Annotated in this window: 60 protein-coding genes and 1 other RNA gene (2 of these 61 only partly in view); 8 read left to right on the forward strand and 53 right to left on the reverse strand. The window is 37.3% G+C overall.

The window, feature by feature from the left end:
- The 7 genes from parC to CEF18_RS08970 form a co-directional block, all read right to left on the reverse strand.
- Positions 1-969, reverse strand: the 5' end (the start) of a protein-coding gene (parC, locus tag CEF18_RS08940; RefSeq protein ID WP_110936144.1) for a DNA topoisomerase IV subunit A. Its footprint begins 1,497 nt before the window's first position; only the first 969 of its 2,466 coding nucleotides appear in the window; the start codon lies at positions 967-969; the stop codon falls past the left edge of the window.
- A 3-nt stretch (positions 970-972) separates the two neighbouring features.
- Complete coding sequence (gene parE / locus CEF18_RS08945) at positions 973-2,949, reverse strand: DNA topoisomerase IV subunit B (RefSeq protein WP_110936145.1); 1,977 nt, start codon at positions 2,947-2,949, stop codon at positions 973-975.
- 448 nt (positions 2,950-3,397) lie between these two features.
- On the reverse strand, positions 3,398-3,808 hold the full coding sequence (locus CEF18_RS08950) for a CoA-binding protein (RefSeq protein ID WP_110936146.1): 411 nt from the start codon (positions 3,806-3,808) through the stop codon (positions 3,398-3,400).
- A 22-nt stretch (positions 3,809-3,830) separates the two neighbouring features.
- Positions 3,831-4,253, reverse strand: coding sequence for a universal stress protein (locus CEF18_RS08955; RefSeq protein WP_110936147.1), 423 nt, complete (start codon positions 4,251-4,253; stop codon positions 3,831-3,833).
- 90 nt (positions 4,254-4,343) lie between these two features.
- Positions 4,344-5,897 (reverse strand): ABC transporter permease/substrate-binding protein, encoded by a 1,554-nt coding sequence (locus tag CEF18_RS08960; protein WP_110936148.1) that lies wholly within the window; start codon positions 5,895-5,897, stop codon positions 4,344-4,346.
- Entirely contained in the window at positions 5,894-6,874 is a 981-nt protein-coding gene (locus CEF18_RS08965; RefSeq protein WP_110936149.1) for an ABC transporter ATP-binding protein, read from the reverse strand. Before CEF18_RS08965 ends, CEF18_RS08960 begins: the two co-directional genes overlap by 4 nt.
- A 171-nt stretch (positions 6,875-7,045) precedes the next feature.
- Positions 7,046-8,569, reverse strand: coding sequence for a carboxypeptidase M32 (locus CEF18_RS08970; RefSeq protein ID WP_110936150.1), 1,524 nt, complete (start codon positions 8,567-8,569; stop codon positions 7,046-7,048).
- 365 nt (positions 8,570-8,934) lie between these two features.
- Here CEF18_RS08970 and CEF18_RS08975 point away from each other — a divergent pair, with 365 nt between their 5' ends.
- Entirely contained in the window at positions 8,935-9,234 is a 300-nt protein-coding gene (locus tag CEF18_RS08975; RefSeq protein ID WP_110936151.1) for an iron-sulfur cluster biosynthesis family protein, read from the forward strand.
- 109 nt (positions 9,235-9,343) lie between these two features.
- On the opposite strand, the gene CEF18_RS08980 is transcribed toward CEF18_RS08975, so the two are convergent.
- The 12 genes from CEF18_RS08980 to CEF18_RS09035 all read right to left on the reverse strand — a co-directional run bounded on the left by CEF18_RS08980 (position 9,344) and on the right by CEF18_RS09035 (position 22,142).
- A complete protein-coding gene (locus CEF18_RS08980) occupies positions 9,344-9,586 on the reverse strand; it encodes a DUF2564 family protein (protein WP_110937639.1) in 243 nt (80 codons plus the stop codon).
- Between the two features lie 161 nt (positions 9,587-9,747).
- Complete coding sequence (locus tag CEF18_RS08985; protein ID WP_110937640.1) at positions 9,748-10,893, reverse strand: THUMP domain-containing class I SAM-dependent RNA methyltransferase; 1,146 nt, start codon at positions 10,891-10,893, stop codon at positions 9,748-9,750.
- Positions 10,894-11,012: 119 nt separating this feature from the next.
- Positions 11,013-11,392, reverse strand: an RNA gene (rnpB, locus tag CEF18_RS08990) — RNase P RNA component class B.
- 57 nt (positions 11,393-11,449) lie between these two features.
- A complete protein-coding gene (locus CEF18_RS08995) occupies positions 11,450-11,851 on the reverse strand; it encodes a reverse transcriptase-like protein (protein ID WP_110936152.1) in 402 nt (133 codons plus the stop codon).
- A gap of 214 nt (positions 11,852-12,065) precedes the next feature.
- The gene (gpsB, locus tag CEF18_RS09000; RefSeq protein WP_407690414.1) at positions 12,066-12,311 is read right to left on the reverse strand and encodes a cell division regulator GpsB; all 246 of its coding nucleotides are present in this window, start codon (positions 12,309-12,311) and stop codon (positions 12,066-12,068) included.
- A 135-nt stretch (positions 12,312-12,446) separates the two neighbouring features.
- Positions 12,447-13,007, reverse strand: a complete 561-nt coding sequence (locus CEF18_RS09005) for an SLOG family protein (RefSeq protein WP_110936154.1) — start codon at positions 13,005-13,007, stop codon at positions 12,447-12,449.
- 264 nt (positions 13,008-13,271) lie between these two features.
- A complete protein-coding gene (locus CEF18_RS09010) occupies positions 13,272-13,703 on the reverse strand; it encodes a CotD family spore coat protein (RefSeq protein ID WP_110936155.1) in 432 nt (143 codons plus the stop codon).
- A gap of 366 nt (positions 13,704-14,069) precedes the next feature.
- The gene (locus tag CEF18_RS09015; RefSeq protein WP_110936156.1) at positions 14,070-14,801 is read right to left on the reverse strand and encodes a 3'-5' exonuclease; all 732 of its coding nucleotides are present in this window, start codon (positions 14,799-14,801) and stop codon (positions 14,070-14,072) included.
- A gap of 2 nt (positions 14,802-14,803) precedes the next feature.
- On the reverse strand, positions 14,804-16,714 hold the full coding sequence (locus CEF18_RS09020) for a DUF294 nucleotidyltransferase-like domain-containing protein (RefSeq protein WP_110936157.1): 1,911 nt from the start codon (positions 16,712-16,714) through the stop codon (positions 14,804-14,806).
- Complete coding sequence (locus tag CEF18_RS09025; RefSeq protein ID WP_110936158.1) at positions 16,689-17,999, reverse strand: ribonuclease H-like domain-containing protein; 1,311 nt, start codon at positions 17,997-17,999, stop codon at positions 16,689-16,691. Before CEF18_RS09025 ends, CEF18_RS09020 begins: the two co-directional genes overlap by 26 nt.
- Before the next feature lie 95 nt (positions 18,000-18,094).
- Complete coding sequence (locus CEF18_RS09030; RefSeq protein ID WP_110936159.1) at positions 18,095-20,383, reverse strand: DEAD/DEAH box helicase; 2,289 nt, start codon at positions 20,381-20,383, stop codon at positions 18,095-18,097.
- A gap of 127 nt (positions 20,384-20,510) precedes the next feature.
- Positions 20,511-22,142: a DUF2339 domain-containing protein gene (locus CEF18_RS09035; RefSeq protein ID WP_110936160.1), complete on the reverse strand. Its 1,632-nt coding sequence runs from the start codon at positions 22,140-22,142 to the stop codon at positions 20,511-20,513.
- Positions 22,143-22,390: 248 nt separating this feature from the next.
- On the opposite strand from CEF18_RS09035, the gene CEF18_RS09040 reads away from it, so the two are divergent.
- Positions 22,391-23,446: a YheC/YheD family endospore coat-associated protein gene (locus CEF18_RS09040; RefSeq protein WP_110936161.1), complete on the forward strand. Its 1,056-nt coding sequence runs from the start codon at positions 22,391-22,393 to the stop codon at positions 23,444-23,446.
- Here the strand turns inward: CEF18_RS09040 and CEF18_RS09045 are convergent.
- Positions 23,435-23,722, reverse strand: coding sequence for a hypothetical protein (locus CEF18_RS09045; protein WP_110936162.1), 288 nt, complete (start codon positions 23,720-23,722; stop codon positions 23,435-23,437). The genes CEF18_RS09040 and CEF18_RS09045 overlap by 12 nt on opposite strands.
- A gap of 627 nt (positions 23,723-24,349) precedes the next feature.
- Between CEF18_RS09045 and CEF18_RS09055 the strand changes: the two genes are divergently transcribed.
- The gene (locus tag CEF18_RS09055; RefSeq protein WP_317624102.1) at positions 24,350-24,742 is read left to right on the forward strand and encodes a methyl-accepting chemotaxis protein; all 393 of its coding nucleotides are present in this window, start codon (positions 24,350-24,352) and stop codon (positions 24,740-24,742) included.
- A gap of 119 nt (positions 24,743-24,861) precedes the next feature.
- Here CEF18_RS09055 and CEF18_RS09060 read toward each other — a convergent pair whose 3' ends face one another.
- The 4 genes from CEF18_RS09060 to CEF18_RS09075 form a co-directional block, all read right to left on the reverse strand.
- Entirely contained in the window at positions 24,862-25,362 is a 501-nt protein-coding gene (locus CEF18_RS09060) for a CBO0543 family protein (RefSeq protein ID WP_110936165.1), read from the reverse strand.
- A gap of 274 nt (positions 25,363-25,636) precedes the next feature.
- Positions 25,637-26,326, reverse strand: coding sequence for an ATP-binding cassette domain-containing protein (locus CEF18_RS09065; protein WP_110936166.1), 690 nt, complete (start codon positions 26,324-26,326; stop codon positions 25,637-25,639).
- A complete protein-coding gene (locus CEF18_RS09070; RefSeq protein ID WP_110936167.1) occupies positions 26,323-26,706 on the reverse strand; it encodes a GntR family transcriptional regulator in 384 nt (127 codons plus the stop codon). Before CEF18_RS09070 ends, CEF18_RS09065 begins: the two co-directional genes overlap by 4 nt.
- A gap of 5 nt (positions 26,707-26,711) precedes the next feature.
- Positions 26,712-27,512, reverse strand: a complete 801-nt coding sequence (locus CEF18_RS09075) for a hypothetical protein (protein WP_110936168.1) — start codon at positions 27,510-27,512, stop codon at positions 26,712-26,714.
- 215 nt (positions 27,513-27,727) lie between these two features.
- On the opposite strand from CEF18_RS09075, the gene CEF18_RS09080 reads away from it, so the two are divergent.
- Positions 27,728-28,558 carry a divergent polysaccharide deacetylase family protein gene (locus CEF18_RS09080; RefSeq protein ID WP_223292279.1) on the forward strand — a complete coding sequence of 277 codons (831 nt, stop codon included), beginning with the start codon at positions 27,728-27,730 and terminating at the stop codon, positions 28,556-28,558.
- 277 nt (positions 28,559-28,835) lie between these two features.
- Here CEF18_RS09080 and CEF18_RS09085 read toward each other — a convergent pair whose 3' ends face one another.
- The 7 genes from CEF18_RS09085 to CEF18_RS09115 form a co-directional block, all read right to left on the reverse strand.
- Positions 28,836-29,711, reverse strand: coding sequence for a polysaccharide deacetylase family protein (locus CEF18_RS09085; RefSeq protein WP_110936169.1), 876 nt, complete (start codon positions 29,709-29,711; stop codon positions 28,836-28,838).
- 359 nt (positions 29,712-30,070) lie between these two features.
- The gene (locus CEF18_RS09090; RefSeq protein WP_110936170.1) at positions 30,071-31,006 is read right to left on the reverse strand and encodes an alpha/beta fold hydrolase; all 936 of its coding nucleotides are present in this window, start codon (positions 31,004-31,006) and stop codon (positions 30,071-30,073) included.
- 161 nt (positions 31,007-31,167) lie between these two features.
- The gene (locus tag CEF18_RS09095) at positions 31,168-31,689 is read right to left on the reverse strand and encodes a type 1 glutamine amidotransferase domain-containing protein (RefSeq protein ID WP_110936171.1); all 522 of its coding nucleotides are present in this window, start codon (positions 31,687-31,689) and stop codon (positions 31,168-31,170) included.
- Positions 31,690-31,843: 154 nt separating this feature from the next.
- A complete protein-coding gene (locus tag CEF18_RS09100; protein ID WP_110936172.1) occupies positions 31,844-32,485 on the reverse strand; it encodes an HD domain-containing protein in 642 nt (213 codons plus the stop codon).
- A gap of 132 nt (positions 32,486-32,617) precedes the next feature.
- Complete coding sequence (locus tag CEF18_RS09105) at positions 32,618-33,394, reverse strand: DUF3891 family protein (protein ID WP_110936173.1); 777 nt, start codon at positions 33,392-33,394, stop codon at positions 32,618-32,620.
- Positions 33,395-33,547: 153 nt separating this feature from the next.
- Positions 33,548-33,682, reverse strand: a complete 135-nt coding sequence (gene yhfH / locus CEF18_RS09110) for a protein YhfH (RefSeq protein ID WP_110936174.1) — start codon at positions 33,680-33,682, stop codon at positions 33,548-33,550.
- A 213-nt stretch (positions 33,683-33,895) separates the two neighbouring features.
- The gene (locus CEF18_RS09115) at positions 33,896-34,789 is read right to left on the reverse strand and encodes a chemotaxis protein (protein ID WP_110936175.1); all 894 of its coding nucleotides are present in this window, start codon (positions 34,787-34,789) and stop codon (positions 33,896-33,898) included.
- A 225-nt stretch (positions 34,790-35,014) separates the two neighbouring features.
- Between CEF18_RS09115 and CEF18_RS09120 the strand changes: the two genes are divergently transcribed.
- Complete coding sequence (locus CEF18_RS09120) at positions 35,015-35,206, forward strand: hypothetical protein (RefSeq protein WP_110936176.1); 192 nt, start codon at positions 35,015-35,017, stop codon at positions 35,204-35,206.
- Between the two features lie 192 nt (positions 35,207-35,398).
- Here CEF18_RS09120 and CEF18_RS09125 read toward each other — a convergent pair whose 3' ends face one another.
- Positions 35,399-36,196 carry a peptidylprolyl isomerase gene (locus tag CEF18_RS09125; RefSeq protein ID WP_110936177.1) on the reverse strand — a complete coding sequence of 266 codons (798 nt, stop codon included), beginning with the start codon at positions 36,194-36,196 and terminating at the stop codon, positions 35,399-35,401.
- 294 nt (positions 36,197-36,490) lie between these two features.
- On the opposite strand from CEF18_RS09125, the gene CEF18_RS09130 reads away from it, so the two are divergent.
- Positions 36,491-36,859, forward strand: coding sequence for a hypothetical protein (locus CEF18_RS09130; RefSeq protein WP_110936178.1), 369 nt, complete (start codon positions 36,491-36,493; stop codon positions 36,857-36,859).
- A 10-nt stretch (positions 36,860-36,869) separates the two neighbouring features.
- Here the strand turns inward: CEF18_RS09130 and CEF18_RS09135 are convergent, their stop codons facing one another.
- From CEF18_RS09135 to CEF18_RS09195, 14 genes are all read right to left on the reverse strand, one after another.
- A complete protein-coding gene (locus CEF18_RS09135) occupies positions 36,870-37,730 on the reverse strand; it encodes an amidohydrolase family protein (protein ID WP_110936179.1) in 861 nt (286 codons plus the stop codon).
- Positions 37,731-37,800: 70 nt separating this feature from the next.
- Positions 37,801-38,310 carry a YwpF-like family protein gene (locus CEF18_RS09140; RefSeq protein ID WP_110936180.1) on the reverse strand — a complete coding sequence of 170 codons (510 nt, stop codon included), beginning with the start codon at positions 38,308-38,310 and terminating at the stop codon, positions 37,801-37,803.
- 199 nt (positions 38,311-38,509) lie between these two features.
- On the reverse strand, positions 38,510-39,514 hold the full coding sequence (locus CEF18_RS09145; protein ID WP_110936181.1) for a DUF2207 family protein: 1,005 nt from the start codon (positions 39,512-39,514) through the stop codon (positions 38,510-38,512).
- A gap of 17 nt (positions 39,515-39,531) precedes the next feature.
- Positions 39,532-40,215 (reverse strand): TVP38/TMEM64 family protein, encoded by a 684-nt coding sequence (locus CEF18_RS09150; protein WP_110936182.1) that lies wholly within the window; start codon positions 40,213-40,215, stop codon positions 39,532-39,534.
- A 217-nt stretch (positions 40,216-40,432) separates the two neighbouring features.
- Positions 40,433-41,602: an MFS transporter gene (locus tag CEF18_RS09155; RefSeq protein ID WP_110936183.1), complete on the reverse strand. Its 1,170-nt coding sequence runs from the start codon at positions 41,600-41,602 to the stop codon at positions 40,433-40,435.
- Positions 41,603-41,650: 48 nt separating this feature from the next.
- Complete coding sequence (locus CEF18_RS09160; RefSeq protein WP_110936184.1) at positions 41,651-42,871, reverse strand: EAL domain-containing protein; 1,221 nt, start codon at positions 42,869-42,871, stop codon at positions 41,651-41,653.
- Positions 42,872-43,011: 140 nt separating this feature from the next.
- A complete protein-coding gene (locus tag CEF18_RS09165) occupies positions 43,012-43,887 on the reverse strand; it encodes a PHP domain-containing protein (RefSeq protein WP_110936185.1) in 876 nt (291 codons plus the stop codon).
- Position 43,888: 1 nt separating this feature from the next.
- Complete coding sequence (nadE, locus tag CEF18_RS09170) at positions 43,889-44,719, reverse strand: ammonia-dependent NAD(+) synthetase (RefSeq protein ID WP_110936186.1); 831 nt, start codon at positions 44,717-44,719, stop codon at positions 43,889-43,891.
- A gap of 83 nt (positions 44,720-44,802) precedes the next feature.
- Positions 44,803-45,123, reverse strand: coding sequence for a hypothetical protein (locus CEF18_RS09175; protein WP_110936187.1), 321 nt, complete (start codon positions 45,121-45,123; stop codon positions 44,803-44,805).
- Positions 45,124-45,376: 253 nt separating this feature from the next.
- Positions 45,377-45,604 (reverse strand): small acid-soluble spore protein Tlp, encoded by a 228-nt coding sequence (tlp, locus tag CEF18_RS09180; RefSeq protein ID WP_110936188.1) that lies wholly within the window; start codon positions 45,602-45,604, stop codon positions 45,377-45,379.
- A 54-nt stretch (positions 45,605-45,658) separates the two neighbouring features.
- Positions 45,659-46,084: an acyl-CoA thioesterase gene (locus tag CEF18_RS09185; protein ID WP_110936189.1), complete on the reverse strand. Its 426-nt coding sequence runs from the start codon at positions 46,082-46,084 to the stop codon at positions 45,659-45,661.
- Position 46,085: 1 nt separating this feature from the next.
- Positions 46,086-48,425, reverse strand: a complete 2,340-nt coding sequence (locus tag CEF18_RS09190) for an AAA family ATPase (RefSeq protein WP_110936190.1) — start codon at positions 48,423-48,425, stop codon at positions 46,086-46,088.
- 47 nt (positions 48,426-48,472) lie between these two features.
- Positions 48,473-48,706, reverse strand: a complete 234-nt coding sequence (locus tag CEF18_RS26825; protein ID WP_263053809.1) for a DMT family transporter — start codon at positions 48,704-48,706, stop codon at positions 48,473-48,475.
- Positions 48,707-48,738: 32 nt separating this feature from the next.
- Positions 48,739-49,404, reverse strand: coding sequence for a DMT family transporter (locus CEF18_RS09195; RefSeq protein WP_259457888.1), 666 nt, complete (start codon positions 49,402-49,404; stop codon positions 48,739-48,741).
- 125 nt (positions 49,405-49,529) lie between these two features.
- Between CEF18_RS09195 and CEF18_RS09200 the strand changes: the two genes are divergently transcribed.
- Positions 49,530-50,180, forward strand: a complete 651-nt coding sequence (locus CEF18_RS09200) for a TVP38/TMEM64 family protein (RefSeq protein ID WP_110936191.1) — start codon at positions 49,530-49,532, stop codon at positions 50,178-50,180.
- 5 nt (positions 50,181-50,185) lie between these two features.
- On the opposite strand, the gene CEF18_RS09205 is transcribed toward CEF18_RS09200, so the two are convergent.
- From CEF18_RS09205 to CEF18_RS09230, 6 genes are all read right to left on the reverse strand, one after another.
- The gene (locus tag CEF18_RS09205) at positions 50,186-50,683 is read right to left on the reverse strand and encodes a VanZ family protein (protein WP_110936192.1); all 498 of its coding nucleotides are present in this window, start codon (positions 50,681-50,683) and stop codon (positions 50,186-50,188) included.
- A gap of 552 nt (positions 50,684-51,235) precedes the next feature.
- Entirely contained in the window at positions 51,236-51,376 is a 141-nt protein-coding gene (gene sspN, locus CEF18_RS09210; protein WP_110936193.1) for a small acid-soluble spore protein N, read from the reverse strand.
- 23 nt (positions 51,377-51,399) lie between these two features.
- Entirely contained in the window at positions 51,400-51,534 is a 135-nt protein-coding gene (locus tag CEF18_RS09215) for an FbpB family small basic protein (RefSeq protein WP_110936194.1), read from the reverse strand.
- Positions 51,535-51,619: 85 nt separating this feature from the next.
- Complete coding sequence (locus CEF18_RS09220) at positions 51,620-52,321, reverse strand: DUF421 domain-containing protein (RefSeq protein ID WP_110936195.1); 702 nt, start codon at positions 52,319-52,321, stop codon at positions 51,620-51,622.
- Between the two features lie 331 nt (positions 52,322-52,652).
- The gene (gene acnA / locus CEF18_RS09225) at positions 52,653-55,376 is read right to left on the reverse strand and encodes an aconitate hydratase AcnA (protein ID WP_110936196.1); all 2,724 of its coding nucleotides are present in this window, start codon (positions 55,374-55,376) and stop codon (positions 52,653-52,655) included.
- Positions 55,377-55,682: 306 nt separating this feature from the next.
- On the reverse strand, positions 55,683-55,934 hold the full coding sequence (locus CEF18_RS09230; protein ID WP_110936197.1) for a hypothetical protein: 252 nt from the start codon (positions 55,932-55,934) through the stop codon (positions 55,683-55,685).
- Between the two features lie 115 nt (positions 55,935-56,049).
- Here CEF18_RS09230 and CEF18_RS09235 point away from each other — a divergent pair, with 115 nt between their 5' ends.
- The gene (locus CEF18_RS09235) at positions 56,050-56,193 is read left to right on the forward strand and encodes a small acid-soluble spore protein P (RefSeq protein WP_110936198.1); all 144 of its coding nucleotides are present in this window, start codon (positions 56,050-56,052) and stop codon (positions 56,191-56,193) included.
- A gap of 89 nt (positions 56,194-56,282) precedes the next feature.
- On the opposite strand, the gene selA is transcribed toward CEF18_RS09235, so the two are convergent.
- Positions 56,283-57,671, reverse strand: the 3' portion of a protein-coding gene (gene selA, locus CEF18_RS09240) for an L-seryl-tRNA(Sec) selenium transferase (RefSeq protein ID WP_110936199.1). Its footprint extends 33 nt past the window's final position; 1,389 of the gene's 1,422 nt are visible here — the last part of the coding sequence; its start codon lies beyond the right edge, outside the window; it ends in the stop codon at positions 56,283-56,285.

Here is a 57,671-nt window from a genome sequence, read left to right on the forward strand (position 1 = left end):
ATCAGTATTCTTATATAAGAAATGCAAAATTCCTTGCGCATTAGCTTCTTTTTTTAATTCAATAACAATTCGCAGACCAGTTCTGTCAGTATCATCACGTACTTCAGCTATTCCATCTACCTTTTTATCCAATCTCAGCTCATCCATCTTTTTCACTAAGTTAGCTTTGTTAATTTCATAAGGAATTTCGGTAATAACAATCTGCTCTTTACCGCCCCTAATTTCTCCTATTTCGGCCTTGCCTCTTAATATGATCTTTCCTTTTCCAGTTTCATACGCTTTTCTCAATCCTTCAACGCCTTGAAGGGTTCCGCCAGTAGGAAAATCTGGACCTTTAATAAATTTCATGAGATCATCCACATTACAGTCAGGATGGTCCATTTGATGTATCGCTGCATCAATCACTTCGCTCAAATTATGAGGCGGTATATCTGTTGCATAACCACTCGAAATACCAGTTGACCCGTTCACAAGTAAGTTAGGATAACTAGCCGGCAAAACTACCGGTTCTTCTTGAGAATCATCGAAGTTAGACATGAAATCAACAGTGTCTTTTTCAATATCTAATAGCATTTCTGAAGCAATCCTTGATAGTCGAGCTTCTGTATAACGCATTGCCGCAGGTGGATCACCATCAATAGATCCATTATTCCCATGCATTTGTACAACCGGATGCCTCATTTTCCAATCTTGACTTTGACGAATCATTGCTTCATAAACAGATGAGTCGCCGTGGGGATGGTAATTACCTATAACGTTACCCACCGTCTTAGCAGCTTTTCTAAAAGGACGATCTGCAGTATTTCGATCCACATGCATGGCATATAAAATTCTTCGCTGAACTGGTTTAAGACCATCTCGCGCATCAGGTAAAGCACGGTCTTGTATGATATATTTACTGTATCTCCCAAATCTGTCCCCTATAACATCTTCTAGAGGCAGATCCAGGTAACGTTCTTTATCTTCCAAGGATTACTCCTCCTCTGTCACTAATAAGTTATCATTATCTAATATGTTGGTGTCCTCATCTAATCCAAAAGCAACATTTTTTTCAATCCATTTTCTTCGAGGCTCTACTTTATCACCCATAAGAGTGGAGACATGTCGTTCCGCTCTTGCTATATCATCAATCGTTACCCGGACTAGTGTTCTTGTTTCAGGATCCATCGTTGTCTCCCAAAGCTGCGTTGCATCCATTTCTCCCAGTCCTTTATATCGCTGAAGAATATAACCTTTACCGATTTTATCAATTGCTCCTTGTAAGCCACTTTCATCCCATGCGTACTCCACTTTTTCTTTCTTACCAGAACCTTTACTAACTTTGTATAAAGGCGGTAAGGCGATAAACACACGACCGCCTTCAATAAGTGGACGCATGTAACGGTAGAAAAATGTTAATATAAGCACTTGAATATGGGCACCATCTGTATCTGCGTCCGTCATAATTACTACTTTGTCGTAATTAATATTGGTGATATCGAAATCAGGACCTACATCGCCACCAATAGCATAAATCATTGTTCTAATTTCTTCGTTCTTCATAATATCTGCGAGTTTGGCTTTTTCGGTATTAATAACTTTACCGCGAAGTGGCAGAACTGCTTGGAATTTACGATCTCGCCCTTGCTTCGCAGAACCCCCGGCAGAGTCACCCTCCACTAAATAAAGTTCATTACGACTTGGATTCCTTGATTGAGCAGGTGTTAGTTTCCCACTTAGCATCGCATCTTTTCGTTTGTTTTTCTTCCCACTTCTCGCATCTTCACGAGCTTTACGTGCTGCTTCTCTAGCCTGTGAAGCTTTGACAGCTTTTCGTATAAGGTTATTACTAATCTCCGGGTTTTCTTCAAGGAAAAAACTTAGCTTTACGAAAACGACACTATCTACAGCTGCTCTAGCCAATGGAGAGCCTAGCTTCCCCTTCGTTTGACCTTCAAATTGGAGCTTATCCTCTGGAACTCGAACAGAAATGATCGCAGTAAACCCTTCGCGAATATCACTTCCATCTAAGTTTTTATCACGTTCTTTTAGTAATTGCAGTTTTCTTGCGTGTTCATTAACAGCTCTAGTAACTGCTGCTCTCATTCCTAGTTCGTGAGTTCCGCCATCTTTTGTTCGAACATTGTTTACAAAAGATAGTGTATTTTCGGTGAACCCGTCATTATATTGAAAGGCGAAATCTACTTCTATCTCTTCATGTTCTCCTGTAAAAGAAACAACTGGATGAAGGGTATCTTTTTCCTCGTTTAAATATCCCACAAAAGCTTCTAAACCAGTTTCAAACAGAAATGATTCTGTTCCGTTTTCTTGACCTGGTCTCTCGTCTATTAGATCAATTTTTACCCCTTTTATGAGAAAAGCAGCTTCTCTGAGCCTTTCTGCTAAAGTATCATTATGATACGTGGTTGTATTAAATATCGATGCATCAGGTTTGAAATGAATGGTTGTACCTGTTTTTTTCGTTTTGCCGATAGTTTCCAATGTTGTAACAGGTTTTCCGCCATTCTCAAAGCGTTGACGGTATATAGAACCTTCTCGATATATCGTTACTTCAAGCCATTCGGACAGTGCGTTTACGACTGATGCACCAACACCATGGAGACCACCACTAGTTTTATAGCCACCTTGACCAAATTTACCTCCAGCGTGCAGCACAGTTAGAATGACTTCCGGAGTTGGTTTACCGGTAGCATGCATGCCCGTCGGAAAACCTCTGCCCTCATCTTTGACACTGATACTGTTATCTTTATGTATTGTAACAATAATATGATTGCCATAACCTGCAAGGATCTCATCCACCGAATTATCAACAATCTCAAAAACTAGGTGGTGAAGACCGCGGTGATCTGTACTGCCTATGTACATACCTGGTCTTTTTCGGACCGCATCAAGACCTTCTAATACTTGAATGGCATCATCATTATACTCGAATTCTTGTTTTTTGGACAATGCTTCTTGCTCCTTTCTCTTGCAAACCGTACTAAAGCTAATATCTAACATACCATAACAATGGTCTGGTTTCGAGTGACGATTACATATTTCCTTTAAATTAATCGTCATGAATATGTGAAAAAACCAAAAAAAGAACATACATTCCCTTAGTTATCTCTATTTAGTATAATATTACATCTGCCATGTTGCAAGAATAAAAGGGACCAAGGAAACTGAAGCTAGAAAAGAAAAACTGCTTTGAAGTCTTAAAAACTTAGTCGCTTTTTTCTATTTTTTTGCTTTATTATCATGGAAGTTTGATTGGAAGAATGACCGCTCGCTTTCCGTGGTTGATCCGTGAGCCTCTCTGTTCGACGAAAAAAAATCTCTAAAAAACCGATAATTTTATAAATTCGATAAAAAACCATTATGCAAAATATTAACTTCTGCATAATGGTTCAACATCCTATTTATTCAGATATGCCAATTCTATTTTAATACACCGGTCCATCACTACTTTTTTGCCAGCCTTCAAGGCAATTTGCTCGGCCTCGTCGCTAGCTAATCCCAACTGACTCCAAAATACTTTTGCATTAGTTTTAGCTGTTTCCTCAGCTATTTCAGGAAGAAACTCAGTCCTTCTAAATACGTTTACGATATCAATATCGCCTTCAATATCAGTGACACTGGAAACTGCTTTTCGCCCAAAAACTTCTTCAATAACCGGATTCACAGGAATAATTTCATACCCTGCAGCTAAAAGTGCCTCCGTTACTTGATAAGATGTACGAGTGGGATTATCCGAAAGTCCCACAACTGCAATACGTTTTGCGTCGCGTAAAATCTCATTCACTTCTTCTCGATTAGGGGAACTCATTTAAAAACTCCTTTTCTGTATTTTATTTTACAATTAAAACAGGACATTTCACTCTTTTCGCGACTTTATGGCTTACGCTTCCTAGCACCATTTGTTGAAATTGATTTAATCCTCTACTACCAATAACAACAATATCATAACTCTCTTCACTTGCTTCTCTGACTATTGTTGGTCCAGGATCTCCAAAAGTGTGTTTTACCGTAAGCGGGATATTTGCATCTTTAACACGTTTCTCCATCGAGCTTACTCGTTCTTTTCGGTGTTCAGGAATTGCTCGCGGTTTCATATCGTCTTCGACTACTTCAGACCTTGCAGGTATATCATCTACAACATGGATGAGAGTGATGTCAGCCCCCTCTGTTAATCCAGCAATAAAAATTGCCTTTTCACAGGCACGTATAGCGTGCTCAGAACCATCACCCGCTAATAATATATGTTTAAACATAGATTTTCCCTCCCTCTATCTGAATGCTTCTAGTTATATTATAGCCGATTGTAAGCGCTAACGGGGAAGTACTTCATATTTTATTAGACATTAATCGAGTAACCCTTCTCCTTCTAAGTACTCTCTCGCAACCAACGCAGGATCAGCATCTTCTTCATCCACTTGGTAATTCATTTCTAACATTTCTTCTTCTGAAATCCGCCCACCTAGCTGATTTAAAATCCCTTCAATCTCAGGGAACTCTTCAAGCACATCCTCTCTGAATAAAGGAGCGCCATTAAACGGTGGAAAAACCATTTCATCATCCTCTAAAGCCACTAAATTATAGCGGATCATATAAGAATCAGTAGAATATGCATCGATGACCTGAACATCTCCTGAAACAAGGGCTTCTGACCTTAACGCGGCCTCCATTGTTTGTACGTCATTTAGTTCAAGATTATACGCTTCTTGAATAGCTGGATAACCATCAGGTCTATCATAGAATTCAAAGGTAAAACCAGCCGTTAACTCATCTTCATATTCCTGTAAATCAGATATTTTCTCAAGATTTAATTCAGCAGCTATTTCCTCTGTTACAGCGATAGCATACGTGTTTTGATAGTCCATCGGTTCTAGGAAAACTAAATTATATTCGCTATACATTCCTTCTTTGGCTTGTTCAAAAGCTTCTCTTTCCTCATAACTTTCTGGTTCCTCACCTAATAGCGTGGTTATAGCGGTTCCTGTAAATTCCAAATACCCGTCTATATCACCGACCTCAATCGCTTGAAATAGAAAATCAGTTGCTCCAATACCCGGCTCCAGAACAATATTATAATCTGTATCTTGTTCTATTAGATGCTTATACATATTAATAATTATCTCTGGTTCGGTTCCAATTTTACCAGCGATGGTTATTTCTTCTTGGGAGTCACTCCCGCTAATATTAAAAGCACTCATTGCTGTAGGTGTCGCCACAAGTAAAACAGCTACAATAACTACGGTAGCTATAGGAGTAATGGACGATCCAGTAGATTTTTTCTCAACAAATCGAAGTACAGCATCAAAAAATAATGCGAGAAGAGCCGCAGGAATTGCCCCTAACAGGATATAATAACTATTATTACGTTGAATCCCTAACATGATTAAATCACCTAAACCACCAGCCCCAATCAAAGCAGCTAATGTAGCGGTTCCAACTATCAGAACCATCGCAGTTCTAATTCCCGCCATGATAGTTGGCATTGCCAATGGTAATTGAACTCGATGGAGTTGCTGAAGTGTCCCCATTCCCATTCCTCTTGATGCTTCCATCAAAGCAGGATCAACACCTTTTATTCCTGTGTATGTATTTCTCAATATCGGCAGAAGAGCATAAACAGTTAATGCAACAATTGCAGGCATCGTACCAATTCCCAAGAAAGGTATTAAAAATCCAAGAAGTGCTAAACTTGGAATCGTTTGAAGAACAGCCGTAGAACCGATGATAGGCTCTGCTGCCTGTCGGTAATGGCTTAAAATAATCCCTAATGGAACTGCTACGAAAACTGAAATTAATAGGGAGATAAGAGACATTTCTAAATGCTCCCAAAGTGCGCTAGTAACTAGATCCCGCCTGTCTATAGCTAATTGAAAAAAAGTTTGAATGGCTAAGACTCTCATGATAAAGCTCCTCCTCGATCTTTGAAGTGATATTTCTCCAAATGAAGGACGATATCTTTGTAAGAGACGTCACCCGTATACTCTTTCTCGTCATTGAAAACTGCCAGAGAATCCTTCTCAGAATCTTTTAGTTTTTCAAAGGCCGCTCTAACTGAATGACTTGTTAATAGAAATTCGTTAACCTCTTCTTTCAATGGGGCTTGAGTACGAGATCGGTAAAGCGTCATTTCAGATAAAGGAGCACCCCACGGGTCTTGTCTTGCACCGATAAATTTCTCAACGAAATCATCTGAAGGGTGCTGTAAAAGTTTCTCTGGCGTATCCACTTGAACAACAGAACCCTCTTTTAAAATACAAATACGATTTCCTAAAGCTAACGCCTCATCCATGTCATGAGTGACAAAAACGATAGTTTTCTTGATATTTTTTTGTAAATCTAATATGTCTTTCTGTAACTGCTCCCGGGTTATCGGATCAAGGGCACTAAATGGTTCATCCATAAGAATAATATCCGGATCTCCCGCAAGTGCACGAACAACACCAACGCGTTGTTGTTGCCCCCCTGATAACTCATCTGGCATACGGTCACGATATGTAGATGGATCTAACCCAACCATATCCAGAAGTTCATCAACTCTTTTAGAAATTGCTTCTTTCGGCCATTTAACTAATTCAGGTACAATAGAAATGTTCTCTTTAATCGTCATATGAGGAAATAAAGCAATTTGCTGCAAAACATAGCCAATATTCCACCTTAATCGCTTCATATTCATGTCTCGGATATTTTTGTCTTGAATAAAAATCTTACCGTCTGATGAATCTATTAATCGGTTAATCATTTTCATTGTCGTTGTTTTTCCACAACCACTAGGCCCTATTAATACAAACAATTCTCCTTTTTCAATTCGGAAGTTCAGATCACTTACTGCTTTTGTTCCATCTGCAAAAACTTTGGATACTCCTTGAAATTCTATCATTCATTTTTCCAACTCCTTAGTAACATCTCCTATGTAAGATTCTAACTTTATAATTCACTTTATTACGTATTTTAAAACATCATACAAAAAAGCCGTTAACGGAAAAAATTCCTTTAACAGCGGTTTTGTGCTTATATTGTTTTCTAGCTTTAACTTCGTGTTAGGGAGAGTTTATTCAGTAATTCGATAGACATTACGATATTTTGATTCAAGATATTCAATCAAATAGCTTGGATTAACACCTTCACCGGTAGTATCTTTTAGAATTTCTAATGGCTCTTTGCTTTTGCCGTATTGATGAATATTTTTCGTTAACCATTCCTTAATTGGCGCTAAATCACCTTTTTGGAGTAGTTGTTTAAAATCGGGTAACTCTTTTTCCATCGCTTTTTTAAGTTGTGCAGCATAGACATACCCCAATGCATAGGAAGGGAAATATCCAAAAGCACCACTTGGCCAATGTACATCTTGAAGTACACCCTCCCCATCATGAGATGGACGAACACCAAGTAACTCTTCCATTTTATCATTCCATGCTCCCGGAAGATCAGCAACCTCTAACTCCCCGTTAATTAATGCTTTCTCTAGCTCATATCGGGCTATAATATGTAAAGAGTAGGTCATTTCATCTGCTTCTATTCGAATCAATGACGGGCCTGCAACATTAATACCACGATAAAAAGTATGTAAATCAATGTCATCAAATTGTCCGTTCGCATTCTTTTTCAGAAGATCATAATACTTTTCCCAAAAAGAAAAATGACGACCGACGAAGTTTTCCCAAAACAATGATTGAGATTCATGGATACCCATGGACGTGCCAGTACATAATGGTGTCCCAATGAACTTCTCATCGATATTCTGCTCATATAAAGCATGACCACCTTCATGAATCGTCCCAAACACAGCTGTACGAAAATCCATTTCATCATATTTTGTAGTGACACGAACATCTCCTGGATTCAAGCCTATAGCGAATGGATGGACGGTTGTGTCCAAACGTCCAGCGTCGAAATCATACCGCATGCTTTCTAGTATTTCTCGGCTCAATGCCTCTTGGTTTTTCGCTGGAAATGGTTGAAACAAAAAATCTGTTTGCGGCTGATCTTTTGCCTCTGTAATTTCTTTCACTAACGGAACAAGTGCCTTTTTCAGTTTGCCAAAGACATCGTCAATGATATCTACCGTAAGTCCTGGCTCGTAATCATCTAGTAAAGCATTATATTTGTTTCCTTTATACCCAACCCACTCTGTGTACTTACGGTTATAGTCGACTATTTTTTCTAAATAAGGCTGAAAAGTTTTGAAATCAGCATCATTTTTAGCCTTTTCCCACGCAACTTCCGCATTCGAAGTGAGAATAACATACGCTTTAAATTCTTGAGGAGGAATATTTTCGTATTTCTTTAATTGTTTTTCACACTCTTCCACCGAGCCTTTTGTAACTTCTGCGAGTTTGCTCCATACGGATGTCTCCCTCAATCCCTCTAAATACCCTTTTAACTCTTTTGAGGTGGACATCGCAAACACTTCTGATGATAATGTACCTAACACTTCCGATCGCTGAGAAGCCCCTTTACGTGGCGCACCAGTTCTCAAATCCCAAGCCATCAATCCAATTGATTCTTCAAAATGACTAATTTTCTTAATGTAAGTTAAAAATCTTTCTTCTAACGTTTCTGTTTCCGTAGTCATGTTTCCATTCTCCTTTCCATTTAACCAAGTATTTCAGTTCTAAAAATTTACTCCTGGTACCGATAGACGATAAATTAAGGAACTTACTTATTTTAAATGAGAACTCTGATTAGTAAAAACAACAATACTATCATACCCTTTCTCTAAAAAAAATTCATTAATTGGCCATAAGTATTCAAATTTGATCTATTAGGCATACAGCCTTTTATTTTGATATACTTTAAACAGAAATTCACAGATTAAGAAAAAAGGCATAGCCGTCTTTTGTTAAATACAGCGTGAGCTTTCGCCCGCCCCCCCTTGATGCGTGTGGCGTAAAGTTACTGTCAATTTTTACTTATCTTTTAAAAAAGGAGAAATGATGGATGGACATAAAAATTACTGAAAGAGCAGCAAAATTTTACATAAATGAAATGAATCTAACAGAATCAGATGATGTATCCTTGTTTGTCCGAGTTGGTGGAGTTGGTTCCGGAGGCTTCTCGGTCGGCATTCACAAAGGTAAACCAGACAAAGAATTTCTTACATATGAAGTTTCTTCGATTAGTTTTTGCCTTGCTCTTGATGACTTATGGTATCTGGATGGTATTACAATTGATTTTGATGAAGACATTGGTGACATTATTTTTCGGAACGAGAGATTTAGTGATTTAAGTAATCCCTGATAATACAGAAGAGCCGGACCCACACACAGGTTCGGCTCTTACTTATCTCATGTTCGATACACAATTATCGATCCGATAAGTATATGTTTGATAAAATTTTAATATATGTCTACTTGATAGCTTCATCTACCTGATGCGAAAAAGTGTTTAAACGTGAAGATGCTTGTTGAATATCATAAGGATTTAGCTTTAGTAACTTCGCTTGTTCTAATTGTGCTTTGGCATCCGAAATGGCACTTTGAGCATTCATAAGCTGGTCTTCATCCATGCTCATTGTAGCTTGACCCACCATTCTCTCAGCAGCCTTCAACGCTAATTCCACTTGTTCTATTTCTCCAAATTGATCAGTCATAACTTCCATCCTCTCTTCCTAATATACCATTTAGTATATGAAAGAAAAGCAAAATTATTCCTCTTTAAATTAATAAAGCCAGCTTGAAAAGACTTTCCTCAGGCTGGCTGGTAAGTGGCTAGTTTTAAAAGATGAATCAAGTACTTCTGAAAAAACACGAACTATTTTTGATCTCTTCTTAACGGTTTTTTACCCCAGTATTGAAAGAAATTTGTTTTAATATTACCATTGTAAAGCTTTCTTTTTTTCGTAGCCTGTTTCCCATACAGTTTTTCGAAATGCGGGTGGGAAGTGATAATATAAACAGACCATGTGTCTAATGGGCGTAATGTTTTTCCCAGTTCTCGGTATAAATTCTCTACGTATTGTTTATCCTGCATTCTTTCACCGTATGGTGGGTTTCCTATGACTACCCCGTTCTCTTTCTTTGTGTGGAAATCCTTGACTTGCATTTGCTTGAAGTCAATCAAGTCAGGAAAACCAGCTTCCTTAGAATTATTTTTAGCAAGTTCAATCATCTTATGATCAACATCCCCGCCAACTATCTCAAGAGGCTGATCATAGTTCGCTAAGTCCTCGGCTTCCTCTAATGCTTGATCAATCCATGTTTGTTCGTACCATGCCCAATCCTCGAACGCAAATGTTCTGTTGATACCAGGTGCTATGTTTTGCCCAATCATCGCGGCTTCAATAGGAAGGGTTCCAGAGCCACAGAAAGGATCGTAAAAAGGCTTATCCGGGTACCAATTCGTTAATCGAACCATTGCAGCTGCCATCGTTTCTTTCAATGGTGCTTCGTTGTGAAGATAACGATAGCCACGCTTATGAAGCCCTGTTCCACTTGTATCAATAGTTAACGATGCAATATCTTTATGTATAGCTATCTCAATTCGTTGAAAAGCCCCTTTTTCTTCAAACCATTCGATCGCATAATTTTTCTTTAAACTCTCCACTACTGCTTTTTTGACAATAGCCTGACAATCAGAAATACTGAAAAGCTGGGATTTAACGGATTTTCCTACTACAGGAAATTCTGCATCCGCTGAAATATAATCCGCCCATGGTAATGCCTTTGTTTTTTCAAAAAGTTCCTCGAAGCTTTCTGCTTTGAATTCTCCAACCAGTAGTTTGACACGGTCTGCACTTCTCAACCAAAGGTTAACTCTCGCAATGGCTGTAGGCTCTGCTGTAAAAATTACTTTTCCATTTTCAACAGTGACATCCTTATATCCTAAATGACGTACTTCATCTGCAACAATTGATTCTAACCCCATCGCAGCAGTCGCGATTAATGTAACTTTTTCCATCAAGATCATTCCTTTCAATATTCTTTTATTAGTATAGCCTATGAAGATCAGATATGTAAAAAGCTCTACGATGATATACATCGCAGAGCCATTCTCATTCATTGAAGACGCCATTTGTATTTAGTAAGCCATGTTCTGTTACTCCGTACTCCAAACGGGTGTCAGCCCTCGTACAAGAGCGGTAATCATCTGTCTACAGACTGCTCTGTCCCTTGATCCGTTCATTTCCGTCTCAAGGATGCCCCTACCTTATTTTGGGTTTCTCACTCGTGGGGTTTACCTCGTTCCACTCTGTCCATTTCTAGACAGACTCCGTCACTGTGGCACTTTCAAGGTACACATATCATATTCCGAAGAACTTAGACATGCCACCTGCCGTTAGTCTATCGCTAGACTACCCTGACTTATGACTTCATCAGGCACGAACACTACAATCATCTCAGATTGTGTGAGCATGGACTTTCCTCTACATGTAAACATGCAGCGATTACCCAAATACAAAATGGTTGTCATTTAAAACAACACTTTAAATATTAACACACTAATAGAGATAAAATCAACTTCCTTTTTTTGCTAATTGAATTGCTCTCTTCGCTAATCGGTCTGCTTCTTTATTTTGTTTACTTGGAATCCATTTAATAAAAGCATACGTGAAAGAATGGTCCATAGTGGCTAGTATAGAAGCTAATAAAGGTTGAAACAAAGGATTTTTTGTATATTTTCTTTCTATCGACTCAACTAAAACTTTAGAATCAGAACGAAGCGATATAATCGAAAACTCATGCTTTTTACAAATACGAAGAGCTTCCAAGCAAGCATGAAATTCAGCCTCGTGGTTGGACATTGGAAGAAGCGGAATCGATTCACGAATAATATTCCCATTATTCTTAATGAAAATTCCTGCACCCGAAGGTCCCGGATTCCCAGCGCTACCCGCATCTGTATAAACCTCGATCACATAAAGTTCTCCCTTCGTCCCTTATCTTTAAAGAAAGATCTGATATTCCATTGTTGTTATTGAATAGAGATTTAAATCAGCAAAAAGCTGAGATACCCGTGAGAAAAAGCAGAAACGGTCTTTATCAGGAAACTGAATTTCTTCCCGCAGAAAGTATCCGTCTTTCGCCAATAAAAGGGCTGTCCTCTCTAGAAATACAACCATCTTTTAGAAGTCAATCGTACAGCTTGCTTCCAAATACATGTTTCTCAAGATTGGATAATCTTCTTAAAATATCATAATTCGTATTTCCAGCTGCCGGCTGTGGCTTAGGAGCTTCCACTCTCGGTGGTGGTGTTGATTCATTCTTTACACTCTCTAACTCTTGCTCAAGCGCTTGGATTTTCCCTTCAAAAGCTTCATAATCTTTAATAATATCATCTAAGAACTGGTCTACTTCGTCTTGATTATAACCACGCATACTCGTTTTAAAGTCTTTCTCGTATATTTCGTTCTTGGAAAGTCTTGCAAGTTGTTTTTTCTCCACTATTGTTCACCTCATAAGTACAATCATGTAATACCTTCATTTTTTCAGAAACTTGCGAACTTGTCAATTCTAGCTTTCATTATCCAGCTCGTCCCGCACCAATTCTTCGATATCATCCGGTGTTAAATAAAAAATAGGGTATGATTCTGTTTCATGTTTCTTCAAAGCATACGACAAGTAAAATTTAGGTGTACCTTCTGTTTCCTCATCGTATAAAACGAGCAGAGCATCACTTTTGTCAATGATGAATTGGTTTTTCAACCGTAACTGAGCCGGATTATCATAGGGACGTTTTGTAATATAATCTTTATAATCACTTTGTTCCCAAATGGTGGAATAAAGCTTTTTTATTGGTTCAGAAAATCTTTCTTCTTGATTATGAAAAGGAGCTAAAGTAGATAACTGCAAGTCGGGATAGGATTCTTTTAGAATAGTCGTTGCTTCCGCAGCCCAAAGTTCTACACCTGGCTGTCCGCTCGTTATTACCCATTTTATATCAAATTCTTCTTTCAAATGCCTTATTTTTTTCAAAATGGCCTTTTTTAAATAAGAAAGCTGTTCGTGTTTTTCATTAAATATCCCTAATTCGTGGGGCTTATACCCCGTCACCGCCAATACATTATACAACATTCATTCTCCTTCCCTAATCTTATGTAAGAAAAACGCGTAGCGTCTTTTATTAAATACAGCGTGACCTTTCTCCACCCCGGGCCAACTAACGCTCTGCGCAGTATCGCTTGGATCATTCCTGCACAGGAGTCTCGACCATTAGAACATACTGTTCGAAGGGGCATAACAATCTCTATAAATACTAAGTATATTATAAATTCGCTTTTAAAAAAAAGCGAATTGGCATCTTTCCAATTCGCTAGAGTTATAGTTCTTATTTTTCAATTAACATTTACCATGATTCATTCCCATACCTGCTACATGCGGAGAGTGCTTTGAACCTGGGCCATATCCTGCTACCTGAGCGTTATTATACCCCGGTCCTGGTCCATATCCTGCTACCTGTGGTCGCGGTCCATACCCTGGACCCGTTGCCGCTCCTGCTACTTGTGGAGCAAATCCTGGTCCTGTCGCTGCTCCTGCTACTTGAGCTGGAGGGCCATATGATTGCTGATTTGTAATTCGATTTACTGTAGACTCCGTGTGTGGATAGCTGTGCTGGAAATTGTATCTATGATTCACTACATTTGTTGTATGACTAGGGTGCACGACTGGTACAATATAGTCACAATTTTTTTCCTGAACAGATTGTTGCGCCGGGCAAACTTGAGCCGGTAGTACTTTTGCTTGCCTATGCGGTTTGCAATGATGGAACATGTGATATCCTCCTTTTATTAATAGGTTCAATATCAACGTATGTATCCATACTGCAACATGTACTAGTCACTAACCTATTTTATTGAAAAAGAACAAATGTTGATCCAATTACAAGAAAAAACATACAAAGGAACACTTTCACCATAACCATTCTCTCCTTCATTATTACTACCGAGTAGTCTTACAAATATACTACCCCAGCAATTAATATAATGAAATTCCGCCAATTAATCAATGATTTTTTTCACTTTCTCGCCATTTTTTTACAAGTTAATTTGTAATGCATCACAATAACCATTTTACAACCCCTATTTATTGGCTAAAAGAGCCGAAAACTGCGCTTCCCCGGGAAATATTTATTGTCTTTTATTTTATGTTCATCGCCTTTCGATATTCCTGCAAAGTTGTAATTCCTCTTTGAATTAATTCTTCTATTAAAAATTGAAACACTTCTGCCGTCATTAATGCATCATTTAAAGCATGATGTCTTTCTTGCTGCACAATCCCAAACTTTTTCACTAAATGATCTAATGTATTCTTTTCGTTAGGGTATAAGTATTGCGCCAGCTTATGACAGTCAATGTGCGGTAGATTTCCTGTTGGCATATTCCAACGTTTGGACAGCTCTTGAAGGAAAGGGACGTCAAAACTAGCTGGATATGCCACGAGAATTGATTGATCTGCAAAAGATATAAAATCATTTAAACTCTCAGGAAATGCCTTCCCCCTATCAATTTGCTTCTGCGTCATGTCAATTAATAATTTAACTTCATTTGATGGTTTTTTTATTGGAGAAACAATCTGATAAAATTGTTTTGATAATCCTAGGTCACTCACAGTGATTTTCACAGCACCAATAGAGATAATTTCATCCCCTGCACGCGGAAAAAAGCCAGTCGTTTCTAAATCAAAAACGGTAAAGGAAAGATCCTGTAGTCTCTCATCCGCCGGAAAACTGGTTTCAGCACTTTGATTCATTTTTTCGCATAAAACATCATAGGTTTCCTGATGATTCTCAATCCACTGGTCCTTTGATTTTTCAAAGTGAAAACGATCATATATCAAATATTTAATAATTTTTAAAACCGATATTTCCATTACTATACTCCTCTATTCTTTGCAAAACTAAGCTCACTCATTTGTTGCAAGCGTTTTGCAATAATAAGAGCATCTTTCAATTGTTTACGTTCATCTTTTCCTAGTGTCATTGGTGCTATCAAATTAGATAAAGGTTCTTCATTTCGCAGTTGAGAAATGTTTGCATGAATTCTAAAATAATGTAAATAATCCATCGCTAATTTAGCATTTTTCACATCTCTAGGATGAAACACTTCCATTTCCTGCAGTTTATTCAACCGTGCTATCGTACTAACTTCTTGAATTCCGTATCGGATCGCAAAAATTCGAATCCCATTTACAATTTGCATTAAAGCTGCTTTCTTAACATCTAAGGTTTTCATTTTACCTTTAAGAGAAATTCTCCCTATCGGATTAATAGGCACCCGAAATCGAATAGTATCTTTTGCAAGCATAATATGAAGAATTTTCCCTTGCTCTACAGGCTTTGTTATAAAATCCCTCAACTTTTCTGCTAGTTTGAAATCACCGTAAACCGGGCGATAATCGATGAAAATTGTAAAGTCTCTTACCTCTTCGGCATCTGTTTCCTTCACCCATCTTTTTACTTCGGCTTTCCACTCATTTAATTCTCTGCACCACTTACGTTCTCTTGCCATAATCCCACCTGAACATTCAGGAAACCCACATTTCACAAGATATTCGTTTACGATTGCAGCAAAATGGTGAAAGAACTCTTCTACCTCCTGTTTGTTTGGAAGATGCTGATAATTATCGAGAATAAGACCATTATCTTGATCGGTACTAAATGCTTGTTCCTTTCTTCCTTGGCTTCCCATGACAATAAAACAATAGTTAACTGGAGGTTTTCCGTATCCCTTTCGTTTCATCTCTGCTAATGCAAATCTAATCACTTGCCGATGAATATGATCATTGTAATTTGAGATAAACTCACAAACTTCCGACGGATGTGTCCGCTCATCGAGCAGCGCTTCCGTGAAAAGTAAAAAATCCATATTTTTTTTCGGAGATAGAGGAGCTAATTCTTTAATAGTCTTCGCATGCTGTAACCGATAGGACAAATTTATAAACTTGGAATCCTGCAGCTGAAGAAAAGATTCCGCCATCAATATTCCTACCACTCGTTCTCCGTTAAGGACGGGGACAATATCTATATAGTCATCTTTGAAAAATGTTAACACCTCATAGCTAAAGGCATTCTCTTGAATTGTATGCGGATTTTTTTCCATCCACATCGTAATACTATCCTCTTTATCTCCCTGAATGAGTCCACGGATAATTTGTTGTTGCGTAATTACCCCTTTTACCTCTTCTTGTTGATTAACCACAACTAGTCCCGCAACTGTCCACTCTGTGATCAGCCTAGCAGCATCTTTAAGAGATTTTTGGTCATCGATCATTCTTGCTCGATCCATAATAGAATGAACCCGTGTTCGGAAAAGACCGATATTTTCACTGTCCATATCATGACGTTCTTTCTTTATTTCGTCATATAAGGATTTCATTCTCTCGCCAATTCCTGAAAGAATCACGTCAGAAAACGATTGGTTTTCAGTCATCGTTCGTAACAGAATACTTTTGCGGAACTTCACTGTCTGACAATCCTCCAAGGCTTGGACGGAAAAATTCATTTGTCCACTAGCAAGTAAAATCATGACACCGATCAAGTCCCCAGGATAATAAAAACGAACAGAAAATTGTTCTCCACTTTCTCTGTGAAGGACATTCTTAGCTAATCCTTTTAGTAAAAAATAAACCTCTACTTCTTCATCTTCTTCATGAAACATAAATTCATTTTCTTGAAACTCTTGTGTTTCTGATTCCCTCATCAGTTCTTCAAACTGTTCTTCACTCAATAAGTCAAAAGGAAAAGACTGCCGAATGACATCATAATAAGCCTCCGTTTTCACCACTCTCGTACCCACCTTCTTTGATCTCTAACTTTTTTTCTAATCGATTTAAACGCTTGTTTAAATCAGTAATGTGTTTCGCCGTTTTCAAAGAAACGGAATGCATATTAGTTTGTTTTTTCCATTGAGAATATCCACTTTTAGCATAATTATACGCTTTATAAACATTTTTTTCTTCATGTTCCGCTAATTTAGCTAGTTCTATCCACACCTCTAAAGAAGGAAGAGAATGCTGGTTTAATGCCTCGATAAAATAAGACCTGGCTCCTTCTTTATCACCAAGCTTTTTCGTTAGTTTCCCTAAACGGAAGTACCCTTGACTAAAAGGTTTATTCATCGTTTCAATCGCTAATTTATAATGTATTTCTGCCCATTTATACTCAGATAATTTTTCAAACCAATCTGCAATATAGTAATGTTCCATCGGGGAAGTAGGTTTATCCTTCCACTGAAATAACCTCATGCAAATTTCTTGATATAAATAGACTAATGAACGAACATCCTGATCATTATGCTTGATAATTCCTGCTAAATGATGGGGATCCTTTTCATGTAAATACTCAAAGTAAAGGATCGGCGCCATGCTTCCGGGTATATCATCGATCCGCTTCATATTTAATTTATATTCTTCCACAATAGCCAATCTACATGAAGGCAATTCATGCTTCCATAACCGCCTGGCACAGTGAAGCAAATCGATATGCCCAAAGCTTGGTAGCTTCGGGAGTTCTTTGCGGATGAATGCGTGCCTCGATTTTACTTGCGGCCAATCAAACGATTTTCCGTTATAGCTTATTAAATAATCATCTTCACTAAAATCCTCTAAAAAACCGGAGAGGAATGCAGCCTCATTAGAGGGGTTCTCCAACAAATGTTGCGTCACCTCAATCCCCTCTTCTCTAAGTCTGGCATAACCAATCAGGAAAATTACATTCCCCGCTCCGGTCGACAGGCCCGTCGTCTCAGTATCAAAAAACAATAATTGATCTAATTTACGATTTTTAAAAGATAACGGGTGATCTGAGAGTCCTTCTTGTTCCCACAAACTCCTCATCTCTCCCATAACTCTTAACGTTTCTTTGTCTTTTGCTGATTCATAAGGATAGATTAGTCTTTTTCGATAAGACCTTTCCCCATCAAAATAAAAGGGTTCAAAACCTAATTCTTCGAAGCTTTCTTCTAGCGTACTCTTATCTATTTTGACTACTTTGCTAACCAAGGAAGTTTCCGTCGCATCATCTAACTGTAAGTGATTTTTCATACGTAAAAGTTTGGACTTCATGCTCATTCATTTCACCTACCCTTGCTTATGGCTCATTTATTTTAGTTTAACATGAGATAAACGACGAAGAGAAACCCCGCGCCGCTACCCATAAACCCTATTTAGTTAAGCATACCGCTATTCTTTCCTCCAACAGACTCATTTAACAGGTTCACTACCCATTTTTTTACCTGCTGACCTGCATCACTTCCGCCGATCCCGACACAAGATGGACATCCGTCACTACAGGGACATTTAGAGACATACGCTAGTGCATCCTGAAGTATCTCTTCAATTTGATCAAATAAACACTCACTTAATCCGATTCCACCAGGGTACCGGTCGTATAGAAAGACTGTCGGCCGCTGGGAATGAATGGCCTTCACTTCAGGAACAGCATGTAAATCTTTTTGATCACACATCACATGCACACAAGATACATGTTGCAATACATGAGCTAATCCCATCAAAACTTGCTCGACATGATCATCATTTTTACCCTCAAATACTTCCTCTGCAAAAGTCACCGCGATGCCATTCGAATGAAGTTCTTGTTCAGGTAAATGTATCGGACCAGAACCAATATTATCAAAGGTTTCTAATTTAATTTTTTTGAAGATTGTTGCCATCGCTGTGACCATCACATCTCCATATTGAATCTCATGGTTCCCCATCGGTCTTTTTTTATCAATTTCTAAAACCTTTAAGTTAACCGCTAAGTTAGCATCGGTAAAGTACTCTACGTCTACTTCACGGACAAATGCTTTTTTCTCATCCCAATCCAAATATTCTACTTGGTATTGAGTCCCCTCGTGTAAATAGATTGCTTCATCGTGGAGTAATGTCATCGCACTAAATGTATCCATTTCTCCAATGACCACATGTTTTTCTCTCACGGATTGATCAATGATCACAACATTTTCCTGTGCCGCTGACCGGAGACTGATGTTATGTGCAGGAAACGCTGCATTCATCCAGTACCATCGTTGATTATTCTCGTACAGAACCCGCTCTTCTGTTAAGTACTCTAATATCTCCTCTACCTCATGGCCATCGAAGGTCTCCCCGCGTTTAAACGGAAGCTCATAAGCTGCACACTTCAAGTGATCTACTAATATAATCAAATTATTTTTATTGATTCTAGCTGTTTCAGGAGATCCCCCAAAGAAAAACTCAGGATGCTGGAACAAGTATTGATCAAGAGGGCTAGAAGTCGCAACCATGATTACGAGAGATTCATCCTGTCTTCTTCCTGCTCTACCTGCCTGTTGCCAGCTGGACGCAATCGATCCTGGATAGCCGTTCATAACACATACTTGCAGCTGTCCGATATCAACCCCTAATTCAAGCGCATTCGTGCTCACAACGCCGATCGTATCTCCGCTCCGCAAGCTCCGTTCGATTTCTCGACGCTGCTTCGGCAAATACCCACCTCGGTACCCTCGAATGCTCTGCTTGTTAATCTCATGTTTCACGAGCTCCTGCAAATGACTCAAAATAATCTCTACACGAACACGACTACGGGCAAAAACAATCGTTTGAATCTTTTCTTTTAAAAATTTAGAAGCTATTTCATTCACTACTTTGGTAGAATTTTTACGGATATTCAATTGTTTATGAACAATAGGCGGATTGTAAAACACAAAATTCTTTTTCCCTTTTGGCGCACCATTATTATCAATTAACTGAACATGTTCTCCTATTAGTTCGGAAGAAAGCTCTTTTGGATTTGCTATCGTTGCCGATGTACAAATAAATGTTGGTTTACTTCCGTAATACGCACAAATACGTTTTAATCGCCGAATAACATTGGCCACATGAGAGCCAAATACTCCACGATACGTATGTAACTCATCAACCACTACCGTTTCTAAATTCTCGAACAAAGAAATCCATTTCGTATGATGGGGCAAGATTGCCGCATGCAGCATATCAGGATTCGTAATGACAACATGTCCCGCTTTTCTCACGACTTGTCGGATGCTAGCAGGTGTATCGCCATCATACGTGTAAGAATTCATCTCTACTTCCATTTCATCTATGATTTCATTAAGTTCTGCTTTTTGATCTTGAGCCAACGCTTTCGTCGGAAAAATATAGAGAGCTCTGCTGGAAGGATTGTTCATATGCTTTTGCAGCACCGGCAGATTATAACAAAGTGTTTTACCGGATGCTGTCGGTGTCACGGCAACGACATTTTCTCCTCGCATCACGCTAGTGTAAGCACTTTTCTGATGCGTGTATAGGTTATCTATTTTTCTTTGTTTTAAAGCATGAATAATCTTGCTATCTATCTCCGTTGGCATGCTGGCTGTTTTAGCCTCTTCTTCCGGAATCTCATGCCAATAGGTTACTTGCTTGTCGTTTCGTAATTCGGCTACTAATTGTTCTAACGTTTTTTTTCCAAACATGTCTGTCCTCCACTCTCTTATTTTCTATTATAGAGAATATACGTTCGGATTTCAAAACAAAAAAAGAATGCCTTAAAAGATCATGAGACCTTTTGGACATTCTTCGGTGAATAATTCTAAAAATCTTTTATTTAGGTGCGTGACTATCACCTGTTTTTTCAGCCTTGCGATAAAATAATCGTGATATTGTAATTCCGAGAGTTCCCAATAGTAAAAACAGAATCGCTCTGATTGCCATTGAAACAGCCGGAATATCGATCAAAATAACTTTTGCCAATGTGAAGAAGATCAAGGCCATTCCAAATATTCTTGTTATCTTATCGTTCTTATAAAAGCCGTATGCTACGAATAATACAGCATACATCAACCAAGACAATGACATGACCATTGGTTGCATCATCGAATCGGAAGTGGTTAAACCAGCCAGTTGAGAAACATAAACCAACCCTAACAAACTAATGAATACTTTTGCGAAAATGACTGCATTACGCTTCACATAATCACTATCATTAAATAGTAAATAGAGACTCGTTAAACTAGCAATTAACACTGCCCACGTAACCGTTTCTATCGAAAAAAAAGAAAAAATCGTCATAGAAAAAGTAAGTATCATCCCGATCGAGTAGATAACTGCCCCTATTACTGCTTGTAACTTTGATTTTAATCGTCCTGTTAAAAGAATGACGATCAAGCCTTCTACAAGGAGAAGAAGAGCAACAGAAGTCTCAAACATCTCCATGAAATAAACAAATAGTACAATGGCTGAAGAAGACACGAATAAAGCAGTTTTATGACTTTCTTCCTTTTTCAAATACAATAAAATCAGATAGAGTCCCACTAAACCTAATAGAACAACATTTGTCTCTACGGTATTTAAACTTGAAATAACCCAAATTGATGTTAGTACAGCTGTCGTTAATACAGGAAACAAGGAAGATTCCTTCGCTTGCTTTCTTATTAGTAGCATTCCAACTAACACAAGATGTTGCAACACAACCGCTCCAGTTAATAGTCTAACATCCGGTTCTACTTGGAAAATAGCATATGCCAGTAATGCAAATTGAAACCCATATGTGACGACGTAATATAAAATATCAAATTCCCGTTTAAAGGCTAAGGCTATGAAAGCCAGAAAAACGATGAATTCATAACCAAGAAAAAATGTAAGATTTCCTTCTTGTGATGCTAATAAAAACGGAACAATAGATGCACCAATGCTACTTATAATCCCAATCGATTGTGACTTTAATTGCACCGAAAACGTTAAGCCCGCACCTACGGTTAACACATGAAGAAGAAAAGCAATGATTAATGGAATGAACCCATACAACACATGCATCGCAAAAGTGCTTATAAACATCAACCCAATTGAGCCACCAACTAACACTTGCGAAAGAACAATGTGCTTCTTTAAATGCTGCTTCCATCCAAAAAATAATAAGACAATACTAGCTAAATATCCAAAAGCAACTCGGACGTACTCGTTTATGAGTCCTAATTCAGTTCCCGCTCTAAAAGCCCATATAACCCCAATTAATAATATAAAAATAAAAATTCTCGGCAACCAAACTTGACCTATCTCCTTTTCCCAATCTCTAGGCTGCTTATTTTCTTTAACTCCGGGAGTGACAACTTCATTTTTTAGTTTAGGCATGCTTTGACTTTTCAACGGTTTATCTTTTGTTTTTAAAAGTGCAATGTCTCCCTCTAATTGCCGAACCCGTTTTTCTAAATCAATGATCCTTTCTTCTGATTCCATCCCGTCACCCCCCAATCCACTATTATTACTCTAACTATCCGCGGCAATTATAACATTTTTTAGGTGAATTAGGGATATATTACTAATCTGTATGTTCGTTATAGTGTCAGACACTATGTTAATTGATAGTTATAGGCAAACCTCTATACAGGCTAGTAGGATATTACATACAAATAAATAGAGATGTTCTTCATCGTAACATTATGAGGAGGCTTTTTTATTGTTGTTAACTAGAGGGGGGTTAATTAATGAGTAAACAAGTGTTAGGAATACTGATGAATCGGCGTGTCTGGAAAAATGCTCGTAATGGGAAAGGATATGAGAAGGTTCGCCTATATTTAGAAGCAGCAAAAAAATATAACGTGGAGGTATGTTTCTTTAGTTTATCTAATATTAATGTTCGTAATGGAACAGTTTTAACCTATTTTAATCATAAGAATAAGTGGTACCAGCGGCGTGTTTCTATACCTAAAGTAATACACAATAGAGCCAAATTAAGTACGCATTACAGGAGAAATTTAGAAGTTATTGAGAAGAAATATAAGGTGATTTTTTATAATTCCTGGAATAATTACAGCAAGTTACAAATTCATAATATCTTAAATAAAAATACTACATTAAGACCGTTTTTACCCTCAACGCATTTACTCACTAAAGGAAACCTTTTATTGTATTCACATCTCCCCTCATTTTTTTTAAAACCAGATAAAGGTTCACTTGGTAAAGGAATAATTAAAGTAATTAAACACTCCCCTAACAGTTGGAAAATTCACTTCCCAGCAAAAAACAAGAAAAAAATAATTGAGGTTCAACACGGAAACTTATTTTTATTCATATCTAAATTTATTGGTAGAAAGAGATACATTATCCAAGAAACGATTAATCTGCAGACTTATCATAAACAGCCTTTTGATATTCGTGTCTCCATACAAAAGGATCAGATAGTAAAGTGGAGGGTTAGTGGAATGGTGGGAAAAGTAGCAGCTAAAGGAGCTTATTTATCCAATGTGCATCAAGGCGGTTCAACAGTTAAATTTGAACATCTCTTTCCTAACAATCAGCAAATGATTAGAAGAAATCTTTCTCAAATTTCACAGAATATTATACAACACTTAGACAAACATCTCCCCCTTTTAGCTGACGTTGGGATCGACTTTGGAATCGATAAAAGTGGAAAACCATTTTTTATTGAAGTGAATTTTAGAGATCAACGATACAGTTTTTTGAATGCTGGCATGAAAAGAACATTTAAATTAACATACGATTATCCAGTAGGGTATGGGAAATATCTTTTAGGTAGATAAACCATTAACATACCTCTTTACTATGCTATCCAACCTTTTCTTACGTCTGATGAGGAATTTAGATAGAACTTTTTTTTGAGTAGCCGTTAATAAATTTGCGGCTACTCCTTCTATAATTTCTTTAATGGTTTTGTTTGGCACAGCTTTGATCTCACGAATATAAGATGATAAGTGATCTTTGTTTATCAATAGATATTCTTTTAAGCCTCTTAAATTTCGATTATTATATTTGTCTATATCATTCCAATATGTACTATTCCATTTGTTTTTTTCCATATAAATGAACCATATAAGCTTAACCCATGATCAATTAAATAAAAATCGTATTTATTTTGCTTACCAGTTGGATACAAAACTATATTTCGACTGTTTCTATCAATATTTAAGATCCATACATCAAATATAAACATTTTGATTTACCTATGTGGTCGAATAACATGATTAAAAACGTTATTATATCGACTACTGAGACTTCTCCAATTAGTTAAAGACTTATCCTTCTTTTTTATAGATACAATACCAAATTTCCCTTTTATCTTTGCCAATTCTATTTGTGCAACTGGGTGTTTAAGCATTTTACCTAATTTAAAAGAGATATACTCATTTGCCGCTAAAGGACCGGTGTAACGTTTACTTAAGAGCGTTGGATTTTTAAAGTATCCCTTCTGCTTTGAATCGCTTATCTGCGTTACAAGCCACACATTCCCCACTTTTTTTCTTGCTGGAGTGAAATAGTGAGACTTTTCTTTTGTCCAAGGGGAAGACGCACTAGTTTTTATATAAAGTATGTACCTATTTGACAGATAATTAGAGTACTTAATTAGGAATATTATCCGTACAGACCAATTTCGACTAATGTAAAAAAAAGGTAAATGCTTATAACGAAGGTATTAGGGTAAAGTGTTGAGTGAAAATACTGGAGAAGTTAGCGATAACTCAAAACAAATTGGTAATATGCTGGAACTTATTAGAAAAATATCATCCCAGTCTAATATATTAGGTTTAAACGCAAATATTGAATCTGCAAGAGCTGGTGAGGCAGGTAAAGGATTTGCCGTAGTGGCTGATGAAATCAGAAAGTTATCTGACGGTACTAAAAAAGCTTCTGAAGAAATTTTCACCTTTACGACCAATATTCAAAATGGAGTAGAAGTACTTATTTTGTCTTTAGATGAGGTAAATTCTACTGTCGACGTAAACACCGAGATCGTCACTAAATTTTCAGAGGCTAATTCCAAGCTAACGATATTAAATGAACGGTTAACGGAATCAGTGAAAAGAATATTGACTTTATAATTCAAGTTCTTCCGGAAAGGTAAGATTTTAGTAAAGAGATATTTGCTCTTATTTATGGTGCTTAAAAAATAGAAGCAAAATCTCTTTACGATTGTGTATTACTCCCAATAAAAATTGGGTCACTTAACCGCTCCGCTATTAGGAGAAGTATTTCTTTTACGGTCTAATGCACGAATACCCTCAATAATTAAACGTACCAACCAGAATGCAAATGTAAGATAGGACAATGTAAAATAACTGTTCCATCCTTTACTGTATGTCACTAATTTCGTGTTCTTTTCTAACCACTTCTCCACTAGTACCATTGGTGTACTATAGAGGAAGACACTTGGTATTGTTTTTACGGCTTTCATTTTATAGGTGAATTGATTATAAAGCACACAGAGTAACGGAAATATGACATAAAGGAATACGATATTGGAGTCGAACGATTTAGGGAAATAGCGTATTGGATATTTCACAAATTTTTTCTTATTAACAGGCACATCTAAAAATGTACATAATAGTGATTTTAACAAGTAAATGAGAAACCAATCCTTTACTGGACCTTTTCGAAATAAAAATGCCAACCCTCCCATTGAAATCACGGTAATTACATGTAATATTGTTTTATCCTTCATAAGACACCTCCTGTTATATTAAGATGCCTTCTTATTACTGAAAATATGTTTAAATTCCAAGTATTCTTCTTGTAATTTAATTAATTGAATAATTAAGGGATTAAAATACAGCAGCCGATGATGCTGTGGCCGATGCGCGCCATGTAAAAAGCAGTGGGTTTACAATTCTTATCCCAAAGCTTAAAAAGCCAATCCATAAACAGGATCGGCTTTTGTTGTATAGAATCATTTATCTAGCTTATATCGCATTACGAACATATATTCACTTTATAATTCATCTATAGATTTCGGTCATCCATTCTACAATGCCCATGTTTTTTTCACTCCGCAGGTCATCCACATTATGGTGTCCAATAATGTCACCATCTTTAATAGCAATCACTTCGTCTAAGATCATTTCAATTTCTTTTATTTCATGAGTCGTAATAAGAATAATTTGATTTTCTAGATCTATGAACGAAATTAAGCCTTTTACGATGGAATCCCTGACCATTGGATCCAGTCCGGAAAGTGGTTCATCCATTAAAATGACTGGTACTTCACGTGACAAGGTAAGTACGATTTTTAATCGTCCTCGGTTCCCTTTCGAGAGATGTTTCAGTTTAGAATCGCGGTCTAATTTCATAAATTTCCGAATTTCCTCGGCTTTTTCTTTGTTAAAGTCTTGGAATTGAGTGGCAAAAAAGTCAATTGTTTGCCCAACATTATAAAAACCGTAATATTCATCCAGTTCTGACAAGTATGAAACTTGATTAGCAATAAGACGGTCCACTTTTACCTCATTTACAGTAACATTCCCTTTTGATGGATGAGTCAGACCCGCAATTATTTTCAAGATTGTCGATTTTCCGCTTCCATTAGGGCCGACAATACCTATAATCTTTCCTTTTGTTAGTTCCAAATCAACATCATACAACGCTCTGTTTCTCATATACATTTTAGTGACACGGTTTAGTTTAATCATTGCTCAGTATCCCCTTTCTCGTCTCGTAGAAATGCTGTTACTCCGAATTGGATTTCCTTACCGTTATAACCCATCTCGTGCATCCGTTCCACGAAACGAGAAATTTCCTCTTTTTTTAAATATTCTCTTAACTCACTTAGAACTTCTTTATTCTCGGTAACAAACGTCCCTTGTCCCCTTCTAGTCTCTACAATACTTATTCCCTCTAACTCTCGATACGTCCTTTGCACTGTGTTTGGATTAACATTCGATTGTATCGCCATATCCCGAACTGATGGCAATTTATCATTAGGTTTTAGTTCTCCTCGTAATATTTGCCGGTTAATCCGATCGGCGAGCTGCCGATAAATAGGCTGTGATGAATGAAAACTATCTTTCATTTTATTTACACCTCAACTTTTCGATCGAGTATCCAGCAACTAGCAAAAAATAAAATGACTGTTTGAATAGCATCAAACAGATAGGTGCCTAAATAAATAATTAACTCACTTGTTTCACCTGTAATATCTGCACCCATTTCAAGGTTGAAGTTTACACTGGCACTAGACAATATATCACCTAAATTAATAGATCCCCACATCGTTAGCGTGTCATATAAAGCTGAAGACGTAACCCAGCCATATAAAAAACCATTCAGAACCATAAATAGTAGAAAAGATAGTGCGAAGCTGGCAAAGTTGCCAAGTGTACGAGTAAATAACAAGAAAATCATCCAGAAAAATAAAAACAAAACGGCAAGATTAATTGCTAACAATAAAAGGTGAATACTACCTAAAAATCCAAGTTCCATGACATATGTCCAAGGAATTTCAATAGGAATAATTTTCGTCGAGTTTAATGCAAGTAAAAATGTCGTTCCAGTGATGATAAACGTTACAGCCATAGTAGTAATTGCTGCCACCAGCTTTGCTAATATTAATTTATAAGCTGGCATTGGGTTGTGCAGCCATAAATGCATCTTCTTCTTTTCTGTCGAAAGGCTATGAATGAAGTAATACACTAAATAAAATACTTGAATTGCTGTCGCAGCAAAGGCAACGGCAGTTATTGTTTCCCCTAAAAACCCGTATCTATTCCCGAAGTAAGCAGAAATAGCTACTATTATAAAAAAGGCAACGATGGGCATGATGAATGCCGGTAATCCGAGACGTAATTCTTTTTTTGTTAAGTTTAACCAAGCGGTCATTTTAATACCTCCAACTAAATATATTTTTTATCGAGTATCAGTGTACTAATTAAATAATACACCGATACACGATTAGCGTCAAGGGTTTAGTTAATTATAGTTGAGAAATTTGTTCATTCATTTGATCTCCTTTCACGTTCATTTCTACGAATAATGAGTGTCCAATACTCACAACCTAAAGAACAAGAAATTGCTATTTGAGAGGACTATATACAATGAAAAATCATTCCGACATAAAACGAAAAACCTTCATAGTTCTAACCATCCTTATCTTCAGTTACATGATCATACCCGCTGTTTTTGCTGAAGAAGGAACGGAAGAAAAAGCGAAAGTCGCTATTATTATCGATGACTTCGGTGGAAATATTGATGGTGTTTACCGATTTCTAAAAGCAGAAATTCCGATAACAGTTGCTGTTATGCCTTTCTTGGATGAATCAACAGAGCAGTCAGTAGCTGCTGACGAGCTCGGATTTGAAGTGATTATTCATTTACCTTTAGAACCTATTAAAGGCAAGGCTTCATGGTTAGGACCTATGCCAATCACTTCGGACCTTTCTACGGAGGAAGTAAAGAGTCGTGTAAGGAAGGCGATTAAAGATGTTCCCCATGCAAAAGGAATTAATAACCATATGGGCTCAAAAATCGTAGGGAATGAGAGAATAATGAGAGCAATCCTCGAGGTTGCTAGTGAACATAATCTATATATTATTGACAGTGGAACAAGCGCAGACTCTGTTATCCCTGAATTAGCTCTAGAAATGAAATTACGTTACGGTGTAAGAGATACATTTTTAGATGATACCCGTTCTTCTAGAAATCACGTCTATAAACAGATGCTGAAACTTTACGATCAAGCGGAAAGGCGTGGAGAGGCGATAGGAATTGGACATGTAGGGATAAAAGGCACAGATACGTTTAATGGGATATCTGACGCACTTAAATATTTAGAGGATCGTCAGGTAGAAATTGTCCCGGTCTCTGATATTATTCCAACTGCAATTGATGTAGATCCAAGTGGTTTCTGGCAGCATATCGTTGAGTAAATTTCGAAAACTCTATAGACAGCAAAAAACCAACTACTATAAAAGTAGAATTGGTTTTTGTGTATTGATTCTAATGGATAGCACTTTTGTTATATAGCATGAGTTTTCCTCACCTCAAACAGCACCTCTGAATTGCGCTTATAGGTAAAGGGTTGATTTTCCTTGAATCTCTGGCCTTAAAGGTACCTGTCTACTTATACTCCCACACGAAAGGCCTAGTATTTTCACGACAGAGTATTAACTGAAGCCGTGATTTATTAATTCTCTATATTTTGGATCATTCCCGCTGATAAGGGATATTAAGTAATTCCGGTACCGTTACAAACTCCATCCCTTGTTCTTGTAAGGTTGGAATTATTTCACGAAGGGCATCAATCGTTTGTGTGCGATCTCCAGCTGCTTCAGCCCCGTCATGCATAAGAACAATTGCCCCTGGATGAATGTTCTCCAATACATTTTGTGCTATTTGCTCCGAGGTTAACAATGGTTCCCAATCCAATGAATCAACAGACCAAGCTATTACAGAGTAGTTTAGATTGCCTAACTCTTCTACTAATTCAGGGTAAAGGAACCCGTACGGAGGGCGAAACATTGTTGTTCTGTAGCCAACAATTTCTGCAAGTGTATCTTCGGTTTTTTGAACTTCATTAACAAGTGTGCTAATCTCACCTTCAGTTACTAGGTTAGGATGCCAAAAAGTATGGTTGCCAATCACATGACCTTCTTCTACGATTTGCCTTGCAAGTTCTGGTTGTGCTTCTGCTCTTACTCCCATTAAGAAAAAGGTAGCTGGAACATTATACTCCTCTAACACCTCTAAAACTCCTGGGGTATATCTTGGATCAGGACCATCATCAAAGGTTAAAGCAACCTTGTTTCCTGTAGTTGGGCCATGTAAAAAAGCAATTTCAGGATATAACTCCTGTAATTCTTGCAGGACAAGAGGTTGTTGCTGCCGCTGATCTTCCTCAGGGCCGCCTCTTAACGGTGGCGCCTCCTCCTCAGAAGGTTCTTCGTCTTTATCCCACCACCACACTGGTTTCGCTTCATCATTGGATAAATGATCTGACGCATAGCCAATAACCGTACCTATTACTTGAAAACCAATCAATAATGCAATAATGACTATTGCTTTCGACATTTTCTTTTTCATCCATTCATCTCCTTTTTTTAGACATTGTTATTATTTATAAAAATTGGGTATTTATTCACTCATTTAGATTCACCTTTTTAAAATGGCGAAATAAGAACTATATCTATAAGCGAAGGCTGTGCAACTTCTGCCTGATATTCAATAGCTGGAGACAAGGATTGTATTTGCTGAAGCATTGAAAAGAGGCCACTTAGAACTGATTCGACCCCTTTCCTATTGAAAGAATCTCTAAAAAAACTTCTATAAAGTAGCAGAAGTCTCGTTAAAATTATAAGTTATTATCACAGGATTGTTGGTTGCATTATTATGTAATTAACATCCTGAAAAACACTTCCCACTTTCGATGTATAAAAATACTACTATTCCCCTAAAAAACAACTGATTCTGTTATAAACGTGGTGGCGAATCGAAGCTTGTTCGTTCAGCAGCTGATGACGACCAGCTGGAAAATAAGCGACCTGAATATCACGACATTTATGCTTGTAAAACTCGATATTCTCATTCCAGTCAACGGTCGTATCTTTACCGCCTTGAAGTAAGTAAACCGGGGTATTCAAAATTGGACACTCGACAATATGTTCTTGCCACTTCTCCATTGCAAGCACCCAATCGGATTTCAATTGTTGTACTTGAAGCGGATCACCTCTGACAAATTTGCGATATTTCTCGTCCTCCGAATTTTTCTTAAATCTCCGTTTGGATTTATGTATAAATTTCCCAATAAATTTTAGTGTCCCTTTTGTAATATTCCACCGATATGGAAAATATAATGGGGCAACCAAGATTAGCTTATCTAATCGAACGATTTTCTCACTTGCAGCATGAAACAAAATTGCCCCTCCAGTACTATGGCCAAAACCAATAAATTTAGAGATGGAAAGTTCCTTCCTAAACACATCACAGCAATCTTTTACTGCTTGCACATAGTCATCAAAAGTGCTTATCGTCCCTGGTTCCCCTTGCGAGAAGCCATGCCCTGGTAAATCAACGGTCACAACTTGATAATTGTTCTCCAGCAAATCATTCACGGTATGACTTAATCCGCCCGTATGATCTAAATATCCATGCACGAAAAAAACTGTACCCTTCGGCTCTTTCTTTAAAAACCCCTGGATAAATACTTCTTGTCCAGAGGAAGTTACACGACCACATCGATATTCATGAAGTTCTTGCATGTCGAACGAGTAAAAAGATAAATATTTTTGTACACTAGAAAATCGCAAATGAGGATTAGAATCATCAAAACGATAACTCTCTTTCTTCATCTGCTCAATCCATGGAAACTTTTTTTCCATTTAATTATCCTCCATCAATTCCGAATCAAACTGTGATTTTATCCATTACACTACTAAAGTCAAAGTTGCTTGATACCTTTATTTAAAGAGGTTAAGTAAGGGTGTGCCACCGACAAGTTTTCATTGTCTGATGACACACCCTCATAAATGCAGTTCTTAACTTATTTCCCGATTACTTCAACAAGAGCCCTGCCGTAAGCAGGTAAATCCGGTGGTCTTCTGCTTGAGATTATATGACCGTCCACAACGACCTCATCATTGTGCCAAGTAGCCCCCGCGTTCTCCATATCATCTCTAATTCCCGGTGTACTCGTTACTTTTTTGCCTTCAAGAATGTTTGCAGATATAAGTACCCATCCCGCATGACAGATTTGACCTATAGGACGTTTTTGATCGTTCATAAAAGTAACCATGTCGATCACTTCTTTATATCTTCTCAATTTATCTGGTGCCCATCCTCCTGGAACTAGAATAGCATCATATTCCTCAATATTAATTTGATCAAAAGAATAATCAGTTACTACTGGTACACCATTTTTACCGATATATGTTTTTCCTGCTTCTTTTCCGACAATATGAGCAATTGCTCCTTCTTCTTGTAATCGATAATGAGGGTAAATTAGCTCTGAATCTTCAAAGTCATGTTCTACGACTGTTAACACTTTTTTGTTTTTTAATTTCAATTTCTTCACCCTTCCTTCTGAATACTATTGGTAATATTCCCTTTTATTGAAAGTCTCAATCATATGTACATTCTACAACCTTTAAAATGCCTCGTAAAGTTTGTTGATCTAGTATCCAAATAAGCCAGCTACCATTGGCTTGCTCACGTTAATATTACCTTTTGCCTTCCCACTCCTCATGAAACTGTTCTAGATATAACTCAAGAAATTCATGGCGTTTCTTGGCGAGATCTTTGCCTGTCTTTGTTTTCATTAGCGCAGACAATGTTAATAATTTTTCGTAGAAGTGGTTGATCGAAGTTGAAGTTCCTTCCCGATACTCTTTTTTTGTCATTTCAGTGCGATGAGATTTATCCGGGATATGCATTGCATCCCCTTTATTACCCGCATACATAAACGTACGCGCTATGCCAACCGCTCCAATTGCATCCAACCGGTCTGCATCTTGGACAATTTTACCTTCTATAGTATCAGGTTGGCGGTTATTCCCACCTTTAAACGAAACAGTATCAATCACAGCCATCACTTGTTTAATCGTTAGATAAGGCACATTCTCCTTCTCAAGCCAAGAAACAACAAATATTCGTCCTGATTCTTCTGATTCGTGAAACTTATCATCGCCGGCATCATGAAGAAGGCTTGCTAATTCACATATAAATAGATCAGCCTCTTCCTTCTGCGCAATCATCCTTGCATTTTTCCTTACTCGGTCTGTATGATACCAATCGTGCCCTGAAGAATCTTTTTCAAACAGTTTCTGCACCCAGGTCTCCGCCTTTTGTATGAGTTGATCCATAACTTCCACCCTTTTCATTCTCTACCATTTTTGTTGTGAAAATAATGTTTACGTGTCTTAAGCCAATAGTATGACACACCTTTACAAGATTCATGATCTTTATTTTATCAAATATTTAAAAGGAAAAGGAAGTTAATGTTTTTTACTAAATATTATTTTATGGTGCTCCTTTGGTGTATCTCTATAAATATTTTGTATATTCGGTTTAGCTAAATCATTTTTGGAAAGCCTTTTAAAAGGAATTTCAATTTGCAGTTGATCATGACTGAAAGGATATGGATCAAGGGTAACCATTGTCTCTGACAGCCACTCTGGATAAATTCGCTGATCCTTTAACAGTTCTTGCTTAAAACCATCTTTAAACCAAGTTATTTCTTCTTCTTTCCTAGCACCCCATCGGTTCATACAAATATAGAGAGATAAGTTATCACATAGTTGCAACAAATTAAAGTGAAACTCTCGCTCTCTTTCAAGGGGAAGTAACTTTTTTTCGCGCAGCGCTTCTTTTACAACATTCTGCCGATTATCTTCCTCCAACAAAAATGTAATCCCTAATTTATCAGCTGTGTTACTAAAAAAACTTGCATAATGACAGCTCAATAAAAAACCGGCATATAAATCTTCATTCAAAAGTTGAACGATACCGCTTCGGTAGGATTGCAATTTTTGCTCCATTGGAAAATCTGTAAATGAAGCAAGCTTCGATTTTTCCGGAAGGTAAATTGGATTTTTATCTAGTGGAATCCAACTTCGGTCATGGTTTATTACTGCATGTTCAACTGACTTTTTCATGTTTTTTCCAATAAAGTAATCATCTTTCCAATCACGCACAAATTGTCCGGAAATAAGCGCATGCTCATGCTGTTCAATACAAATAACATGATCCTTATGATGATTTTGAATAATCATTGTTACCCTCCCTTTTTATTAACCATTTGTCAGAACACGGAATTGTTTGGTACTTTTCCATATCCCCTCATTTAAATAGATGCTAAACATGTATAAAAAGAGCTTTCCAACCAAAAAAAGCGCTTCCTTTTTAAAGGAAACGAAAAAGTTTTATTATTTAATTTTTGATTCGCATTCATGACATTCGTTAGAGTAACATTCATGCATTTCGTCCCTTACAACTTTTCCGCATTCGGAACATTCCTTAGCTGGTAAATTACGAAAGAATTCTTTACTTGACATAATCATTGTTGTTTCCTCCCTTTTCTTTAAGTTACTTGTATTGTACTATAACAACAAACAAATTACAAGGTGTTGTATTAAAACAATTTAGCCTATTTTAATATAGAATACGCTTCATATAGATTTTTATGTGTGATGATTTTAATTTACTCTTTGGTATTATATAACAGAGCAAAAAAAGATGGAGAGAATCATCTCTCTCCATCTTTTTCTCTTCCTTTAGAGGTTAAGTAGTCTGTCTAGTTCTTCAACAAGTTTTCCTAGTTCAGGTTTGCTAATTTGCGCATCCGCTCCTACCTGCACTCCTTTATGATACAAGTCGCCAGTAATGAGTGATGAAAAGATAATGACCGGTAAATGCTGGACTTTCGGATCTTCTTTCACTTTTTTCGTTAAATGATGTCCATCCATAGTTGGCATTTCTATATCCGTTACGAGTAGATCCACCTTTTCTCCTGGGGAAGACTGTAAATACTCCCACGCTTCTTTTCCTTCTTCTGTGAAGATTAAGTTTCTATAACCTGCCTCAGTAAGAGTGTTTTTTAAAATATCTCTCAATACTGGTGAATCTTCAGCAATAAGTACTTGTTTATGAGATCGATCTTTCCTTTCAATACCGTCTATTTTACTTATCGACATGCCTGCTTCGGGCATAATATCGTAAACGATTTTTTCATAATCGAGGAGTAAGATCATTGCTTCCTCCATTTTAATAACACCGATTGTTAAGTCCTGTAAACCTTGACTCAGTTTGTTCGGTTTTTCAATCTGCTCCCAGGAAATTCGATGGATTCGAGAAACAGAGTGTACATGGAAAGCGACTTTTACTTGATTTAACTCAGCTACGACTAATTTATCTTGATTTCCTTCAACTGATTTTTCGTATCCTAGTGCTTTTGCCAAATCTATAACGGGTATCACTTCATCTCGCAGTCGGATGATTCCCTCTACATATGCATGAGAATGTGGCATTGTAGTTAATGCTAAAGGCTGAATAATCTCTCTCACCTTCATCACATTTATTCCAAATGTACCGATTCCTACTTCGAAAAGAATAACCTCCAGTTCATTTGTACCACTCTCTAATAAAATTCCTTTTTTTTCTTGGTTCATTATGATGCCTCCTCGGGCTCTATAAATCTATATGTAGTTCTTATTTCTTACTATATATTAGATTACCACGGTTTTGATTTATATTCCATATTTCTCTTCATAAAACAGTAAAATATACCATGTCTATAGTCCTGTTATTTATTCAACAGATTTCAATTGCTTCCTTTTGGAAATCCTTCTATAATAGTAGATGATACAGATTTGCGAGATTGGAGGTTCATTCATATGTTAAAACGTATTTTTTCTTTGGGATTCATAGCAATTTTCCTTCTGCTTACTCCTGTTACTGCGGCATTCGCAGAAACAAATGGAGGTCATGGAGATAGTGGTGGAGCTAGTTCCCTTGTTGAAGGTCCATTTATTATAGTTGCATTTGCAACCCTTGTTCTCATGGCCTATTACGCAATTCGTGATTAATTAATATTTACATAGGAAAAAATTCTTTGAACTGATATTCAAAGAATTTTTTCCTTTTCCTAAAAGAAAAGGAAGTCTCTAAAGGTCATTTTCCCATTCGAGACGCCATGAGCGAACAATCCACAGCACTCTATAGAAAGAAAGAGAGGGTGACTTTTGAAGTCATCCTCTCTAAATATAAATAGAGGCTTTTTAATCTAATACCTCTACGGACTCTATAACAACATCTTCTACCGGACGATCTTGACCTTCTGTTTCAACTTGGTTAATCTCCTCGACAACATCCATACCATCTATGACTTGCCCAAATACAGTGTGAACAAAATCAAGATGCGGAGTTCCTCCTACTTCCAAATATTTATCAATGGTTTCTCTCGGGAATCCACTGTCTGCAAACATTTCCTCACTTAACCCATCTTCCTTAGCAGTGACAATAAAAAATTGACTACCATTTGTATTAGGGCCGCTATTTGCCATTGATAAAGCACCATTAAAATGAGCTACTGAAGCATCGAATTCATCTTCAAAAGGTCCATCATAAATACTTTCTCCACCCATTCCAGTACCTTGCGGATCGCCACCCTGAATCATGAAATCCTCTATAACTCTGTGGAAAACCACACCATCATAATATCCTTCTTCACCGAGTGTAAGAAAGTTCTCCACTGCTTTAGGAGCTACTTCCGGGAACAATTTGATATGTATTTCCCCCATATTTGTTTGAATGATCGCTTCACGTTCATCCTCTGCTACTCCTTCTTCAAATTGTGGGTAGCTATCCGGACCTTCAGCAACTTCTGGCACATCTTCTTCTGCGTTCTCCGTATTAGCGCTGTTACTTTCATTTTCCTGAACTTCACTATTTTCTATCGTTGAATTGTCTACCTCTTCATTATTATTCGTTCCACCACATGCAGTAAGTATAAATATCGCACTTATACCGATACCTGCGGCAAGACTTTTTACGCTAAATCGTTTTGCTTTTTTCATGTTTCCTAACTCCTTTATCATTCTTTTTGGAAGCCATTTTCCAGGCTTCTTCCTTTATTTTTGCCGCATACGCTTTTCTTACTACAACACTCCTGATTTTACTCTACCCAAGTATCTTAGACAACCATTTTTGCACATTTAAACAACAATCAGATTTAATTATTGAAAGGAAAATAGTACAAGATTTATTTTACCAGTTAAACGAATAATCGACTTGACTATTGACTATAATAGAGTAAAATCAAAATAGAACACACGTTCGTTTTTAACTCAAAGACGAAAGGAGATTTTACCATGGCCAGACTAACAGCGGAGGAAGAGCACATAACGGAATCCTACATCTTGCTTGAAATGGCCCGTAAAGTACTTGAAAAGGACTTGGCTCACATCGGACAAGCGCCTATCAAACTGAAGGACCCTTATATACGCTTACTTGAAGTTACACTGCACCGCCTCAGCAAAGAACTCTATACAATAAAGATGTCGATGAAGACCCATGGATTGAAAATTCAGTTAAATAATCATGATGAAAATTTCTCAGAATACATTATTTTTTTTCATGGCTATGTCCTTACAGCAAAATATTTGAATACCCATTTAAAAAATAAAGTCAGTCACCAAATTGAGAATCTTTTCACCCAAAATAAACAAGAAAGCCAATGAACCTTCATCCCTATCTTAAGTATTGTTTGATTTTAGGATAAACATGGCAAGCTGTATTATAAAATACATCATTCCATGATGAGGAAGGAACATAAGACTGGATAAAATCAATGTACGGCTTTATTTTGACAAGTGGCCAATCCGTACCAAACATAAACTTATCATAGTTGTCACAATACGCAAAAGCATGCTTGAAGTGATCAAAATAATGAGGTGTTCGTAAAATTCTGCTCACCTCTTCCTCATCGCCAACTATGAGGCCTGATAAATCAGCATACATGTTAGAGTTTTTATAAATTATTTCTGCGGCATCAAGCATCCACGGATCTCCAAAATGAGCCATAACAAAGGTAACTTCCCGATGTTTAACAGCTACTTCATCTAACGTAAGCGGATGGGCGTATTTTAAGAGGCCACGCTCAGAATACGTATCGCCCGAATGAAAAATAACTGGAATTCGATGCAATTTAGCCAATTTATATACGGATTCATAGACTTTATCGTGGGCATAAAAAGGATAATAGCCTAAATATATTTTGATACCAACGACTTCAGGTTTTAATAACTCATTCTCTAAATGAAGCAATTCTTGCTTTTGCAGCCTGTATGGATTCACACCCGCACAATATACAACGGAATCAGAAGAAGCAGGCATCATGTCCATTCCCATCGGAGTTCGAGGAAGAGAATCAGGAAATCCTTCTCCTCCCTCAATTTCCCGAATTCCCATTCCAATAGCTAACGAAATATCACATTGTTCCATTTCTTTTCTTAGTCCTTTGTACGAATAATCAACATCGGAAATATGTTTAGCTGTATGCTGAAATGTTTCAATATGCGACAAATGTATATGGGCATCGATTATTTTCATGCATCCTCCCCTCTCCTAAAACAAAACGATTTAGGTGAACTATCCCATAGTATCCGAAATTGTTAGTTTATTACTTATTACCACTGGAATAAAAACCTTTTTCTTTTACCTGTTCATAAGCATTCGATAAAATTCCTTGGATGGCACGTCCTCGATCCTTTTTTCGTTTGCGATATTCATTATACAATGCCTCTCCTTCAAAACCTTCATCGATCAACTTCTTCAACACCATATCTGATAAATCTTCTTTTTTTACAACCAGAACGCCTTCTAGGTGTACACTAATGTGATCAACCAGTTTATTTACTGAACGAACTTCACAAACTAAGGTAGCAGGATCATTCGTACGTTTACTAATCGTTACTTCAGCCATTAACGACTGATTCTTTTCTAAATAATCTCGAAAAAATTGTTCCCATTCCGGGTCTAAAACAGCTTCAATTAACCAATTTTTTTCCGCTTCTTCTTTATTGATAATGAGACTATCTACTAAAGGAATATCTTTCCCCTTCATTACTTCATTTTCCCTTAGTTCCTGGTCAAACAATATCATTAATGAACACAGTTGAAATGTTTTCACGATGCTTTAACCCCCCACAAAATCTTCCACTAGCTTATACTACTTCGGTATCTCTTTCCAAATTCCCTCTCTCAAAAGCAAAAACATTCTTCCACTGAGCCACACCGATTCTTCCAAACAGGCGGCGATTACCCGTGGCAAAGCAACAAAGACACTGAAAAAGTTGATGGATACAACTTCAGTGCCTTGATGCAATGAGTTATTCATATGTCTCCGAAACGAAATCATCATTTTCCGAACTAGAGGCAATTGGTGAAAGAATCTGTTCAAAAAGAGCTTCCAGTTCATCAACCATCTCCACTCCTTCTAAAGAAACGGCAGTGGTTCCTGAACCTAATGCAAAGTAAAGAGGTAACTGTTCCTGTCTAATCTCATACTTAGAGGCATCTTTTATAGGTATCTTCTCTAAATAATTATTTTTCAGTCCAAAGGCGATTGCATAAATAAAACTAGTTGTAAGCCATTCCTTTTCATCGATATCTTTTTTGGTGGCATCTTTTAATTGTTGACTAAATCTTTCCCATTTCACGTACTCTGTCCAACCTTTTTTCGTCATGGAAGAGTACGTCATCATCATAATAAAGGTTGTAATACCTGCGAGAACGTAAAGGATACTTAGAAATGGAGATGCTAAGAATAAACCACTTCCTAGTACTACCATCACAACCGATAATCCCAAGAGAACCCGCTTATACGTCGGAAATAATTCCAGGTACCCCTTATCCTCCAGCTCATTCTTCATTATTTTTTCCCATGTGTACAGCTGTTTAATGAAAGCTTCACGAGTCTCCTGATTCTGAGTAAAGTAAAAAAGGTCATCCGAGTGAAAAACACCTTCTTTTCCAACATCAAATAGCATCCAGTCTATGAAAAACTTCTCATGTTCAGCAGAAGCCTCGGTTACAGCACCCTTTAACGAAAAATAATACGTCTCTGCAGTATCATCTTTACAGAAAACGAGCACTCGTTTTCGTACCAAATTAAAAAGACTTGAAATAATATGCCTTGTATACACTCCTCTGCCATAAAGTAATTGTGAAATGATAGAAGGCGAGAGTGTTTGAAAATCTAATTCAGTTTTTAAATCAAACGATAATTCCCTTGTTAATTGACGTTTTTTTCGATGTTCCGAATACATCACAAAAATGCATAGTAAAGACAAAATGATAAATAAACCGAGAAAGCTGATCTCCATTGTTTCCATTAGGACAATAACCTCCTTTAAGAAGAATGATCATTAACTTGCGGTTTTAACCTCCGATAAAAACGAATGCCGTAGAATCCAACTATAGTGACAGAAAACAGTAAATATCCTATTAAATAAGATGTGTAAAGATTTCCTTCGATCCATAAAAAGGATGACAATAAACTTAAGAGCCAAATCATCGATATATTCCCAACTACTGTAGATATAAGATAAGGTTTCATTTCCATCGGACTGACTGCTGCTGAAATAGAAATAAGATTACTTGGCATAATAGGAATACTTCGTAACAGAACAATCATTAGAACACCGTATGAAGAAATGAGATGTAAAATTTTTGAAAACTTCTTTTCTTTTTTAGCCCAAAAACGATTTACCCATTTTTCCCCCATGCTTCGAGCAAGCCAAAAACACAGAATCGTACCTAGCGTTGTACCAATAAAACTAAATAGAAAACCTTGAATCATACCAAATGACATAAAATGCAGCATAATTAAAATTAGGATCGGAAAAAGAGTAATGATATTCTGGATCATCATTAATGGAATCGTTATCAATAATACGCCATAACCCAATTCCTCAACGTTCTCCGTGAATTCCGTAACATCTTGTGATCTTAGCTGCATGATCCAATCCCAATTAAAAAAGACAAAAAGTAAAAGGACTATTAGCATTATCGAGATGGAAACTAGGTTTTTCATATTTTTACCACACCTATATCGAATTGGAGAAAGATAATCTCTTCTTCCGTAATTATAACGAAATCTTTCACTAAATGAAAAGGCAGACGATTCGAATGCTTCCCTGATCCGTTAAATACGCTTAGAGAAATCTCTGTCTTGAGAAGAAAAAGGATGTCTCTAAAGGTCTTATATGACCAACTGAGACACCCTTTCTCCTTAACACTCTGTTGTTTCTTTATGATTCCACCTTTGTCTTTAAACTCGCCATCCGTTTTAAATAAAAGAATCGATAAGTCATCGAACTAACAAATCCAATTAATGCCAATCCGGACATCAGATAATACAGGTTTTTTATATCAAACGTACTAATAATGGAACCACCTAGTATTGATCCAATAACTCCGGAAACACCAAAGAAAACAGCTATGAAAAGCAAATGACCTGTGGATTCCAATTCTTCAGGAACGAGTTTCGTGACAAATTGAAAAGCAGTCAAGTAAAAAGTTGCAAAGGCTAATCCATGAAGCACTTGTACATAAAGTAAAAAAGTTGGGTCTGGGGCAAGTGACATTAAGAACCATCGCAACACATATAAAGCTGCAGCAATCGTAATATAGGTTAACGGATGGAACCTGCTAAATAAATACACACTAAATGCAAATACAAGCGCCTCAGTTACGACACCAATAAACCAAGCCATACCTATTATCGATTCATCTCCACCTAACTCAACAATATACAATCCCATAAAGGAATCATTCATGCGGTGTGTCAGACTAATCGATAATATTAGAATAAAAAAGATCAACAATTGCTTGTTTTTAAGAAGCTTTACAGCATGAAGAAGCTGAACGGGTTTTTTAGAGGGCTCACTATCAGGAGCAAACCACGTAAAAACAATAGCCACTGCTAAAAAACCGGCGTAAACATAATAAATGTTTACGATTCCGATGTATGATAAGAGATACCCACCTGCTAATGAAGCGATCCCGAATCCAAGCGATCCCCACATTCTAATACTGCCAAAAGATACATTTCGTTGGATAGAAATTTTTTGTGCCAGACTATCCCCTAACCCTCCCGCGGGTGACATGAAAGAAAAAAAGAGATAAAGCACCGGCAGCATTAGAATGAAATCTGTAATCTGAAAAAGAATAAATCCGATCGCCATAGCACTGGTTAAACAAAGCAGTAAAATACGTTTGACGGTCTTCCAACGATCACTCATAAATCCCCAAAAAGGTTGAGCAATAATTGCTGCTGCAGGTCCAACAGCCAGTAATAGCCCGATTTCTGAACCACTTAAACCTAAAAACTGAAAATAAACAGGCAAATAGCTAATGATGATCGTCATAGCAGCATGAAAGAAAAACAACATACCTTTAAGCTTCCAAACAGATTGCATCTTACACTTCCTCTCCGTTACGAAAAGGGAAGGCGCTATATTACTTCATTAAAGGAGCCAATCATTTTCAAATAAAAAGATCGGATCCAAATCAAAAAATACATAGTGCTCGTCACTTACAGGATAAGAATATGTCCGAATAAGATCATTCGTTTCAATATCACGGTAGTTATCTGAAAGCATTCCCATTTTCCGATGCTTCATTTGCATTATTTGATCCAAGAAATATGTTCTCCAACTCCAATTCTTCCCTCTGGCTTTTTCTTCATTATGCCAGCTAGTATGGTTTTCTTTCAGCCAGTTGGCACTTATTTGAGAACCGTACATATCACATATGTACATCCTGAATGATACATCCTTAAATGTCTTGGTTAACTCTTGCATTAACCGATCTGTCGATAAAGATACATCTTTTTCATTTAAAATTTGAATCATTTTACTGTCCATACCATGAAGGAATTCAATTTGTTTCTGAAGTCTGCGATGCTCCATGTCTATAAATGTATGAATTTTCCCCTCTAAAAATTCTTTTGCAAGCGAGGGTTCAAGAAAAACATTGGTCGGTTCATGTAAATAATACCCCTGAAGGAATCTGCCTCCGTGCCTCCAAGCAATATAAAGCTGATGAAAATTTCTGATTCCTTTGAAATGAAGAGTTGCACCTATTTTCCTGGCAAATATAGCGATTGCTTCCAAGACATCTGTATAAGTAAAGTGATTGACTGATTCTTGCAAATCCGACAAATCTATTTTCATTATGTTAGGTTCCAACTTGGAAAAATAATCGAGGTTCGTTTTGCTGGTCTTTATATCATCTATTGCGACTTGAAAACCACTGGCTTTCATATACATTAACATGTGACTTACATCATCAACGCTCTCCATCATGTCATTCACACGAAACTCAAAAACGACTCGACTTGCAGAAAAGCCTTCTCTCTCATAACCTTGAAATAATTCCATGAGTTCTTCTAAGCAATCAAGCTGAATTAATACAGAGGGATCAATGTTAAAAAACAAACGAGGCTTGTTTTCTTGAGTAAGTGCGTATTGAACAGCCTGATGATAAATCTCTTTATCTATCTCCCATTTATATTCAGCAGGAACAGTAGGATCTAAAAAAAATGTAGATAATGTTTTAATCGTATCACCTAACTTAATTCTACCTAAAACCTCATATCCTATAATACGGTATTCTTCAGAATTCATAATTGGTTTTAATAGAAAAAAAACTTTTTCTTTATTTTCAATTACTTCTATCGGGTCCATTTTCTCCCTCTTTTCTTTTTAAGGGTTCTGTTTTAACTAAAAAGATTTGCTCTAAAATTTTTATAATCGATGCCTGTTCCTATATCTGTTAATTATATCACGTATCATATTATAGCACGAAGAAGCCTGATTTAGGTTTCTCAGGCTTCATAAATATATTGGTACAACCGTTCGCCTTCTTCATATGGAAGTTTGGAAAGCCCAATTTCCTCACCCACTCGTCCAAACGATTCATGGTGAAAATCAGACCCGCCTGTTTTAAATATTCGCTTACCTAACTTTTTTTCTACAGACAATGCTAAGGTTAAAAATCTTTTTACAGCTTCTTCATCGTGATCCCTATGAAATACTTCAATTCCGTCTAGATGATACTCAGAAAACCACGTTTCAATTTCCTCGTCTATGTTATAAAAAATCGGATGAGCGACAATAGCAACTCCACCAGCTTGATGAATAAGCTTTATCGCCTCGCTTGGTTCCATCTCTTTTTCTTTTACAACGTAACAAGGTTTTCCGTAGCCTAAATATTTTTCAAAAACCTCTTGAACAGTTTGAGCATATCCTTTTTCGATAATTGCTTTTGCTAAATGGGGGCGGGAATAGGTTTCCCCTGTCACCTGCTTTTTTATATCTTCAATAGTGATAGAAATGCCATGATCTTGACATTTTTCCATCATCCTATCCATTCGTTCTCTTCTCATTTTACGATGAAAGGACAAAGTCTCCTGTAAGACTGTGGAATGAATATCAAATCCATATCCTAAAATATCCACGCTTTGTCCATTAATCCTCGTAGAAAGTTCAATGCCGTCTATGAACCTTGCACCTAATGATTCGGCAGTCTCTCTTGCAATTTCTAATCCAACCGTTGTATCATGGTCGGTCAGCGCCAGAAGCTCCAACTTTGCTTCTACGCACTTTTTCATAAGAACTTCAGGGGAATAACCTCCATCTGAAGCAGTTGAATGCATATGAATATCTGCTTTATTTATATGAGCGCTATTTAAATAGGTCATTTTATGATTGCCACCAGTGATCAAAAACGGTGACGGGCAGTTCTCTTTTATGCTCAGTCAATTTATATCTCCGCTCTAAATTTTGGGTTGATTTCTCAGAAATATTCTTGCCTTCGAGATAATTATCAATTTCATCATACGTGATTCCTAAAGCTTGTTCGTCTGATAATAGTGGCTGGTCATCTTCAAGATCGGCTGTAGGATCTTTTTCAGTTAACCTTGCCGGTGCTCCTAATTCGGTCAAAAGCATTTTACCTTGTCGCTTATTTAGTCCAAACAATGGGGCAATATCGCAAGCGCCGTCTCCAAATTTCGTGAAAAATCCAGTTACTGCCTCGGCTGCATGATCTGTCCCAACTACGAGACATTTATAATGAGCGGCAATGTCATATTGTACTTTCATTCGTTCTCTTGCTTTTGTATTCCCCTTAACAAAATCCGTCATTTTGTCACTCGTTGCTTCGAGAAACTGTTGAAACGAAGCATCCACTGCTGGTTTAATATTTACCGTAATCTTGTTATAAGGTTGAATAAATTCCATTGCAGTTTGAGCATCATCTTCATCGGCTTGAACACCATGTGGCAGTCGAAGCGCATAAAAGGTGTATTCATCGGTTCCCTCTTCTTTATTAAGCTCTTCCATTGCCAATTGGATCAATTTACCTGCTAAAGATGAGTCTTGACCACCAGAAATTCCTAATACATAGCCTTTCATACCCGATTTTTTTAAGTAAGCTTTTAAAAAATTGATTCTTGAAGTTAGTTCCTCACTTACATTAATCTCAGATTTAACTTTCAATGATGCGATAATGTCTTGTTGTATTTCTAACATTGTATCGTTCCCCTTTCTATAGTTATTAAGAAAAACGCAAAGCGTCTTTTATTAAATGCAACGTTAGCTTCCGCCGCCATCTTTTAAGAAAAATGTGATCCTGTTAGTTTTTCTAATTGATTCAGTTTCCCATTTTTTCCTTCTAGTTCTAAAATACTTTTTTCTGTTTCTCCAATAAGATCAAAATGGGGGTAATCCTCTCGATTATGAATCCAGGCTTCCTTTAGACCATATTGTTTCCCCCATGCAACTAGTTTGTCCCAATCAGAACAAGCAGCCTTCGTAACTGTTTTGTGCTCAGGAAATCGTGAATCATACCAAAAATGAGTTAGAAAAGAAATTTCTCCCTCAGAAGCCTTCGCTTTCCACTGAGCCAATTCTGTTTTCTTAATTCCAAACGCCATCTTTGTTCCCCTTTCCCAATTCAATCTTACTACTACCATAAAGATGGAGACAAGAGATTGCTTCTAGTTTGAGAAGTAATATTACACACTTTCCCTCTTTTATCATTTTAACACACCGTTTTTTTATTCGAAAACTCCTGTTTAGGGTTTTATCGTTCCAGATCCCTTTTTATCTTTGAACTAAAAAGGTGTGTTAAAAGACCATTACAGGACTTCAACACACCTTTTCTAAAACTATTCTACGCTTTTTCTATTATACCTCGCCACGGTTCCTTGCTTCTTTCTCATCACCAATTTCAGCTCTGAATCCCTCTATACTTTCTTCTCTTCGGTGATTTTTTTCGCGAATAGCTTGTTTTTCTTCATTAGGCATATCGTCATTATTAGCAGTTACTTCCGCTGCCCGATAATTTTCTTCGGTGTTTTCGACCATTTGCTCAAGTCTTTCCACGTTATTCTCACGGTTATCTTTCTTTGGCATGACAACTCCTCCTTTTATATTCTTTCAAGGATAGTGTTGTCTCTTAGCCGAAAATCATACTTCTGTTTTTTTATTGTTTTCATAGGCCTCATGCCAATCTGGAAACCGTTTTTTTACGTTGATCGGTTTAAAAGTGTCAGCGTCTACACACACATGCTCACTTGTTCCAGTAAGACACAATATCCCTTTCTGGTTAAAGATCTTGTATCCATAAGAAAATCGTACGCCAGTATAAGCTTCAATCCAAGTCTCAATCGTTACATTTTCACCATACTTTGCTGGTGCATGGTACTTCATTTCAAGACTTGTAACAGGAGAAAGAACCCCCATTTTTTCCATCATGGCATAGTTAAAACCTAAATCTTCAATTAGTTTTGTCCTGCCAATTTCACACCAAACTAAATAGTTAGCATGATAAACAACACCCATTTGATCTGTTTCTGCATACCTGACAGCTACTTCTGTATTGGCGATAAACATATTACTGATCCTCCTGATTCGATATGATAGAAAAATCATTTTTCTTAAGCATCGTCAAACTATTTTGATTATCTTGTTCATTCACTACTCGATAAGCTTGTCTTTGAATCGCATGCTCAACGTAATCTTTCATCGACCGAGCATTTCCAGCAGGGGGATCAGCAAGATTAGCTTGGTAAATAAAATCCTCAACACCTTCTTCTAGTTCGTACCCATACTCATCTACATAAAACTGAACTATCTTGAGTAGTTCTTCCGCTGAGTAATTAGGAAAAACAATCGTCTTTTTAAAACGTGAGGAAAGTCCAGGGTTACTTTGCAACAATCTCTCCATCTGATCGGAATACCCCGCAAAAATAACAACAAGATTCTCCTCATGCTTCGTCATTTCTTCTACTAACGTATCGATTGCTTCAGCACCAAAGTCTTGTGCTCCTTTACTAAGTAATGAATACGCTTCGTCAATAAAGAGAACTCCCCCTAAAGCTTCCCGAATCTTCTTTTTTGTTTTTATCGCGGTTTGTCCAACAAACCCTGCTACAAGATCGCTTCGGCCAACCTGGACTACGTGTCCTCTTTTTAATAATTCTAATTCATAAAGTATTTGACTGTAAATACTTGCCAGCGTCGTTTTACCTGTACCTGGTGGACCAGTGAAAATAGCGTGAAGTTGTATAGGAATCAAAGGTAATCCAATTTCTGCACGTTCTTTTTGCACTTTCACAAAAGAAGATAATTGCGTGACTTGTTCTTTTACATTTTGAAGACCTATCAAACGCTCTAACTTTTCTTCTCCTGATATATCGTGTTTTTTCTCTTTTTGTACTAGTAACGCAAAGGCTTCCTTATCAAGAATTGTAAAACTCTCTTTCGAATAGTTTTTTTCCTTCGCAATTTCTGCCCCTTGTTTAAAAATTGCACTTAGAATAATATCCTTTACCGTTCTAGCATTTCCGAAGCTCTCATCTACTTGCTCCTTTTTAAGACGATTCTCCAGTTCTGTCAAAGCATCCTCCGTTAAGGAGTAATCATTTTCTAGCGCCACTTGTTCACCAATTTCCAATAATTCATTCATCGAAAAATCAGGTAGATGAATATGGTTCGTTTCCGGGAACCTGCTGCGAAGTCCCGGGTTGCTCCATAGAAACGTCCTCATCTCTTCTGGATACCCAGCTAAAATAACCGCAAACTTGCCCGCATAACTACCACTTGTCATCGCTGACACGATCGTATCGATAGCCGTTTGTCCATAGTCGTTGCCGCTTGCGCCATCCCTTTTTAAACTATAAGCCTCATCAATAAATAAAATCCCACCTCGGGCTGATTCGATCACTTCCAGCGTTTTCTCTTCTGTCTGACCTACATAGCCGCCTACTAAAGAAGAACGGTCGACTTCCACCACTTCTTCACGCGGAAGAGCCCCCAGTTGGTAATAGATCTTGGCTAAGAGACGTGCAATAGATGTTTTGCCTGTACCTGGATTACCGGTTAAAATCATATTTAAGCTCTGTCCATTTTCAAAATGATACCCTTCTTGTTCTCTAATCCTTTGATATTCAAGGAAATAATAGTAAGAATGTACCTTCTCTTTCACTTCTTCCATACCTATCATCGCATTTAACTCATCTAATGGAGTACTATCAGAGTTCTCTTGCGATTCACGCCAACTTTCCCATAACCCGACATTGTACAGTAGTGTCGCTAAGTCTTCATCCATGATTCTCTTTTTTTCTTTAGAGGAATAAATTCCACTGACACTTTCTCTATATTCCTTAGCAGATAGCAACAAACGATCGATATCATTTCCGATCTCATCAACTAGAATTATTCCATCTTCCAGTAGCTTTGCCTGTTCTTTATCCACACGATTGGTCAATGATTGCTGGAGCACTTCCTTTTTAGCAGTCAGTTCTTGTTGCCATGCTTTTCCTTGTTGAAGCATCAAGAGAAAAGTATCAACAGCTTTTTTCTTTCCTTGACTATGATCAGTCTCTCTTATTTTAGGAAAGTCTTCTTTAAACCAAGGCTCATTCATAGCAGTCAAACCAAGATAAATAACAATTTCAGCTATATAATCTGAATCAGGTGATTGTTGGACAGCATCGCTTATCCAATGATCCACACGAGTGTCCCACTCTTTTTTTCTTTCATAGCGGGCCACAGCAATCATTGCTCTCCATTCACTCATTGCCTCCGTCGTATAGGAAGCATCCTCATTATCCTCGATTTTTTTGAATAATCGAACTAGTTCACTTTCTTTTAGCTGATTAAAAGGTCTATTTTTCAGCTCAGTCATTTTTTGAATACTATCTTGACTAGCCTCTTTTTTCTGTTTCTCCATTTACAACACCCCTTAAGAAAAACGCGTAGCTTGTTCTGTTTGATAAATCACGCCTTCACTGCTTTTGATTCTTTTACTTTTGCACTTTTTCTTGTACCAATGGTTACTCCGGTTAAAACTAATAATGCACCAACCATATGGATAGGAAGGAATACCTCACCTAGGAAAACCACTGCAAGAATAATCGCTGATAATGGCATTAAATTTATGAAAATCGATGCTTTCGCAGCACCGATCATTTTGATTCCTTGGTAATACATAATAAAACTAACTACAGACACTATGATACTCATATGTATGATTGAAGTCCACGTTAAAAACTCGCTTCACCTAGTGTTGAAAAAGACGAGTCAAACACCGCCAAAGGCAGCAACATGAGTGTACCTAATACAACAGCATAGGTTGTACTTGTGATGGAACTGAATCTTTGTAGCGCTACTTTTCCTAGAACACTGTAAAGTGCCCAACAAATCACTGCCAGTAACAGAATAAGATCTATTGGTGCGAATCCTTGAGCAATAATTTTCCCGACATTTCCTTCAGTGATAATGATAAACGCACCTGAAATCGCGATCATCAAACCTGCAATATGTCTTCCCTTGATTTTTTCTTTTAAGAAGAGACCGGATAAAATAGTAATTAAAACCGGATTAGCAGCAATAAACAAAGAGCTTTTCACAACAGGAGCATCTCTAGTAGCAATAAAAAAAGCAATGTTATATAAAGCAATTCCAGTAAGACCTAACAGCGCCATAAGGAACCATTCAGAACCTTTTGGTCTCCTACCGCCTTTATCAAGAAATATCATAATTGGAATGAGAATAACAGCAGCAAAAAAGAATCGAAAAAATGCAACTACAATTGGACTTAAATCTTGCGTTGCGAAGCTACCCGCTATAAAGGCACTCCCCCAGCTACTTGTTGCTAAAGCTAGCATGATGTATATGAGCCATGGTTTCTCTCTTAATAAATTACTCACAGAATGAACTCCTTTAGGAAATGTATATTTTCAGTTTTGAACATTTATAAAGCCTTTGTTTTTCATACAGGGCAAGGTTTCGTGTATACTTAATCTACCTTAATTAATCTAAAGGAGTCATACATATGTATCGGAAAATTTCAGTCATTACCGGAACTTTTTTTCTAATTATCGTGCTCTTTCTATATCACGAATCTTTCCTTTATTGGATCCAAAATACGGAGCAAGACCATCTATTTCTTACTACTGTCATCGCGACATTTATGTCGTTCTTTCCAGTCATTCCTTACCCCGTTGTAGGAGGTGTCATTGGTGCTGCTTACGGACCGACAATTGGCGCCTTAATCATTTGGGCAGGCTCTACTTTAGCTTCTTTCTTATTTTTCTCACTCATCAGGTACGGTGGCTTTCAAGCATTCGGCACAAAAGTACTGTTAAAATACGCTGCTACAAAGAAATTAACCCTTCTTTTTGAACAGAATGCTTTTATGTCCGTTACGATTATGCGAATGATTCCAGTAATCCCTTCTATTATAATTAACGCTTATGCAGCTTTAAGCAGAGTCCCCTTCGTTCTGTATGCCATCGCTTCAGCTCTCGGGAAAATTCCATCAATGATGCTTTTTGCTATCGCAGGACATACAATAGTCACGAACCCTATAGATCTCTTTTATATGATAGCTGGTTATGGTGCCTTTCTCGCAATTATTTATCTATTCTATAAAACTTGGCTCGGAAAAGTTGAGAAATCAAAGACTGATCCTAACAGAGCTTAAATCGGTCATCTTATATTATTTTTAAAGTTTAGTTTAATAATGACACCTACTCTGTAACAAGTGGCTCCTATAATTCCACCTAATGTGTTTAAAATGACGTCATCAATATTAGCAACTCTGAACGTAAATAAAAATTGACTTACCTCTATAAAAATGGAAAGAAGCATAGCTAGAAAAATAGTAAGAAAAAAACTTGTTGCTTGTTTTGACTTTTTTATTCGGTGAATCACGAAAGGAAAAAGAAAACCAAAGGGAATAAATAACAACACATTCCCAACTAGTATTCGAAAAGGGGCTCCCCAATTATCACTAAACACTGCAATACGATAAATACTGAGGAAAGGATCGAGATTATAGTTTCTTCCCCCAGGACCAGCAGGACCAAAGGAAGACCCGTAGTTCCAAGCAAAAAACGTAACATAAAACAATATTCCCATATATGATAGAAATGTAATAAGAATTAAAAAAGTAGGTGGACGGTTTTTATTTTTAACCGGAGCCATCGTATGCCTCCTTTTACTGAAATTTAGTATGTGTGTATAATATCTATGATTGACTCTAAATTATAATTTCTCTTTTCTACGTAAATCCTATTTTCACGACATTGTTTCATTATCATATGAACGTTGTATGTTTGACAAGGGAAAACCTCTAAAAAAAACAAAGAGCCATCTTTAATTTTACATAGCGAAGAAAAAGAGAGACGTGTAGTAAATACTAATATGTAAAATATCATAAGAAAAACGCTTAGCGTATTATTTAAAATAAAAGCAGGTGCTTTCTTAACCATAATTTTCAAAAGCTCGAAGTAGTGAAGGCGGTTGCTCCTGCGGGATTAGCAACGATTGAAGACCCAGTAGGGCGATTTTTCTCCGAGGAGGCCGAAGCATTGCCCGCGGAAAGCGTCCGCCTAGAGCGAATTCCGACCTCTTTGTACGACGAAAAAACAATCATTTAATAAGTATTTTGTGAATTATCTAACAAAAAAAAAGAAAGAAGCGAAATATCGCTTCTTTCCTTATTTTATCTTTGAAATTGTCCTGTTTTAAACAACTTTACTTTCCTTTGTCAGGAACATAATCAGGGTTTTTAGAACCTTTTGTATTCATTTGTTTGCCTTTATTCGCGTCACTTTTTACAGATTGAGTCCCAGGAAATTCGGGTCTAAATTGTGCGCTAGTGTGTTTTTGCCCCATTTTACTCACCCCCAAACTTAACGTTATATCCCTAGTTTATCAATATGACGCTGTTCAATTCGTCTTTCAATTTTTTCTATTTCCTGTTTATCTCTAAGCAACGTGTCTAAATTTTCGTTAAACAAATCCTTGAACTTTAGTTTTTTTCTTCTGCTCATTTAAGTGCCTCCTTCAGGAAAAGCCTGCCTTTATCATTATCTGCCAAACTCTACCAGAGATATACGCATAAATGTACCGGTACCTTTATTTTTCACTTAAATAAATATTTTTTTGCTCATCTACCGTCATAAGAAAGACATCCTTCACAGATCCATAACCTCGGAGACTTAGTTGTTCATCCACCCATGAACGTGAAACTTTTTTCTTAATATTTCCATCCACATATCTTCCATCTAATACAATCACAGATGGATACCCTTTATCAACAGGTTCATTCCCGCTATCCCAAGGTGTTAAGGCCTCATGTTTCGTTTTCTTAATCACACTAATTTGACCATTCGATTCTAACACAGCATAGTCTATTTCCGTTAAATCAATGGCACTGCTCAGTCTTAAATCCATCATTAATTGATCCACAGTCACTTTAGCTTTGGACATATTTTTATGAAGAATTTTACTTTTTTCCATGAGGACAATAGGTTCATCTTCAATGATTCTGCGGAATCTAGGTAGTTTCAAAGCAATATAGGACAAAAATAAATGGATCCCCACAATAAATGCGGCTGCACTCATTGGACCTGGTAAAGGAGCTTCACCATCCGCTAACGGTTCTCCAAGCACATCCCCTATAATTACCCCAAATAAAAAATCAATCGGATTCATCGTTGTCATGGAACGTTGCCCTAATACTTTAACTAGCAGAAACATATAGATGTATATTATCCCTGCTCTAATGATAAACCCTGATATAGGTAATCCTTCATCACCTAGCCAAAAATCAGGCATAACAACCCACCTACTTTAATTATGTTCTCCATCTAGTATGATCAGTAATTTAGGGATATATGTAAAAGAAATAAAGGACAAAATGAAATGAGAATGAAATTAAATGAACAAAGGCTACAATCATCATTCCATTGAAAAAACTTATTTAGATGGTTTGTTTATCTAGAAAAGTATTTGGTAGAATGACCACTCGCTTTCCGTGAATGTCCGCGAGCCTATAGCAAAAAAAACGCTCCTAATAGAATAAAACTGCTGTAGCTTCGCTCATTACATTAAAAAAGCACTGAAAAAGTAAAATCTACTTTTTCAGTGCCTAATAATGGATTAGCTCTTAAGTTGTTTGCATAGTGTTTCGAAGTACCATCGGTAAAATACCACCATGACGATAGTAGTCAATTTCAACTTCACTGTCAAAGCGAGCTAGTACATCAAAAGTTGTTTCTTTCCCTGTTTCGGGATCTTTTGCAACTACAGTAACATGCTCACGCGGTTGAATTTCATTTGTAATCTTCACATCAAAATGTTCCTTACCAGTTAATCCAAGAGATTCTGCACTGTCTCCAGCTTTGAATTGAAGTGGAAGAACACCCATTAGTACAAGATTACTACGGTGAATACGTTCAAAGCTTTCAGCAATTACCGTCTTAATTCCAAGTAATGTCGTTCCTTTTGCTGCCCAGTCACGAGAGCTTCCCATGCCGTAGTCTTTTCCAGCAAGAACGATTAATCCTGTATCCGTTTCTTTATACTTCATACACGCATCATAAATCGCCATAACTTCCCCAGTTGGCCAGTAAGTAGTGAAACCACCTTCTGTTCCGGGAGCTAATTCGTTTTTAATACGGATATTTGCAAATGTACCACGCATCATTACTTCATGGTTACCACGACGTGAACCATAAGAGTTAAATTCAGCTGGTGACAATCCTTTTTCAATGAGATATTTTCCAGCAGGAGTATCTTTACCGATTGCTCCAGCAGGTGAAATATGGTCTGTCGTCACAGAATCACCGAGTTTTGCAACAGCCTGCAAATCATTAAGCTCTGCTACATCCTCAGGATCTGGAGAAAGATTCTCGAAGAATGGAGGATTTTGAATGTACGTGGAATCTGGATCAAATTGATACAAATCTCCATCTGTTGTTTCAAGATTATTCCACTCTTCATTATCATCAAACACTCGCTCGTATTCTTTCTTAAAGAGCTTTGGATCAACTGATTGATCAAGTGCTTTCTGAATTTCAGCATTGGACGGCCAAATATCTTTAAAGAATACATCATTTCCATCCTGGTCTTTACCAAGTGACTCTGTTTGAAGATCAATATCAACTGTTCCAGCTAATGCATAAGCAACAACTAGTGGTGGTGATGCTAGATAGTTAGCTTTTACAAGTGGATGGATACGTCCTTCAAAGTTACGGTTACCACTTAGTACAGAAGAAACAGTTAAATCACTGTCAGCAATTGCTTTTTCGATCTCTTCTGGAAGCGGACCACTATTTCCAATACAGGTAGTACAGCCATACCCTACCGTGTTGAAACCAAGCTTATCAAGGAAAGGAGTTAAACCTGCATCATCTAAATAACCAGTAACAACCTTTGAACCTGGAGCTAAACTTGTTTTAACATAGTCCGGTACAGTTAATCCTTTTTCTACTGCATTTTTAGCCAACAAACCAGAACCTAACATAACATGCGGGTTAGATGTGTTTGTACAGCTAGTAATAGCTGCAATAGCTAATGAACCAGTTTTTAATGTTGATTTGTTCCCATTCGGATGGACTACATCAACTGTTTTTGAAATCTCATCTGGAGTTAATCCAAACCCATGGGGGCCTACAGGAGACGTCAATGCTTTGTTGAATTCTTCTTTCATTGCAGAAAGAGGAATCAAATCCTGGGGACGCTTAGGACCAGCTAAGTTAGGCTCAACTGCTGATAGATTTATTTTTACAACCTCGGTGAACTCAGGATCTCCTTGACCAGGCGTATAGAACATGCTGTTAGCTTTCGTATATGTTTCTACTAAATTAACAAGTTCTTCGCTTCGTCCAGTAAGACGCATGTAGTTTAATGTTTCCTCATCTACCGGGAAGAATCCAACCGTAGCACCGTATTCAGGAGCCATGTTTGAGATCGTTGCGCGGTCTGCTAATGTCATTTCTGACAAGCCAGGACCAAAGAATTCTACAAATTTACCTACTACGTTTTGTGCACGTAAAGTTTGTGTCACTTTAAGCGCCAAATCCGTAGCTGTAGCTCCTTCAGGCATAGAACCTTCAAGCTTTACACCCACAACTTCCGGAACTGGGAAATAAGAAGGTTGCTGCAGCATACCAGCTTCTGCTTCGATACCACCAACACCCCAACCTAGTACACCTAGACCGTTAATCATTGTTGTATGGGAATCCGTACCAACTAATGAATCCGGATATGCAACTGTTTCACCATCGGCATTTTTAGCATTTTGAACAACATTTGCTAAATACTCAAGGTTAACTTGGTGAACAATCCCTGTTGCTGGTGGGACCGCACGGTAGTTATCCAATGATTTTTGCGCCCAGTTTAAGAATTTATATCTTTCTTCATTACGTTTGAACTCTAGTTCCATATTTTTAAATAGAGAATCCGCTTTTCCAAAGTTATCTACTTGGACAGAGTGGTCAACAACTAAATCTACCGGAATAGCCGGATTAATTCGTGTCGGATCTCCACCAAAGTCTGCCATTGCTTTTCGCAAGGATGCTAAGTCAACTACAGCCGGGACACCTGTGAAGTCCTGAAGAATTACTCGAGAAGGTTTAAATGGAACGTCAATCGCTTTCACTTTATCTGTTCCCCAATTCGCTAAATTCTCCACGTGTTCTTCTTTAATCACCCGACCATCGTGTTGTCTTAAAACAGACTCTAAAAGTACACGGATGGAGTACGGGAGGCTGGATACACTTCCAACACCAGCTTCTTCAATCGCTTTCAAATCATAGTAGTGATAGGTCTTTCCACTAGCTTCAAATGTTTTCTTTGAATTATACAATGCTTTGTTTTCATTTGACATATGTATTCCCTCCTTCAGATACTATCATATAATACAATTTCATAATTGTCTAAAACCTTTTTTTGAGAGATTCTATTATTTTCACAAGTTTAATAATAACATTTTATTGGGTTTTTCGCACGTAAAAAGCTTTATTATTAGGAATCTTATCAAAAACTTATGTGCTATGTTTCATTTCTTTAAATGGTAGTTTTATATAAAAAGATTGTTCTTTGTTCGTAAAACATACTCAGTTCCGCCTGGGAGATATTTAAAAAGGCTTATCGATTACCCGTATCCAGGATTAGTCGATAAGCCTTATTACATTTAAATTAAATCACTTTTTCGTTGAGCCAATTCTTGGGAGTAACTATCCAATTGTCGCTTCTGATGTTCCGACGCAACGATATATGCTTTTTGAATTATTTGTTCTGCTTCATTCAGTTCTTCATGTGCTTCCTTTGACTGGTGCCCGTAGTCAGGTGATTCTTCATCTAATTGCTGAAATGCTTCTTCCAATTGGACATAAGCTTGCTGTGCTGCTTGAAATGCTTGTTGTTTATTCTTATTGTAAGGCATTTCCTCATCATCCTCCTTCATCTAGATAATCTTAGTATGGTATATGTGTCCATGAGTATCCTAGTTGCTCTCTGGAAAAACTAAGAATAATCTTTTTAATGAAGGAGGGTAGTAAATGGAAAAAAATACGTATAAATCTCAGCGTCGTGCAAATCCGAAAAATAAAAATCAACCGACTACTCAGCCCGAACCTCTTCAAGGGTCCCATAAAACAAAGCAAAAAAATCATGTTTCTCAAACTCATGGCGGCCGTAACTAGGTTATAAAATGCCGGGTTTACTTCGATGAGCAGGGCATCCGCACAAACTAGTGGGTGTCCTTTTCACTGGAAACCACTACAAACAAAAGTTACAATTTTTTATCTAATGTAATGAGAACTTGTTCTATTATCGCTTCGTCAGCTGATGAGATCGTTCTGAAATCGAGAAACACTTGCCCATCTTTCATCCGTGAAATAATAGGTGTGCTCGCCTTTCTCAAAAGAATTTCACACTCATTTGCGCTGGTCTTCCGTTTTTTCACGAGCAGACCGTAGGAAGCAAGCTCTTCTACCGGCATCGTTCCTCCTCCTACTTGTGAATGATCCTCCACACCGGTCAAGGAAATGTTCACCAGCTTGTCCTCCATCTGTTCGATAAATGAATGAACTTGCGTCGTTATTTCTACTTTTGATCTCAAAATATCTCTTAAAGCAGGAATGTGTTGCTGTTGTTCCGCTCCATACACATAATCAAACAGAGTGGCTTCCAATGCTGCAAGCGTCATTTTATCTACACGAAGAACTCTAGCCAAAGGATGTTTTTTTAGACGCGCAATATAGTCGGCTTTACCGGCGATGATTCCCGCTTGAGGACCACCTAACAATTTATCACCGCTAAAAGAAATGATATCCGCTCCCTGCCTTAATGAGTCTCGTACAATTGGTTCTTCACCAATACCGTGTTCAGAAAAAGGAAAAAGAGAACCGCTCCCCAAATCTTCGTAAATAATAATATCATTGTCCTCATGTTTATCTCTGATTTGTCTTAATTCTTTTGTTGAGACTGATTTCGTAAATCCAACTGTTTTAAAATTACTCGTATGCACTTTCATAAACATTTTTGTTTGTTCATTTATCGCATCCTCATAATCATAAGGATGGGTTTTATTCGTTGTTCCTACTTCTCTAAGTGTTGCATCACTTTCTTCCATGATCGTAGAGATTCGAAAAGAACCGCCAATTTCCACGAGCTCTCCTCTAGAGACGACCGCTTCAAAACCTTTTACTAACGATCGTAAAACTAAATAAACTGCGGCTGCGTTGTTATTCACAACCATTGCAGCTTCTGCACCTGATGCTTTCACAAGCAATCCTTCAATAATGTCATGTCGAGATCCTCTTTTACCCGACTCTAATTCATATTCTAAATTAGAGTAATTGGTCGATGTCTCCACCACCTGCTGAATGGCTCGTTCACTTAGTCTGGCTCGACCTAAATTCGTATGTAATACGGTTCCAGTTGCATTAATAACTTTACGTAACCGATAGGGTTGGTAATTTTTTGCTTTATAATGAAATTTATTTACCAAAATCTCTGTGAAAAACTCTCGTGACAGTTTTTCTGCCTCAAACTCCCCTGCTACTATTTCCTGCCTTAGATTTTCCAATTCTGACTGAACCCATTCTTTCGCCAGTATTCCCGGCACTTTTTTTTGATTCATGATGTCTTTTAAAGAGGCAGAAGCTAATAATTCATG

Source organism: Salipaludibacillus neizhouensis, from assembly GCF_002886185.1.
In the GTDB taxonomy this organism is placed as follows: Bacteria; Bacillota; Bacilli; order Bacillales; family Salisediminibacteriaceae; genus Salipaludibacillus; species Salipaludibacillus neizhouensis.

Coding starts and splice junctions, on each gene's coding strand:
- CEF18_RS09230 (WP_110936197.1), bottom strand. CDS start 55,934: ATGCCTTACAATAAGAATAAACAACAAGCATTTCAAGCAGCACAGCAA.
- CEF18_RS09045 (WP_110936162.1), bottom strand. CDS start 23,722: ATGGAAAAAAACAAATGGAATAGTACATATTGGAATGATATAGACAAA.
- CEF18_RS09215 (WP_110936194.1), bottom strand. CDS start 51,534: ATGAGCAGAAGAAAAAAACTAAAGTTCAAGGATTTGTTTAACGAAAAT.
- CEF18_RS09005 (WP_110936154.1), bottom strand. CDS start 13,007: ATGTTGTATAATGTATTGGCGGTGACGGGGTATAAGCCCCACGAATTA.
- CEF18_RS09105 (WP_110936173.1), bottom strand. CDS start 33,394: ATGATTATTCAAAATCATCATAAGGATCATGTTATTTGTATTGAACAG.
- CEF18_RS09090 (WP_110936170.1), bottom strand. CDS start 31,006: ATGGAAAAAAAGTTTCCATGGATTGAGCAGATGAAGAAAGAGAGTTAT.
- CEF18_RS08955 (WP_110936147.1), bottom strand. CDS start 4,253: ATGTTTAAACATATATTATTAGCGGGTGATGGTTCTGAGCACGCTATA.
- yhfH (WP_110936174.1), bottom strand. CDS start 33,682: ATGATTATGTCAAGTAAAGAATTCTTTCGTAATTTACCAGCTAAGGAA.
- CEF18_RS09175 (WP_110936187.1), bottom strand. CDS start 45,123: ATGGCGTTTGGAATTAAGAAAACAGAATTGGCTCAGTGGAAAGCGAAG.
- CEF18_RS08985 (WP_110937640.1), bottom strand. CDS start 10,893: ATGGAAAAAGTTACATTAATCGCGACTGCTGCGATGGGGTTAGAATCA.
- CEF18_RS09135 (WP_110936179.1), bottom strand. CDS start 37,730: ATGAAAATAATCGATGCCCATATACATTTGTCGCATATTGAAACATTT.
- CEF18_RS09100 (WP_110936172.1), bottom strand. CDS start 32,485: ATGGATCAACTCATACAAAAGGCGGAGACCTGGGTGCAGAAACTGTTT.
- CEF18_RS09165 (WP_110936185.1), bottom strand. CDS start 43,887: ATGACCTATTTAAATAGCGCTCATATAAATAAAGCAGATATTCATATG.
- CEF18_RS08980 (WP_110937639.1), bottom strand. CDS start 9,586: ATGACTGATCAATTTGGAGAAATAGAACAAGTGGAATTAGCGTTGAAG.
- CEF18_RS09235 (WP_110936198.1), top strand. CDS start 56,050: ATGGAAAAAAATACGTATAAATCTCAGCGTCGTGCAAATCCGAAAAAT.
- CEF18_RS09040 (WP_110936161.1), top strand. CDS start 22,391: ATGAGTAAACAAGTGTTAGGAATACTGATGAATCGGCGTGTCTGGAAA.
- CEF18_RS09200 (WP_110936191.1), top strand. CDS start 49,530: ATGTATCGGAAAATTTCAGTCATTACCGGAACTTTTTTTCTAATTATC.
- CEF18_RS09080 (WP_223292279.1), top strand. CDS start 27,728: ATGAAAAATCATTCCGACATAAAACGAAAAACCTTCATAGTTCTAACC.
- CEF18_RS09120 (WP_110936176.1), top strand. CDS start 35,015: ATGTTAAAACGTATTTTTTCTTTGGGATTCATAGCAATTTTCCTTCTG.
- gpsB (WP_407690414.1), bottom strand. CDS start 12,311: ATGCGTGGTTATAATCAAGACGAAGTAGACCAGTTCTTAGATGATATT.
- CEF18_RS09205 (WP_110936192.1), bottom strand. CDS start 50,683: ATGGCTCCGGTTAAAAATAAAAACCGTCCACCTACTTTTTTAATTCTT.
- CEF18_RS09035 (WP_110936160.1), bottom strand. CDS start 22,142: ATGGAATCAGAAGAAAGGATCATTGATTTAGAAAAACGGGTTCGGCAA.
- CEF18_RS09190 (WP_110936190.1), bottom strand. CDS start 48,425: ATGGAGAAACAGAAAAAAGAGGCTAGTCAAGATAGTATTCAAAAAATG.
- CEF18_RS09070 (WP_110936167.1), bottom strand. CDS start 26,706: ATGAAAGATAGTTTTCATTCATCACAGCCTATTTATCGGCAGCTCGCC.
- CEF18_RS09115 (WP_110936175.1), bottom strand. CDS start 34,789: ATGAACCAAGAAAAAAAAGGAATTTTATTAGAGAGTGGTACAAATGAA.
- CEF18_RS09030 (WP_110936159.1), bottom strand. CDS start 20,383: ATGTTTGGAAAAAAAACGTTAGAACAATTAGTAGCCGAATTACGAAAC.
- nadE (WP_110936186.1), bottom strand. CDS start 44,719: ATGTTAGAAATACAACAAGACATTATCGCATCATTGAAAGTTAAATCT.
- CEF18_RS08960 (WP_110936148.1), bottom strand. CDS start 5,897: ATGAGAGTCTTAGCCATTCAAACTTTTTTTCAATTAGCTATAGACAGG.
- CEF18_RS09085 (WP_110936169.1), bottom strand. CDS start 29,711: ATGAAAAAGAAAATGTCGAAAGCAATAGTCATTATTGCATTATTGATT.
- acnA (WP_110936196.1), bottom strand. CDS start 55,376: ATGTCAAATGAAAACAAAGCATTGTATAATTCAAAGAAAACATTTGAA.
- CEF18_RS09220 (WP_110936195.1), bottom strand. CDS start 52,321: ATGCCTGATTTTTGGCTAGGTGATGAAGGATTACCTATATCAGGGTTT.
- CEF18_RS09075 (WP_110936168.1), bottom strand. CDS start 27,512: ATGACCGCTTGGTTAAACTTAACAAAAAAAGAATTACGTCTCGGATTA.
- tlp (WP_110936188.1), bottom strand. CDS start 45,604: ATGCCAAAGAAAGATAACCGTGAGAATAACGTGGAAAGACTTGAGCAA.
- CEF18_RS09060 (WP_110936165.1), bottom strand. CDS start 25,362: ATGAAGGATAAAACAATATTACATGTAATTACCGTGATTTCAATGGGA.
- CEF18_RS09160 (WP_110936184.1), bottom strand. CDS start 42,871: ATGGACCCGATAGAAGTAATTGAAAATAAAGAAAAAGTTTTTTTTCTA.
- sspN (WP_110936193.1), bottom strand. CDS start 51,376: ATGGGGCAAAAACACACTAGCGCACAATTTAGACCCGAATTTCCTGGG.
- CEF18_RS09130 (WP_110936178.1), top strand. CDS start 36,491: ATGGCCAGACTAACAGCGGAGGAAGAGCACATAACGGAATCCTACATC.
- CEF18_RS09010 (WP_110936155.1), bottom strand. CDS start 13,703: ATGTTCCATCATTGCAAACCGCATAGGCAAGCAAAAGTACTACCGGCT.
- CEF18_RS09150 (WP_110936182.1), bottom strand. CDS start 40,215: ATGAAAAACCTAGTTTCCATCTCGATAATGCTAATAGTCCTTTTACTT.
- CEF18_RS08965 (WP_110936149.1), bottom strand. CDS start 6,874: ATGATAGAATTTCAAGGAGTATCCAAAGTTTTTGCAGATGGAACAAAA.
- CEF18_RS09145 (WP_110936181.1), bottom strand. CDS start 39,514: ATGGAAACAATGGAGATCAGCTTTCTCGGTTTATTTATCATTTTGTCT.
- CEF18_RS09015 (WP_110936156.1), bottom strand. CDS start 14,801: ATGGAAATATCGGTTTTAAAAATTATTAAATATTTGATATATGATCGT.
- CEF18_RS08975 (WP_110936151.1), top strand. CDS start 8,935: ATGGACATAAAAATTACTGAAAGAGCAGCAAAATTTTACATAAATGAA.
- CEF18_RS09065 (WP_110936166.1), bottom strand. CDS start 26,326: ATGATTAAACTAAACCGTGTCACTAAAATGTATATGAGAAACAGAGCG.
- CEF18_RS08970 (WP_110936150.1), bottom strand. CDS start 8,569: ATGACTACGGAAACAGAAACGTTAGAAGAAAGATTTTTAACTTACATT.
- CEF18_RS09025 (WP_110936158.1), bottom strand. CDS start 17,999: ATGAGCATGAAGTCCAAACTTTTACGTATGAAAAATCACTTACAGTTA.
- CEF18_RS08950 (WP_110936146.1), bottom strand. CDS start 3,808: ATGAGTTCCCCTAATCGAGAAGAAGTGAATGAGATTTTACGCGACGCA.
- CEF18_RS09155 (WP_110936183.1), bottom strand. CDS start 41,602: ATGCAATCTGTTTGGAAGCTTAAAGGTATGTTGTTTTTCTTTCATGCT.
- CEF18_RS09185 (WP_110936189.1), bottom strand. CDS start 46,084: ATGTTTATCGCCAATACAGAAGTAGCTGTCAGGTATGCAGAAACAGAT.
- CEF18_RS09125 (WP_110936177.1), bottom strand. CDS start 36,196: ATGAAAAAAGCAAAACGATTTAGCGTAAAAAGTCTTGCCGCAGGTATC.